Origin of the sequence: Desulfobacter sp. UBA2225, assembly GCF_002348205.1 — a bacterium.
GTDB lineage: Bacteria > Desulfobacterota > Desulfobacteria > Desulfobacterales > Desulfobacteraceae > Desulfobacter > Desulfobacter postgatei.
In genome coordinates, this window is the sequence record NZ_DDYV01000058.1 from 1 (window position 1) to 50,091 (window position 50,091).

Here is a 50,091-nt window from a genome sequence, read left to right on the forward strand (position 1 = left end):
ATCGACAAAGTGCTGACCAACCGATTTTTGGGCCCCTTGCTGATGGTGGGCGTGCTGGCAGCCTTGTTCCAGTTTACCTTTACTTACAGTGCCTTGCCTGTTGAATGGATTGAAGGGCTTTTTGGCTGGATCAGCGGGGTGGCGGATGCGATCCTGCCCGACGGCCTTCTCAAATCCATGATTGTATCCGGAATCATTGACGGTGTGGGCGGTGTCATGGGGTTTGTGCCGCTGATCATGTTCATGTTTCTGGGTATCTCCTTTATTGAGGATTCAGGATATCTGGCCAGAATGGCCTTTATGCTGGACCGGGTATTCCGGATATTCGGACTCCACGGCAGTTCTGTCATGGCATTTATTGTTTCCGGCGGCATTGCCGGCGGGTGTGCCGTACCCGGCGTTATGGCGGCCCGGACTCTGAAATCTCCCAAGGAACGTCTGGCCACCCTTCTGACTGTGCCGTTCATGAACTGCGGTGCCAAACTGCCGGTATATGCCCTGCTGGTGGCAGCATTTTTTCCCAAAAGCCAGACCACTGTCATGGTCATCCTTACCCTGATCTCCTGGATCGGGGCACTGCTGGTGGCAAAACTTTTAAGGAGTACGGTCATTCGTGGAGAATCCACTCCCTTTGTCATGGAATTGCCCCCCTACCGGCTGCCCACCCTTAAAGGGCTCTGGATTCACACCTGGGAAAGAACCTGGCAGTACATGAAAAAGGCAGGTACTGTAATCCTGGGTATCTCTATTCTTCTTTGGGCCATGATGACCTTTCCCGGACTGGATGACAAAACCACGGCACAATTTGAATCCCGGCGTACAGCTATCATTGATTCAGTTCAGGCAGACATTTTAAAGGAAATTGACACCGCAGATAAAGACGCTGAGCTTTCCCCTGAGGCCCGAAAGGTAAAGGATGCCCTGGCGGGTATTGACGGTCGGAAATCCCTGACCAGGCTTGAAAATTCTTTTGCCGGCAGAATCGGCAAAACCCTTGAAAAAATTTCTTACCTGGCCGGATTTGACTGGCGGACCAATATCGCCCTGCTGGGTGGTTTTGCAGCCAAGGAGGTGGTGGTGTCCACACTGGGAACAGCCTATTCTCTTGGGGATGTGGACTCTGGAAGCACAGAATCCCTGGGACAAAGGCTTGCCAAAGCGCCTGGGTGGGGGCCTGTCACCGCCTTTGCTCTGATGATTTTTACAATCTTTTACTCCCCTTGTTTTGTGACGGTTGCCTGTATTGCAAAGGAGACCGGGTCTTGGAAATGGGCGGCATTTTCAGTGGGCTTTAATACGGCCCTGGCTTTTGCGCTGTCAGTGTTGGCGTACCAGGTCGGATCCCTGGTTGTTAATTAAAAAATGCACGTTAAGGAGGAAAAAATGGGAAATATTCTGGTTGGACTGATTGTGGCCGCAGCCCTGTTTTATTCGATCAGAAGAGTGATCAAAATTTTTAAAGGACACGCCTCATGCAGCTCCGGATGTGACGGGTGCACGCCCTCCACGCAGCAGAAGTGCTGCAGCCCAAAAGACAATTCAGACACTGACCGGTTGGAATAACAGAATCGGAAGCGAACAATGGATACCCAAGGCGCTTTTGCTGCAAAAATATACGACCCTGTACTCTTTTTTGCCCTGAAAAACATCCGGCAGGATATCATCCGTCTGATTCCAGACCATGACGCACGCATTCTGGATCTGTGCTGCGGGACCGGTGATCAGTTGAAAAGATTGTCAAACGCAGGCTTCAGCAATTTAACAGGTGTGGATATATCCTCCGACATGCTTAAGGTTGCCCGGAAAGGCAATAAAATTGCAAAGCTGATGGAATGTGATGTGCAGCACACAGGACTGCCTGGTGCAAGTTTCGACATCATTATCATTTCCCTTGCAGTTCATGAAAAATCTGCCCAGATGCAAAATAATATGCTGGCGGAGGCGAAACGTCTGTTAGCGCCGGGCGGTCAACTTATTTTAGTGGATTTTTCTTTGGATGATCAGGCCAAGATGATGAGCAAAATCGCTGCCACCATAATCGAACGCCTCGCTGGTGAAGCACATTATCGTAATTTTAAAACCTATGTAAAAAAAGGCGGTATGATCTCTGTTATCCAGGGTCGTTTTAAAATACGGCAACAGATCAGGCATGCGCAGGGCGTGATCAGCATCTGGACAGTTACGGCAAGCAACCATAATCTGTCTGCCGGCCTGCTTTAAACGATAAAAGAATCAAAGGCAGGGTAAATGATGCCCCGCCTTTTCTTTGTAACAACTGCTGTTTTTTTATCGCGTCATGCCGTGTTCTGATGCCGCGAAACCAAAATTTATTTGTAATCGTAAAATCCCTTGCCGGTCTTGCGTCCCAGCCATCCTGCCTGCACATATTTTCTTAACAGCGGGCAAGGTCTGTATTTGGAGTCCTTGAATCCGTCATACAGGGTTTCCATGATGGCAAGGCAGGTGTCCAGACCAATGAGGTCGGCAAGGGTCAACGGGCCCATGGGATGTGCCATTCCAAGCTTCATGACCGTATCAATGTCCTCTTTGGTGCCGACGCTCTGGTAGAGACAGAAAACCGCCTCATTGATCATGGGCATCAGTATCCGGTTGGCGATGAACCCGGGGAAGTCATTGGCTTGGGCCGGGATCTTTCCGAATTTCTTGGACAGATCCCAGGTCAGTTTAAAAGTCTCTTCGGAAGTGGCAATCCCCTTGATGACCTCCACAAGTTTCATCATGGGCACGGGGTTCATGAAATGCATGCCGATCACCTTGTCCGGTCGGGAGGTCTGGGCTGCTATGCTGCCGATGGGAATTGATGACGTGTTGGAGGCCAGGATCACGTTCTCTGGGCAGATTTCGTCCAAGTTCCTGAATATTTGAAATTTCAGGTCTTCACGTTCCACGGCGGCTTCCACCACGAAATCGGCCTTGGCCATATCCTTTAAATCCGTAGTGGTGGTAATTCTGGCAAGGGTGGTATCCTTATCCGCCTGGGTTATTTTTTCTTTCTTTAACAGACGGTCCAGGGAGGCTGAAATTGTTGCAAGGCCTTTTTCGCAGAACTCTTCTTTAATGTCGCTCATGATTACATTCATTCCTGCCGCAGCAGCCACCTGGGCAATACCGTTGCCCATCTGACCGGAACCCACAACACCAAAGGTGTTTACTTCCATTGTTTTATTCTCCTATACAGTCAACGTGGGAAATTTTTTTTTAGAACAGACAATAGTTACCGGTTGACAACTAGTGCCACGGCCTCCCCACCCCCTAAACACAGGGAAGCAAGGCCGGTTCTCACATCTCTTTTGGCCATTTCATACAATAATGTGGTCAGAACCCGGGCGCCGGAGGCACCGATGGGATGGCCCAAGGCCACGGAGCCGCCGTTGACGTTCACCTTTTCCGGGTCCAGTTCCAGGACCTTGTTGATGCCGGTGGAGGTGCCGGAAAAGGCCTCGTTGATTTCAAACAAATCCACGTCATGAATACCGATACCCTGTTTTTTTAAGACTTTGGGGATGGCGTAAATGGGTGCCATGAGCACATATTTCATATCAATGCCATAGGAGGCCTGGGCGCCGATTTCTGCCATGACCGTGCATCCCAGCTCTTTTGCTTTTGATTCGCTCATTATCACCACGGCGCTTGCGCCATCGGCGATGATGGACGCATTGCCTGCCGTGCCCACACCCTCTTTTTTAAAAGCGGGTTTCATTTTGGACAAAACTTCAAAAGTTGTCTCCTGGGGGCATTCGTCCGTATCAAAGATTTTAGGATCACCCTTTCGCTGGGGGATCGAAACAGGCATAATTTCATCCTTAAACCGCCCTTGGGCAATAGCCTTGTTGGCCCTGGCATAGGACTGGGCTGCAAACCGGTCCTGGTCTTCACGGGTCACTTCCCAGCGCTCGGAGCAAAGTTCATTGGACATGCCCATGTGAAAATCATTTACAACATCCCACAGCCCGTCATGGACCATATGGTCCTCAATGCGTCCGGGCCCCATGCGATGTCCCCACCTGGCCTTTTCCATATAATAGGGCGCCATGCTCATGGTCTCCATGCCGCCGGCCACCACAACATCAGCATCGCCGCACTGGATGGCCTGGGCTGCCAGCATAACGGCTTTAAGGGATGACCCGCACACCTTGTTTACGGTAATGGCTTCCACTTCCCAGGGTAGGCCTGCCTTAACCACCGCCTGTTTTCCAGGATTCTGGCCGTACCCGCAGGGCAGGACCATTCCCATGATGCATTCATCCACCACGGCATCCTCAATATCAGCACGTCGGATTGCTTCCCTGATGACAAGCCCCCCAAGTGTTGTGCCGCCCATGCCGCTTAAGGAACCGCCAAAACTGCCGAGGGGGGTTCGGGTCGCACTGACGATAACTGCTTTGTTCATTCTAAACTCCTTTATTCTCTTTAGACAGATAAGGTTTAAATGCAGATATCAGGACTCAAACGCAGCACCGGTACCGGGCTGTGACGAAAAATCTTTTCAATGGTGCTGCCCAGAACAAATTTGACCGAGCGACTGTGACCTAACGGGCCTAAAACCAGGGCATCTGCCCTGAGGTTTTTTGCCGCACTAAGTATCTGTTCACAAGGATCTCCCGAGTCAATGGTGATATCAATACCTGCCAAATCCTCAATGCCTGCGGCCTTTATATGATCCTCAAGCTGGTTTTTTCGCTGTTGTTTGGCCTTGGGTAAAAATTCCTCTTCAGAAAAGGTGTTTTCAGGGATGTAATGGGATTTTATCCAGGCAAGCTCCTTGGTGCCGATGCAATGGACCACATGAAGCTTTGCACCTGTTATTTTTGCAATCCATCCCGCCCGTGCCAGAATGTGTTCGGTCCAGGGAGAAAAGTCCACAGCAGCCATAATGTTTCGGAGCTCACCGGGTGCCGGCAGTTCGTTGCCTGAGTACATCCGTTTAAAAATATGTTTGTCCCTGACACTGAACAAGGCCTTTCTGCAGTGACGGAATACAAATTCCGCGGCACTGCCGAACATGAAGCTCGATAGATTGGAACGCCCTTTGTTGGCCATGACCACAAGGTCCGGGTCGACCTCTTCGATCATGGTAAGGATCTCTTCGGCAGGATATCCCATTTTAATGCGGATATCGGTTTTGCCGTCGAATTCAGGGTGACGTGTCCGGATCAGTTCCTTGATCTGGGTAATCCTGCCTTCTTTAAGTTCCTCCAGGTACTCTTTGGTGTCCTCCCTGCAGGGATACATCATTCCGGCCATATACACCGGATTAACCTCGCGCAAAGGGACAATAGAACAAATGGTGACCTTTAGATCTGCCCGTCCTGCCAGGCCCAGGGCATAGCCCAGGGTCATGGGTGAATAATCAGACAGGTCAATACAGGCCATAATGTGGTTGAATCGAGTCATTGTCTGCTCCTTAATTTATCGAGACGGATGCATTTTTTTTGCCCATGACCAGCAAGAACGGATCTGTCTCTTAATATTATATAATACGGTCAACGGCCATTAAGGTAAAAAAAATTGTTTTAAATTCATGAACAACTTTTTTCGCGATTGTAGCACCTTCATCTCTGGTTGTATAGGCAACAGGATGGATTTTCGGACGCTTATGGTGCCATTAAATTGGGGTTGAACAGGGTTTTTTTTTCAAGGACTTGAAGCTTTTATTAAAGTCATATAATATAGATATCTCCACATTGTATTACAGGCAAGACTTAAATGAGCGATAAACCCAGTTACGAAATGCTTGAGCAACAGATCAAAAAACTGGAGCGCTCCGTCCAAGGAGCCCGCCGGGCAGAGTTGATCAATAGAACGCTGTTCTATATTGCATCCGATTTGACCACCTGCGACTCCCTTGCAGACCTGTACGCCTCCATCTACAAACGTGTGTCAGGCCTTATGGATATTTCGAATTTTTTTATAGCCGTTTATCACAAAGACCAAAAAGCCATACAGTACGTATTTCGCAGGGACGAAGGGTCAGATATGGCTCCTGAATGGATATACAATTTTCCTGAAAAGTGCTGTTTAACAGGTGATGTGGTTATGAACAAAAAGCCGTTACTGCTTGATGAACAGCAACTTATGGACCTTGCCGCCAAAGGCAGGGTCATGGGACGATTGCCAAAAAACTGGCTGGGTATCCCGTTGATGGTCAAAAGCGAGGTGGTTGGCGTGATGGCGGTAAAAAGTTATAATAATTCCGTCAAATACAATGAAAAGCATGTGGAGCTACTCAGTTTTGTTTCGGATACCATTGCCACAGCCATTCAAAAAAAGCAGGCTGAGAACGAATTGAGCAAAGCCAAAAAACGCCTGGTCCGCACCCAGAAGCTTGAAGCCATCGCCACATTGGCAGGCGGTATTGCCCATGATTTCAATAACACCCTCTCCATCACGCTTGGCAATATCAATCTGGCCCAGATGACGGCGGCAAGCGGGACGATTAGAGGCTACCTGGATGACGCAGAACAATCGGTTCTCCAGGCAAAAAAGCTGGCTTCCAAATTTGTTATCTTTTCAAGCAGAAGCACTGTGGGCATTAAAACCCATATCGACTTGACAGGCTTTATTAACGTTACCCTTGATCAACTGAGACAGGAAAAAAATATTTTGTCCCGGCTTGAGGTCTTTGAGGTGCCTCCTGTCATTGAAGCCGATAGGGAAGCCCTCAATGAAGCGCTGAAGAATGTTGTCATAAATGCATCAGAAGCCATGGAGAATAAGGCTCCGGTAAAGATAACGGCTCGTCTTTATGCCGAACGAAAAGGCATGATTGTCATATCAATCACAGACCAGGGCAGGGGGATCAGGTCGGAGGATCTAGAAAAAATTTTTGACCCCTATTTTTCCACCAAACCCAAAGGGGGTAACCGGGGAACCGGCCTTGGACTTTCCATTGCCTGGGCCATTGTGAAAAACCACCAGGGCAATATCCAGATTCACTCCACACCGGGCCAGGGCACTTGTGTGGATATCATTTTGCCCATTTTCCCAAAAAGTACACCCAAAGAAACCTTTAAGCCCAAAGAGGTGGAACCTAAGACAAGGCCATCTGCCAGGGTGGCAACCCGAAAACCCCTTGTCCTGTTTATGGATGATGATGCCATGATTCTGGAGGTCTCCGAAATAATTCTCACCCAGTTGGGCTACGAGCCTGTCCTTGCAAAATCCGGTGAAGAGGCGGTGGAGAGATACCAGGCCTGCCTTGTGGAGGGCAAAATTATCGGCAAGGTGATCCTTGACCTTGAAGTTAAGCATGGCATGGGCGGCGAAGAGACCATGGAAAAACTGCTGGCCCTGAACCCCGGAATCAAGGGGATTGTGGCCTCGGGCTATTCCAATGATGTGGTCATGGAAAACCATTCTTTCTTCGGCTTCTCTGCAGCCCTGTCCAAGCCCTTTTCCATCATGGCGCTGAAACAGGCCCTTGACGGTCTATGAATTTTCCTGCTCAGTTTCTTTTGGCCAAATTCGTTGTTCTGTATAAATATTTGGTGAGTCAGATTTTCTTCCAGGCAGTATTTGCATACGATCAAGAGTATTGATTAAATCATCAATACAGCCTTCTGGGTCTACCGTATAACTTGAACCCCAGCAGCGCCAAAATTTCCAACCAACTCTTTCCATCACTCTTTGCCGTTCCCAGTCTTCCATCCATTTTTCCGGTGGGTGATATTTGTCACCATCTAACTCTATGGCTAATCTCCTATCGTTTTCTCCTTCAACTACCATATCAATTGAGAAAGCACCAACCTTAACTTGTGGGGTAACATTGTAGCCTTTTTCCGCAAGCCTTGTCAGCACATCTCTCTCGAAGTCTGAATCACATAAATCTAAAGGATTATTTATAGTATCCCTTTGCGGCATTGGATTAACAAAATGTTGAAGTATTCGCAGTCGCAAATCTGCCTCATTTTTTAAATCAGATTCCTCTAAACTCCTGAACAAATACATTCTGTCCCGGGCTCTTGAAAGTGCAACATTAGTTCGTTGCTCATACTCTCTTTTTGTCATTGCTGCCCCTTGTCCGGCACCGACAACCATTGACAATAGTATAATGTCTCGCTCTTTTCCCTGAAAAGTTGCGGCGTCTCCACATGCTATATGATACTTCTGGTAACTATCTTCACCTAACGCAATGAGTAGTTCATTTTGAATGAACTTAGCCTGCTGTGCGCCTACAAGAGAAATAACACCAATCGTTCTTCCTGAATATTTGGGATTATTAACAATCCTTTTAATTTCAGAAACAATTGCTTCAGCCTCATCCTCATTGATTTTATTTCGCTCATCCCGGTGACCATGTTTGACATGAACATCAATCAAGGGTGGTGTTAGTTTTTCCGATGCTGTTGGAATCCTCAGAGGGTTGAGTGATTCGCTGTAAAATTGCATGCTGAACCTGATAATGGGTTCAACACAGCGGAAATGCTCTGTCAGCATAATGCGTTGGCCGGGAAATACGGCATTGGCAAGATCGTAAATGGATACTCCGGGCAGAAGCAACTCGGCAAAGGGCTGCCCTCTTAAAAAGTTATGTTTGAGCTGCAAAATTTTTTCTTCCGCTATAAATGCAGCGGTGGGGCTTACCTGCTTATCGTCACCAACAATCAGGATTTTCTTTGCCCTCATAATTGCGGGTAAGGCTGTTATATCAGATTGAGATGCCTCATCAATAATAACGAGGTCAAATGAACCGAAGTCAGAAGGAAGGCTTTCACTAATACGCCACGTTGGCATAATCCAGCATGGAACCCCACTATAACAATCTTTCATTGCCCTATAGGCATCTCGTCTATGCCTTGGCGCTCTTTTTCCTGTGCCCTTACCTATTTTTGCAACAGAAGAGATAAAGCGCATTAATGCACCTTGAACACGTTCTGTCATATTGGTGTGTAGCCCGATATTTGTTTTGACTTTAATTAAATCTGAAAAAGTTCTTTGCAAATCGTTTACAAGGCGAGACCGTTTCTCTGATACTCTTTTTAACGCTTCTCTTCCATCAATTTCTTTTAGATATTGATTTCGGCGTTTCCATTGCCATGATGCGAACCAGTCTACAGGTGTTAACTCATCTTCCGTTGAAGAGACAGGTTCTGTCCTGAGTTGCTTTGCCCAATTCGGCGCACCTGAAGATAATATTTTTTCTGAAATTCTTTCCACAACAGATATGTCATTTGATAATTTATTTAGCCTGTTTAACTCTGCTATAAAATTTTGCCACGCTTTCATTATTTCATCAGAAGAGTATCCAGGATTCCCTATGGAATCATGGATAAAATTTCGCAGTTTTACAGAAACTTCACCCTCAGAGTTTTTAATTTTGTCCGTGAGATCTTGTAATTTTATCCTTTGCGCTCCCAGCCTGATTCGAGATGTGTTTACTTCAATAGCCTCAAGAACCTTTTCTATTTCAGTTTTACTTTTCAGCAAGCTATTGATGGTAACGCCATGGGGAAATAATACAGCGACCTCACTTTTTGTTGCTTCCCATTGCTGAGCGGCCTCTTCGGCTTTAGAGATTAAGTCATGAATTGACTGCCCGGTTTTAAAAAGTTCACCATATGAAAACGACAAGTTAGGTAAATCAACCTCCTGTCCTGCATGATTCCAACGGACGGTAAATTTTCGAATGTTATTTTGGAATAGTATGTAGTCTTTGGCAAGTTGCCATTGTTCTGTGCTTTTAGGTTCTTCCCCATCTACACGAATCAGCTCTATATATTTTTTTGCTTCCTTATTTCCAAAGGATAAAAGGCCAAAAGGTTTTTTGCCTGCTATCAGCTTGTCAAGTCCATTTAAAACTTGCTCACTATGAGAGGCAGGATCATTTGCTTCAACGAGAGTCCTAACAAATTTTTGTCTTTCAGACACCAACCTGCTCAATTCATTTCTTAACTCATTAAATAATTCAATGTGACTCACCTGGTCTTGGTTATTGAGCCAATGGTAGAATAACCCCTCTAACCACGGGGAAGTTTCTAATTGTGTCAAGAAATTCTGAAGGCCTTTCAGGGGAGAGATTAATTTTTTTGCACGATTTACAGACTTTTCAACTGATACTGCCAGTGGAGGAATATTATTGTTTTTCGCTTGCACTTCTATTCTTGCAGCGGTTGCTACGTCGTCATGGATTGCTACAATATTCGCAGAGTCAAGCATGTCTTGTTGGTTTGGCAGGCGTTTGCCTACATAGCTAATATCTTCACCAAGAGTTCTTCTGGCTGAACGAATACTGGCAATATCAGAATCTGTAAATTGAGGAATAAATTTTTCTGAGGAACCAAGTTCATCAATAAGCCATTCATGCTTGCCAGTATCAGAAATAACCTCCTCTGCCAGCTCCATGGCAGTTATTTCTGAATCTGTACCAGAAAGCGCTTTGTTGATTGGGTTTAATTGTTTTAAGCTCCAGTCTTTGATTTCTCTGTCAATTTTTTGAATTTCTTTTTTTAGCTGCTTAACCCTCAACTCATGAGACTCTGCGTCTCGTTTTAAATCTCGTAGATTCGTCTGGCTTGCTATGCCTGCAAGAAGTTGTACAGCAGATTCAAGCTGTTTCATTCCTTGCCTTTCATTTGTGAGAAGGCTGATAGTTAGCGGCCTTAACTCTTCAGGTATTTGCTTTTGTAGCACTGACAAGGCGGGGTCGCCTTTTGATGTCACAAGCACTGTTTTGCCTGTAGCAAGGTAATGGCAAATAATATTAGCGATAGTATGCGTTTTTCCCGTACCAGGAGGACCTTGAACCACGACACCGTCATTTTGTTCAAGTCTGTAAACTATTTGAACTTGTGCATCATTGAATGGTTTGGGAAAAAAGAGTTCTGTTTTTTGGCAACTTGGCGAGGATGATAATGAAGATTCACTCCCTGTGGTAATCGCTGAAGCTGCTGAGACTGGTTTTACGTCTGATAACTCAGAGATTATCCTTTTGGCAGGTTTGGGGATGTTGCCCGGAGATTCTTTTAATTTTTTTTGAAATCGCTCTATGTCTTGAACAAAACCTGTTCGACTTCTTGGACGCGCAAACATTACCCAACTGTCTGTGATTTCAAATGTATCTCCGATTTTGTTTGGTTTGCGATTTTCCTTGTCAGGGTTAACATCCGGCCAGTATGTACCTTTTTCACTCAAATATGTTGATGCTTGCCTGAGTATTGGTTCAAAGCTTTCATGGACATAAGGTGAAAATTCAACATCTTCTGATAGTTCAGAAAAATGCTTTTTACCAAACCGTATAAGGGTATTAACGCCTGGGTTATCAAGGGCTGAAAAGGAATCTACCGCAAGAATTGGCTCAATGTTTCTGGGATGAATCAATATCGACCCGTCTTCTCTATTGATCTCAATTTCAATAGGTTTTTCAATAAGGGCGTGATCAATATCATGGCCTTCACAATTCCATCTGGCAATGCCAATACCCCAAATGATTTCTATTGGCTGCTCATCTCCTTGGGCTTCAATGGTTTGTTGTAGGCTAAAAAGTGAATCATAGATTTTTATAGTTTTACGCCGCGGCTTTTCCTCTTCTGCCCATGGTAGCCATTGTTCATCAATATAGTTCTCAATATCTGATTTAATGCTGATATTGTTTTTCAGCCTGATAATTATATCTTTTCTACTGGTTGTTTCATGCTGCTCTTTGAGAGGGTTTTTAATGTCTGCTTCTAAGATAATTCCTTGTGTAATTAAATTTTTCGCTTCTGATTCGGTTATAGTTTTTATTATTTTTTCTTTTACATCAGGTTGGATCATAGGTTCATTGCTGACAACAATCCATTCTCTAAGTTGTTCAGGGATTTCTGGGGGAGGCACTCTTTTTAATCTTTCAACCCTTACCCAAATTGGCACCCCATCTTCATCTGCGGTATTATGCTGAATGCCAATACGACCTTTGAGTTCATGTTCCCAAATAACCAATTGTTTATATTCATCAATTCTGAATATTGGCCTTTGGTTTAACATCCCAACATGATGCACATACTCCAGTAGGTCATTAAGGCGATCTCTTGCTGTTATGGCGTTATTTTGATTTTCGTTATTCATAGTTTTATTTTCGGGTACTTTTGGAAACACAACAAGAAGTTCATCTGGAAAGCACAGGGCTGTTATTTTCGCCGGATGCTTACTGAATTGGCATGGGCATCCAGGCCTTCGGTTTGGGCCAGGGTAATCACATCATCCGCCTCCTTTTCAAAGGCGGCTTTGGAATAATGGATCAGACTGGTTTTCTTGGTAAAATGGGATACGCTCAAGGCGGATGAAAACCGTGCCGTGCCTGCTGTGGGCAGAACATGGTTGGGGCCTGCAATATAATCGCCCATGGGTTCGGGGGTATACGGTCCCAGGAACACGGCGCCTGCATTTTGAATCCTGTCAAGATAATCAAAAGGTGATTCCACCATGATTTCAAGATGTTCAGGCGCCAGGCGGTTGGACAGATCAATGGCGGTATCAATATCCGGTACCACTAGGATTGCGCCGAAATCATTGATGGCCGGTCCGGCAATATCCTTGCGGGGCAACGCATTGAGCTGGGGCTCAATCGCGGCAGAGACCTTTTGCGCCAGAGCTTGAGAATCGGTCACCAGGACAGCCGATGCCAGCAGATCATGCTCGGCCTGGGAAAGCAGGTCTGCGGCAATACATTCCGGGTCTGCGGTTTCATCTGCAATGATTAAGATTTCGCTGGGACCTGCAATCATATCAATACCAACGGTTCCGGAAACAATTTTCTTGGCAAGGGCAACATAAATATTTCCCGGCCCCACAATCACATCAACCTTGGGCACCTGGGAGGTTCCGTAAGCCAGTGCGCCAATGGCCCAGGCAGAACCGGCCTTGAACACGGAATCAATGCCCACGGCGCGGGCTGCGGCAAGAAGATGCGGATTTATTTTTCCGTCCGCCATGGGCGGGGTCATCAAAGAGATTGATTTTACGCCTGCCACCTTGGCCGGAATTCCTCCCATGAGCACAGACGAGACCAGGGGCGTTTTGCCGCCCTTGGCCCCGGGGGCATAGATGCCTGCAGCGGCAACCGGCCGAACCATCTGCCCCACCATCACCCCGTTTCTGGGGGTGTCCATCCATGAATTTTCCCTCTGGCGGCTGTGAAAATCTGTGAGCTGTTCAACGGCCCGGTCAAGGGCCTTTAAAAACTGCGGGGTCATCTGTTCCAGGGCATCTTCAAACTCGTGTTCCGTTACCTTAAATGTATCCAGGGTAACCGCCGGGGAGTCAAATTTGTTGGTGTATTCGATAAGCGCTTCATCACCTCTTTTTTTAACATCATCCAGAAATGCCTGAACATTGTCCTGGTCTTCCCTGGAAAACCCCAAGCCTCTGTCTATAGTATCCTGAACCCTTTTTTCCGCTTCCGGGGAAGGGTAATTAAATATTTTCATGGTATATCTCTTAATTGTTATGTTCATTTTCGGCCAAAACGCTGTTTCCATTTTTAAAACAAAGGAACAGGGCCGCTGGATAAAAGATCAATATATCAATTTTTAGCACAGAAAACCAATGTCAAGTCCACTGGGGTGAAAAAATATTGAAGCAAAATTGGGAGATGGTCTCAGTCACATGGTTAAAATAAAATCAACTGCCTGTTATGGTGACTTAATTTTCCATTGACACCAGTCTCCTTTGTTATACATTGTCCGAATTGACAAAAATTTTCCGAAGCTATGGATCGCCTGGAGCCACTAATAACAATATGCGGCCAATAGCTATAATTAAAATTATTTTGGTCAAATAATCAAAGTTCTCTTGACACAACTTTTATATGAATTTATGATTTGATCAAATGATCATAACGAGGACGAAGTATGCCAAGACCTAAACGCCCCAGATGTATTGCATCAGAACCGGCAATTAAAGGATTTAAGCCCAGAGGGGCGGTGGAGACCGGAGAAGTCATCATTTCCCTGGAAGAATTTGAAGCCCTCAGACTCATAGATTATGAGGGCATGGATCAGTCCGGTGTCGCACAGGTTATGGATGTTTCTCGACAGACCGTAGGAAGAATTCTGAAAGCCGCCCGTTATAAAATCGCAGAATCCTTGGTTACAGCCAAGCGGCTTACCGTCCAGGGGGGGTGCTATGAGATGCGAGGACGCGGAAAGGGCAGGGGGTGGCGGCATGGATGCAGAAAACCACCAGAAGGTTAAAGGATAAAATCTGCCAAGCGGCCGGAGTAATTCCCCGGCTTGACAGCAGTTTAATTACGGAGATTATAACCATGAACAGCGAACAGAGCCTTTCCGAAAGCCTTGAAGACTATCTTGAAGCCATATTTGAACTTCAGACCATGAATGCGGTTGCACGTTCAAAAGATATTGCCGCTAAATTGAATATCAAATGCGGCTCCGTTACCGGCACCCTTAAAAAATTGGCTGACCGGAAGTTGATTAATTACGAGCCCTACGGCTATATCACCCTGACCCCCAAAGGAGATAAAATCGCAAAAGAGGTTACAACCCGTCATAATGTGTTCAAGCATTTTTTATTTAAACATGTGGAACTTGATGAAGCGACTGCAGAGCAAACCGCATGCCGTATGGAACATGCCATGAACCATAAAACTTTTATGAAATTCAAGGCCTTTGTTACAAAGCTGGATGCCTGATGCTCAACCATCATCCTTTGATAACGCCCAGGGCGCGACGTTTGTGTACGGGCCTGATCAGGTCTAATTCAAAATTATGTAAAATCAAAAATTATGGATAAAATTGTTTTAAATCATGGTATAGTCAATTGAATTCATCACCTTCCAAAAAGATTAGAGATGATGCCTTTCAAAACGAGATCTGCTATGTTGCCGGAACAAAAAAACACCCAGGTATGGGTTGCGGTTCTGTTGTTTGTATTAATCCTTTCCACTGCAGTTGAGGCTGCCGGTCCGGTGGTTCACATCATTCCCGTTTCCGGGACTGTTGAACCGGGTATGGCCGCATACCTCAAACGGGTGGTTTCCTCCCTTGAAAAGGATGACTCCGCCATTCTGGTCTTTGTCATGGATACCTTTGGGGGACGGGTGGACGCAGCCTTTGACATTGTGGAAACCATTTGCACCGTACCAAGGGAAAGAACCATTGCCTATGTGGAGAAAAGAGCCATTTCCGCAGGTGCGTTGATCGCGCTTTCCGCCGGTACGCTGATCATGAAAGAAAACACCCTTATCGGTGACTGTGCGCCCATTATTCAGACCAGTGAGGGCCACGAGGAAGCCGGTGAAAAAACCCAGACCGTCCTTAGGGCACAGTTTCGAACCCTGGCCAAGCGAAACAACTATCCCCAAGTTCTGGCCGAATCCATGGTGTCCAAATCCATGGAGGTATATAAAATTACCCGGGGAGAGCATTCTGAATACATGGATAAAACGACCTGGCAGGAGCTTTCCGAAAAAGAAAAGGCAACGATCACCAGTAAATCCACAATTGTAAGCGAAGGCGAGCTTTTGACCATGGATGACAAAGAAGCTGCCGATCTTGGGTTTTCCCGTCAGAGTGTCACAACCTTTGACCAGGCCCTCGACGTTATGGGGTACGGGGCGTATCAAAAGGTCCGGATTGAGGAAAACTGGTCGGAAAAGTTTGTCAGATGGATCCAGCCGTTTCTGCCTATTCTCATGCTTCTGGGTATTGGTGCCGTGTATACGGAGATCAAGGCACCGGGGTTCGGCATCCCCGGAATTGTGGGTATTATCTGTCTGGGACTGGTCTTTTTCAACCAGTATCTGGTGGGGCTTGCCGATTATACGGAAATCCTGGTATTCATCATCGGTTTTCTGCTTCTGGGCATGGAAATGTTTGTCCTGCCGGGATTCGGCATCGCCGGTATCAGCGCCATTGTTGTCCTGGCCGCAGGTCTTGTGCTCTCGTTTCAGGATTTTGTGCTGCCCGATCCAAGCTTGCCATGGCAGAGCGACCTTATGATAAAAAATTTGGGGCTGGTCGTGGGCAGTGCCCTCGGGGCGCTGCTCGTTTCAATGTCTGTGGTGCGCTTTGTTTTGCCTGAACTGTCAAAGGTGGTTAAGGGGCCGTATCTGGACGCCACACTCCAGGATTCACGTGCCGAATCTACCGAGGCCTTGGGCATATGTGCCGGTGACCAGGGCATTGCCTTGACGACGTTGCACCCTTCGGGCAAGGTCCGTATCAGGGATAGAAAAGTTGATGCCGTTACCCAGGGAGATTTTATTGATCCTGCTACGCCCGTACGGGTGGCCCGGGTAACAGCAGGGCATGTAGTTGTTGAAACGATTATGGAAAAGGAGAAAAAATGAGTGCCTGGATCCTGCCGTTAGTTCTCCAGATCATGGCAATGGTTACCGTTGTTGCCGAAATTTTTATCCCGTCTATGGGGCTTTTGTCCATCATTGCCTTAAGTCTTATCGGATACTCTCTTTTTCTTGTGTTCAACACCTTCTCAATGTCCGTGTTTTATGTGGTTATAGGGGTTGATTTAATTGTTCTGCCAGTAATGTTTATTCTGGGATTTAAAGCACTGGAAGTTTCTCCTTTATCTCTTAAAAAAAAATTATCTGCATCCCAGGGTGTGGTTTCCCAGTCCCCGAATCTTAAAAATTATCTGAACTGCACCGGACACAGCCTCTCAACCCTTCGTCCGTCAGGAATGGCGCTGATTGACGGTGTCCGCCTGGATGTGGTCACGGACGGGGAATTTATCGAGGCCGATACCCCGTTAAGGGTTTGCAAGGTCACAGGTAATCAGGTGATCGTCTGTCGCCTGGAAAATCTTTGAACCAAGGCACTTAAAAGTTTTAAATAGTGTCTGTCCAGAAACAATAACTTTAAAAAAAAGGTAGTTTGACATGGAAATTATGTCCATTCTTCTGATCATTGCCGGTATTCTCGGCCTGGTGATTGTTTACTTTGCGTTTTCCTACATTGGTCTGTGGGTCCAGGCCCTGGTCTCAGGTGCCCGGGTGGGGCTGCTCAACATTATTTTCATGCGGTTCCGGAAAGTGCCGCCCAAACTGATCGTGGAATCCAAGATCATGGCCGTAAAAGCCGGGATTGATATTACCGCGGACAGCCTTGAGTCCCATTTCCTTGCCGGCGGCAATGTCTCCCGGGTAATCCAGGCTTTGATTGCAGCGGACAAGGCCAATATTGAGCTTCCCTTTAACCGCGCCGCTGCCATTGATCTTGCCGGCAGGGACGTGCTGGAAGCGGTCCAGATGTCGGTTAACCCTAAAGTTATTGAAACTCCCCTTGTCGCGGCCATGGCCAAGGACGGTATCCAGCTTAAAGCCATCTCCAGGGTCACGGTGCGCGCCAATCTTGACCGCCTGGTGGGCGGTGCCGGCGAAGAGACCATTCTGGCCCGTGTGGGCGAGGGCATTGTTACCACGATTGGGTCGGCCGTCACTCATAAACAGGTGCTGGAAAATCCGGATACCATTTCCAAAACTGTTTTAAGCAAGGGCCTGGATGCAGGTACGGCCTACGAAATTCTCTCCATTGATATCGCAGACGTGGATGTGGGCAAAAACATCGGAGCTGAACTTGAAACCGACCGGGCCGAGGCAGATAAGAAGATTGCCCAGGCCAAGGCCGAGGAAAAACGGGCCATGGCCTATGCCCAGGAACAGGAGATGAAGGCCCGGGTCCAGGAAATGAGGGCCAAGGTGGTGGAGGCCGAAGCCCAGGTGCCCCTGGCCATCGCCGAGGCCTTCAGAAGCGGCAACCTTGGGATTATGGACTATTATAAGATGCAGAATATCAGCGCCGACACCCGGATGAGGGATACCATTGCGACCCCTGATCAGCCTGATGATCCCGAGCAGAAATAATATTCAAAACAAGATCAGGAGAACATGATGGATTTTGGTGATGTTATTACTTTGATCTTATTTCTGATTTTTATTGGGGCGCCTTTATTGAAAAGAAAAAAGGCACAAAAACCAGGGAAATCAAAGCAGAGCGGATTTTCCGTTCTGGGAAAAATAAGTGAGGCAATTAGAGAGGCGGCCCGGGAAATGGAAGCCCAGGCTGACCAGGCCCGGAAAAAAGAGGCGTTAAGGCAAAACAAACCTCCCTTTGATCGAACCGGGGAAGCGTCTGTAAATCAAACCTTCTGGGATAAAATTGATGACAGAAAAGAATTTGATTTTTATCCTGAAGAGCCGGGTGTCCGAGTCCTGGAGCAGATTGAGGCTGTTAATGAAAAAACTCTTTTGGTTTCCGCAAAAAAAGAACCCCGCAGAAAACCCGCCAAGATACCTGAAACAAGGGTTTCAAAGGCGTTAGCCCGAAACTCTTGTGGGCATGATGCCATGCAAGCGCGTTGCCATAGGCCAGCCCCAAGACGACTGCCGGCCCGGGCCCGGGGGCTTCGAAAGGCCGTGGTCTGGTCGGAGATCCTTGGAAAACCTGTTGCGTTAAAGGATTAGGTCGCGTTCTGCTTTTTTTAGGTTCCGTTGACCCTTCCGAACAGCACCGCTTCGTAGTATCTGAAAAATCTGGTATTCATACCTGGTTGGTGATATAAAAAAGCGAACGATATCACAGTCAATACGGATGGCATATGTCCAAAAAGAAAATTTTGCTGGTGGAAGATCACCCCATTTTCAGGCTGGGTCTGGCGGAATTGATCAATCAGGAGACCGACTTAGCCGCACATGGAAGTGCCAGAGACGTTGAACAGGCCATTGATGAAATAAATCATATAAACCCGGATCTGATCATTGTGGATCTTTCCTTAAAACAGTCTGACGGCCTTGATCTGGTCAAATATGTGAAACAGCATCACAGTAATATCCCTGTGCTGGTGCTTTCCATGCATGATGAATACCTTTATGCACCGAGGGCCTTGTCTGCCGGTGCCCATGGCTACATTATGAAACAGGAGGCTGTGGAGTCCGTTGTCAAGGCCGTCCGTCTTCTGCTTGCCGGAAAAATATACCTCAATGAAAAAGTCAAAGAACATATTCTTTTGTCCATGGCCAACCCACCTGAGGCACAGGAAAAAAGTCCCTTCGACCGTTTAACCGATCGGGAGCTTCAGGTTTTCAAGCTTATCGGCAGGGGTTTTTCAACCCGGGAAATTGCCGAGCGCCTGTTTTTGAGTATCAAAACCATTGGTACCTACAGGGAGCGCATTAAAAAAAAGTTGAATATTAAACATGCAAGCGAACTGGTCCGCTGCGCAGTGCATTTTGAAAAAATGGGTCATATTGGTATTATGGAGTAGATCCAACACGTTACTTTTTTTTTCGACGCCCTTTTTTCTTTTCCCATTCTTCGTTTGCCAGAATCATTTCTCTGATATCTTTTGATGTTTCTGAGACCTCAACCGTAAAGGTATATTCGTCCTTGGAAACGGCTATTTTTTCTATTTCCTTGCCTAAAAAATCCTGGATTTGTGTTAACAGATCCTTCTCCTCACTGCTGCAAAATGATACTGCTTTGCCCTTGGATCGGCCACGGCCGGTTCTGCCGACCCTATGGACATAAATTTCTCTTTGTTCGGGAAGATCATAATTGATCACATAGTCAACATTGGGGATGTCAATGCCCCGGGCTGAGACATCCGTGGCAATCAGTATCTTGTCATCACCCTGCTTAAACCGGTTCAAAACCGCCAGTCGCTCGTCCTGATCTTTTTTGCCATAAATGGTCAATGCATTTATGCCCGCTCTTTCCAGGGCTTTGGCCACCCGTTCGGCCCGTACAGTAGTCCTGACAAAAACCAGGGTTTTGCTTTCCGGATTTTCCCGGATGAATTTACGCAGGAAAAAGCGTTTGTCGTCCATTTCCACAAAAAGTACATAGTGGGATACATTTTTTGATACCGGATCTTCAGGTGATATCTGGATGCGTACGGCAGATGACTTAACCTGTGAATAGGCGAGCTTCTTAATGTTTTTGTCTATTGTTGCTGAAAAAAACAGGGTTTGGTGACGTTGTTTTAAAAGTCGTTTGATGCACTGGATATCATCAAAAAATCCTTTGGCCAGCATTTGATCGGCTTCATCAAGGATTAAAATTTTAACCTGTCGGATATCAATGGCTTTCTGGCTGATCAGGTCAAACATGCGGCCCGGCGTGGCAATCAGGATATCAACCCCTTTAGTAAGGGTTTGAATCTGATGCTCCTGCTCCACACCGCCGAAAACGGCAAAGGGATTCACCCTTGTTTTGCGGCATAACGCCATAAAGACCTCCTGTATCTGGACGGCCAACTCCCTGGTGGGAACCATAATAATACTTTGGATGCCCTGGTCTTTTTTGGTTTTTTTCAGATTCAGGATGATATCTATAACCGGTACTGCAAATGCCACGGTTTTGCCGGTTCCAGTCTGTGCAATAGCCAGGACGTCTTCTCCTTTTAATATAGAGGGAATCGCTTTGTACTGAATATCTGTAGGCTTGATAAGCCCCTGGGCTTTCAGATTTTTTTTCAGGGTGCTGTTTATTGCATAGGTGTCAAATTTCATGTGGTTTTGCCTGTCTTGGGGTGGTTAATTAAATGTATCCAGGTTGCAATGTCAATGACTGAAGGGAAAAAGGTAATTTTATCCGGCCTTCACACTGGATTGAAGCTATAAGGTAACCGTTTAAGCCTAAAAAGAAAAGGGGTCGTAGAAAAAATGAACAACGTTACCCAGGCTACGAGGAGTGGGACGAATAGTGTTATTTATTGGAGACACCGACTTCTTCAAAGGTCTTAATATCGGCAAGAATGCGCGTGGCAAGATCCAGAAGCGCCATGCACACAGCAGCACCTGTACCTTCCCCAAGACGGAATTTCAAGTCTATCAAAGGCTCCAGACCCAGGCGGTCGTGCATATATTTATGGCCGATCTCCACGGATTTGTGAGAGGCAAACAGGTAATTTTTTGCGGCCGGGGCCAGTTCACAGGCAATCAGGGCGCCTGCCGTGGATATCAGTCCGTCGCAGACCACCGGAATGCCTTTAGCGGCAGCACCGATCACCAGCCCAGCCAAGCCGCCGATTTCAAGCCCCCCGACCTTGGCCAGCACATCAAGGGGATCCTTGGGATCAGGTCTGTTTATCTCCAGTCCCTTTTGGATTGCAGCAATCTTTTTGGCAAGGCCTTTATCGTCAACCCCTGTGCCCCGGCCGGTCAGGCTCTCCACGGGCAGGCCTGAAAATGCCGCAATAATGGCAGTAGAGGGCGTGGTATTTCCAATGCCCATATCCCCTGTGCCCAGAAGATCCACAGGGGTTTGGGCGTGCAGTTCGTTGACGATTTCAATGCCTGCTTCAATGGATTTAATCGCCTCTTCCCGGGTCATGGCAGGGCCCTTTGTAAAATTGTCGGTGCCGTGCTTCACTTTTTTATGAAAAATGGGAAGCACGGGGTCAAAATCATAATTCACACCGATATCGGCGGCTTTCACCCGGGCCCCAGCATGTCTGCCGATGATGTTGACGGATGCCCCGCCCCCGACGAAATTAAACACCATCTGGGGCGTTACTTCTGCGGGGAAGGCACTGACCCCTTCCTCAACCACACCATGGTCACCGGCGCAGGTGATGATCTGTTTATTGGTTAAATGGACGTCAATGGTTCCTTTAATGGCGGCCAGGCGAGCCCCGATATCTTCCATAATTCCAAGGCTGCCGGGGGGTTTTGCCTGGTCCTGAAGACGCTGTTTGGCCTTTGCAAACGCGTTGTGATTAAGTTCGGGTTTGATGGATGAAATGGTCTGTTCAAGCAGGGACATTGTTTTACCTCATGTTAAAAGTGGGTACCGTAAACCTGTCTGATGTCAAGGTCAATAATTTTCAGTAACTTTATTATCGATGGATCACTCTGCTTATGCTATCATTCTATTCATTGAACCGAAAAAAAGGGCTTGGTCATAACATCGGCCACAGCGTAGGTTGGGTTGAACGAAGTGAAACCCAACAACTTATCGGCGTTGGGTTTCGTTCCTCAACCCAACCTACCAAAAATTCGGATGGCCTAAAATATGACCAAGGCCGAAAAAAAGAACCCAAAGGAGGTCAACACATTATGGAATTAAGACCACTAGGCATCGCAACAGAAATTGTTCAGGAGATCGGGCTCAATATTACATATAACTATGATGATTTAATGTTTATAGAGCACAATCCCTTTATTCTTCAGTTTGATGATGAAAATTCAAAAAATTTAAATCTGTTTTTCAACGTTGATTGTGAACAGGAGACCGCGGAAAAACTGGAAGCACAATTAAAAAATGCCGCATCCCAGAGGGGATTTACCGTTACCACAAGCGGAAAGTTCGAGATGAGACAAAAAGAAAACACAGAAGAAATAGATATAAAATTTATCGAGTAAGCGTAATATGCGAATGGTTCAGGCCGCTTAAAAACGGGCGATCGTTAATAAAGAAAACGGTCTAATCATGAAAACATTTAAGGAATGAGACTGAAATAACTTAACCTGGGAGCGCGGACGTATCAAAATCGGCAAGTTATTTAAGACCGGTTCCTAAGCATCTCACCAATCCTGTTTTTTATTCAGGTCCCAAAGACATATTGTCCATGGGGAACCCGGCCCGGATATTGTTGATGATCTGACAGAACAGGCGGACCGGTTCAAGGCCGGTTTTGTGGTGGGCATTGGCGGGATATCCTATTGGCGTCTATATAATCTCCGTCTGGAAATTGCCTTGACCTGGCCCCCCTGCTGATATAGGGTTCCTTATTTTGATTTAAAGCAGGCCTTTTTTATATGTCCGCCACAGATAGGGATAAGGCAATTCCCCCCCAAGCTTTTTTACGCCTGCTTTTCAGTCTGGCGCTACCCATTTCCCTGCAATTCCTTCTGACCAGTTCCATGGCTGTGATAGACATACTCATGATCGGCCGGCTTCATGATGCGGCCGTGGCGGCCGTGGGCATTGCCAATCAGTTTGTTTTTATCTTTTTTGTTATCCAGTTCGGCGTTCACTCAGGCATTGCCATATTCACGGCCCAGTACTGGGGCAAAGAGGATCTCTCACGGATCCACCAGTTATCCGGTCTTGGTATCCTGGCAGGATTTGCCATCGGTTCGGTGTTTGCCGGTGCAGCGCTGTTTTTTCCGGCAGCCGTGATTTCAGTCTTTTCCAGTGATGCCCAAGTTGTACGCCTTGGGGCCGGATATCTTCGTATTGTGGGATTTTCCTTTGTTCCTTTTTGCGTCACCTTCTCCTTTATGACCAATATGCGGAGTATGGGGTTTGCCGGTGTTCCTTTGATCTCTTCAATTGTAGCCGTGGTTGTTAATATTGTGCTCAACTACTGCCTGATTTTCGGCAACCTTGGTTTTGCCGCCATGGGCGTCACAGGTGCGGCCATTGCCACCTGCACGGCAAAGTTGATTGAAACCGGACTTTTAACGGCGATCATCTATCTGAAACCTTATCCCCTTGCCGCATCAGTAAAAAAAATGCTCTCCTTTGATTTTGCCTTTGTCAAACGGGTTGCAGCCACTTGCTGGCCTGTGTTTCTCAATGAATTTTTCTGGGTTACGGGGGTGAGTATGTACAAACTGGTTTACGCCCGCATGGGCACCCCGTCGATTGCTGCGGTCAATATCGTGGCCACCTTTGAGGAATTTTTATTTGTTCCCTTTTTCGGCCTTTTTTATGCCGGTTCCATTCTTATCGGCAACAGCATTGGGGCAAAAAGATATGAGCGGGCGTTTGCCTATGGCAAATTCATGCTTTTGGTCCAGCTTCCCATGGCCATTGGTGCAGGGCTTGTACTCATCCTGTGCAGACATTTTATCCTCGGATTTTACAATATTTCGACGGCAGCTTACGATAATGCCTACTACCTTATGTTGACAACAGGCCTTGTTTTTTGGACAAAGACCACCAATTTTACAACAGTGGTGTCGGTGTTCAGGGGCGGGGGGGACACAAAATTCGGCTTTTTCATGGACCTGAGTGCGGTATGGTGTATTGGCGTGCCCATGGCGTTCACAGGTGCGTTTCTCCTTCATTGGCCCGTGTACGGTGTCATGGCCCTGATTGCCTTGGAAGAGATGTTCAAGCTGATTATCGGATTGCCCCGCTTTTTTTCAAAGAAATGGATTAAAGATCTTGTGGCGGATACGCAAACATCACCTGGCGAGATCTCTTGAGTTATCTGTTAAAAAAAGGAGGAGGAATTGAAATATCTGGGCGCCCATGTGAGTGCTGCAGGCGGCGTTGAAAACGCGCCGGTCAATGCCCAAAAAATCGGCGCATCCTGTTTTGCACTTTTCACAAAAAATCAGCGGCAGTGGCAGGCCAAGCCTTTATTAGACAAAAGCATCAATGATTTTAAATCAAACTGCAGGTCGTTTGGTTTCGGTCCCGATCAGATTCTTGCCCACGACTCCTATCTCATCAACCTGGGCCATCCTGAACAAGCTCCATTGGAGAAATCCAGACTTGCATTTATAGATGAAATGCAGCGATGTCATCAGCTTGGCATTGCCATGATCAATTTTCACCCGGGGTCGACTTTAAAGAAAATCAGCATGGATGACTGCCTTGCAACCATTGCCGAATCAATTAACCTTGCCCTTCAAAAGGTGCCGGACGTCATTGCCGTCATTGAAAACACCGCAGGCCAGGGGAGCAATGTGGGATTTGTATTTGAACAGATAAAAACCATCATCGACCGGGTGGACGATCAATCCCGCATCGGGGTATGCATTGATACCTGCCACGCGTTTGCTGCCGGATATGAGTTTGTTTCCCGGGACGGTTATGAAAAAACCTGGGACCTGTTTGACGCAATTATCGGCTTTGAAAAATTAAAGGGCATGCACCTGAACGATGCCAAAAAGCCGCTCAATTCCAGGGTGGATAGGCATGAAAGCATCGGAAAGGGACAACTTGGCCTTGCCGCTTTCCGGCACATCATGGAAGACAAACGTCTGAACAATATTCCCATGATTCTGGAAACACCTGATGATGACATATGGGCCAAAGAAATTTCCCTGCTAAAATCATTGATCAAGTCATAGGCAGAATGAAGGGGTTTTCATGAGAATCTGGGATCTTCATCCGGGATACCTGAACCGCCAAAGTCTTTTAGGCGAACACCGGGAACTTCACGGTATGGTCTCCATTATTGTCAACGGGAAAAAAGGCTATTCCCGGCATCCGGAAACCCTGCGCTGGATGGCTTTCGGCTGGGCGCTGAATAAACGCCACCAGCTTCTATCCGCAGAAATGAAGTTACGGGGGTACAATGACAAATCCCCTGTGCAAATCCAGGACAACAATGGGATGTGGCCTGACACATTTATCGACGAGCCCTATGTCCAGATTCGGTTGCTCAGGGAAAAATACCGGGACAAGGAACCGGGGCGCATTCCTTTACCCCAAAGCGCCCAGCAGATGTGGCGTCAGCATAAATACGCCGTCATGGCCCGGGATGTGGCCCTGTACAAAAACATTGGTGCGGATGTGTCCCGGATGCGCCCCCGGGATGATTTCAGCGGCCTGGCCCGTCTTCTTGTGGAAACGTTGAGAACGCCGCCATCCCAGGGCGGATTAAAAAACGCGCTGCAGCACATGTGGGGGTATGTGTCGGACAGCTATGAAGAGTCGCGGGAGCCTTTGCACGCATGGCCCCTCACGGATCTGCTGGCCCGGATTCAGGACCTGGCATTTAAATACAGGGAGCCGTATTTAATGGAATCCGTTGCGCTAAGCGAGTTTGTTGTGTGGATAAAGGAGAACCGCATGTAAGGCCGGACTGAACGATTGGGCCGTAAAGGCTGTGGCCCTGTGTACTTGCTTTGTTATTGCTGAGGGGTTCTGGAATTCAAATAGTCCGGTTAAATACCATAAGTCATCGCTCTTCTGGACAAGAATAAAGGTAATTTGTACAGGGTATTTAATTGACTATTGCAATTTGGCGCAGGGGATGTTTAATCATTCCAAGAGTGGTGATTTGCAAAAGGAATTATGCCGATCTGGTTAACATAAAAATTATCATGTTATGCAGTTAGATAATCACTCTTGAATGATATACAGATCTGCTCAACATATTGTTCACGGCGGCTCCGCCGCCGTGAATCGCGGTTCTGACTGCGTCCAGCACCTTGTCCCGGCGCCTCTGGCGCCAGAACAAGGTACTGGACCGGTCACCGCACACCGATCATTCAGACTGCGTCTGCCTGACCGGCGCACGGCGCCGGTCAGCACCGCGATTCGCCAACAAAATATGAGACAAGACTATGACTATAGAAGAGATAAATAATACAAGACCGGGGATGCACCCTCATTTTATTCTTGAGCCGTTTCAACCTGAAGCGAAAAAAATATTAGGGCGTTTAAGTACTGAATTTTTTCTCACATCAGGAGGAAAAATAAACCTATTAAAATCAGAATATAATTACTTCCTAATGAAACCTACTTCTGTATTCTCAGAAATGTTCAATATTGAGAGAGAAGTGCTGTGTGTTTTCAGTGAATATGAAAATTTTGAACCGAGAACATTGGATGCTTTTCATATTGCACAGAATGAATTGGCAGATTTACGTGTTGAAACCGTATGCAGAGTTTTAATCAGTAACGATCCTGCTATAGAACAAAAAATTGAATCTTTGCTGAAAACAGATCCAGAGCAACCAATCGTAATCCCATTCACTTACTCAGAATTATCAGCTAATTTTGATAATTATTTTTTGAGAAATAGATTCAGGGAACATTTTTATTCAAGAGATTTATTTTCATTTTTATCTCCACTCAAGAAAGATTTGTACTTTTTTGGAAGAAGCGAAATCATTCAAGAATTGGTTAACAGGCATCGTTCCGGTGAACATACTGGCTTGTTTGGACTGAGGAAGAGCGGTAAAACATCAATTGTTTATGCAATTGAACGTCATTTGTTATCAAATGATGAACTCTTCTTGTCAATTGATTGCGAAAGTCCTTCAATACACAAATTAAGATGGAATGAATTACTTCAAAAAATTGTCTTTGAATTCAAAAGAATTAAGTCTTCAAAATCAAAAATCAATGAAGATCCGGAGCGTTATACTGAGAAAACAGCTGCAGATAGCTTTAATGTTGATATGCTAAGGATTTATGAATCAAAAAAAAGGACACCTGCCTTATTCATTCTCGATGAAATTGAGAGAATATCACCATCAACAGGGTCTTCCGCTCACTGGGCGTCAGGGGAAGATTTTGTTTATTTCTGGCAAACAATGAGAGGGTTTTATCAACGCCATCCAGAAGTCTACACATATCTACTAGTTGGCACAAATCCAAACGGTGTGGAAATGCCAATTATTGCGAAACAAGAAAACCCTCTTTTTGCATCAATTCCTAGTCAATATGTGCCAAGTTTTACAGTTGATCAAGTTCGCCAGATGGTTAGAAAGCTAGGCCGTTTTATGGGGTTGCAATTCGAGGAATTAATTTATGCGAAACTGACTGATGACTATGGTGGGCATCCATTTCTTATCAGACAAATTTGTAGCAGAATACATAAACACTGCAAAGGCGAAAGACCTGTCAAAGTCAATAAGAAAATATATGAAGATGTAAGAAAGTTATCAAAAATTGATACAGACCAATACCTTGAAATGATCTTGCAAGTATTGATAGATTGGTATCCTGATGAGTACGAGATGATAACATTTTTAGCTCAAGGGGATTACGAGTCTTTTAATGAATTTGCTTCTGAGCATAGCAGCTACACGAAACATTTAGTTGGTTATGGATTGCTGCAACAAAGTACAGATGGTTTCACTTTCAACATAGAATCCATTAAAGATTTTCTAGAAAGTAAAGCGAGATATCAACGTATCAATCTGACAGATGAAGAAAAAATCGACGAGATATCAAATAGACGAAACAAGATTGAAAAAGGGTTGAGAATTATACTTAAAAATGCTCTCAAGCAGGCTGTAGGAAAAAAGAATGCAGGAGATAAAGCCTTATCTGCAATACCTACTCCAAGAAGAGATGCTATAGGCACCAACGATATTGATATAATCCTACACAAAGACAATTCGCCCCTATATTTCCCTGACCTAAAGAATTTAATAAATAGGGAATGGGATACATTCAAGAATATTTTTGAAATTGAAAAAAATAAAATCTTGGTCATGCTTGATGACATTAATTCCTGTGGGCGTCCAGATGCGCATGCTAAAGGCATTAAAGATGATGATTTTACACAATTAAGACTTCATTTTAAAAAGCTTGAGGACATCCTTGAAAATTGGGCCAGTTAAAAATTAAAAAAGGCGAACCAGGCGCTTAACCTGACCGCAAGAACATCGGCGGCGCTGACGCGACAAACTACGGTGGTGCGGCAGGTTAGCTTGATCGTTCACGGCGGCTCCGCCGCCGTGAATCGCGGTGCTGACTTCGTCCAGCACCTTGTCCCGGCGCCTCTGGCGCCAGAACAAGGTACTGGACCGGACACCGCACACCGATCATTCAGACTGCGTCTGCCTGATCGGCGCACGGTGCCGGTTAGTACGTAGGTTGGGTTGAGGAACGAAACCCAACATTAAAGACTGATGAAAATTTTATGAATGGGATATGGGCTGAAAATTTATATGAACATAGATGGTTTGACGAATGCGCCTGGTTGAATCTTGGGTTTCGTTGCGCTCAACCCAACCTACATGGAGACCACATGGGATGGCACCGGGCAGATGGAGAGTGGGCAACACAAATTAATGAATCATGATGAAACGGTTAAGATATGCGGTACCGCCGGGCGAATATTGAAGGAGGAACTTATTTTTTCACGGTAGTAACGTTCGGGCGGAAAAAAATATTTTCGACTTCTGAGAACGTAGAACTGCTGCGGCAGGGAATGAAACATGTGATGAAAAAACATCCCTTTGTGATTGATGCCATGGTGGTTCTGCCGGATCATCTTCACTGCATCTGGACCCTGCCCCGGAAAGATGCTGATTTCCCGGTCCGGTGGCGGTTGATAAAAAGTTTTTTTACCCGGAATTGTGGTGCGGAATACAGGCAGAAAATATCTGATGCACGGCAAAGGAAGAATGAACAGGCTGTGTGGCAGCGAAGATACTGGGAACATACCATAAAAGATGAGCAGGATTTTATGCGGCATGTGGAATACATTCATTACAATCCTGTTAAACATGGATTGGTCAATGCCCCCGCTGGTTGGGCGTCTTCAAGTTTTCACCAGTATGTGAAACAGGGACGGTATCCGGAAAATTGGGGGGCTGGGGTAGTTTTGGATTTTGATGATGGTGTTGGGTGTGAATGATGGGTTTTGCAACGCCGTTGTTGGGTTTTGTTGGGTTTCGTTCCTCAACCCAACCTACGGAAAGGTGAACATGAATGGATTAGGGTGCCATTATAAATCATCTACAGTTACGGGGATGCAAACCTGATCCGGCCCTGGTTTTCATCCCAGATGCCTGCCATGCCTAAGGATTTCCAGGGAATACCCTTCTGGCTGCCCAGGGGGATTTCTGAAGTTCCCCCATAAATACAAAGGCCGTCCCGCCGATTTTGAAGTTTATTGAGCCAGTTGATCTGTTTAAAGTAGTCTTTATTAAATGTCATACCACTTTTAATCTCCACCAACTCAAGATTCAATCCATGATCAATTACCAGATCAACTTCATGGCCATGTTGATCCCGCCAGAAATACAGCGGTGCGGATCGGCCGTTGTTGGCATATATTTTTATATATTCAGTAATCACCCAGTTTTCAAAGACAGCACCTCGCAATGGATGCACTTTCAACTGGTCAATATTGTTAATCCTGAGAAGGTAGCACAAAAGTCCGGTGTCATAAAAATAGACTTTTGGGGCTTTGGTCATTCTTTTATTAAAATTTTTATAGTGCGGTTGCAGGATAAAACAGATATAACTTGCTTCAAGGGCACTGAGCCATTTCCGGGCTGTGGGGTGAGTGATGCCGGCATCACTGGACAATGAGCTGAAATTGATTGATTGGCAATCTCATAAAGGGAAAGAGCAACTATAACATGGAGGGTTCATAAAAATGGATATCCACGCCTGGATCGCCGTTGCTACGTTGGTTGCGGCCATGGTTCTTTTTATCAGCAAGCTTATCCCTCTTGAGGCCACTGCTCTTTCGATCCCGGTTGTGCTTGCGATCACCGGGACCGTCAATCCTGCTGAGGCAGCCCTCCGCGGGTTCGGTAACAGCGCGGTGATTTCCCTGGGAGCCATATTCGTGCTCTCGGCCGGGCTTAAGGAGAGCGGTGTGGCTACGCTGATGGGGAGAATGCTTGAGCGGTTCGGTGGCAAAAAAGAGTGGCGTTTGGTTTTGCTGATCATGGTCACCACCTGCGTTCTCTCCGCAATCATGTCAAACGCGGCCACTGTTGCGGTTTTCCTTCCAGCTGTTTTGGTGCTCTCGCGCAGGGCAGACATTTCCCCTTCTCGATTAATGATGCCCCTGGGGTATGCGGCGATTCTCGGCGGCACCCTTACCTTGATCTCGACGACTTCCAACCTCATCCTTGGAAGTGAACTTGACCGACTTAGCGGCGGAGATAAAGCTCTCGGGATGTTTGAGTTCGCTGTTTTAGGCGTTCCCATCTCTGTCGCCGGCATTGCATATATGGTTCTGATCGGGACCAGACTAATCGGTAAGAATAGGTTAGACAACACACCCAGGGTCGGAAGTTTCCAAGAGCGGTTGAAAAAACGGTACAATCCCGAAAAAAAACTTTTCAAACTGACCATTCCATCGGGGTCTGATTTGGCCGATGCCACAATTGAAAAGGCAAGCCTTGGAAAGCGATTCCAGATCGAGGTTGTCCAAATCGCCCGCAAAAAGGGTTTTATAAAACAATTCATAGACATCCAGCCGGATCTCAAGATGAATGCCGGCGATGTTCTCTTTGTCGATGGAAGGGACGAAGACGCTCAAAAACTTGCCAAAGTGCACTCAATTCCCATTGAGATTGCAACTGAGGTCGAGTTGGAGAGTCTGAGAGGACGCGGGATCAATATGGCTGAGGTATTAATTTCACCTCACTCTGCCTTCCTCGACAGAACCCTGATCGACATTAGTTTTCGAAGCGTGTTCGGACTATCCGTCCTCGCCGTTTTAAGAAGCGGTAAAATTATCGAAAAAGACGTAGGCGCTACCCCGTTGAAACTTGGCGATGCCCTGCTCGTATACGGCCCCGTCCGATACTTCCGAAAGCTTGAGGAAAATAATGATCTGGTGCTTCTGGATCGGCAACAATCTGAAGAGGATGTCCGACACGCACCTATCGCGCTTGTGCTTCTGGCCGTGGCCCTTTTACCGCCGGTTCTCGGATTGTTCCCTCTTGCGGTCAGTGCATTGGCCAGTGCGCTTTTAATGGTGGCGACCGGCTGTGTCTCGCTTCGAGGCGCTCAAAAAGCAATTGATTTTCGAATCCTATTTCTGATTATAGGTACAATTCCTCTGGGTGACGCACTATTCCAGACTGGCGTGGCGGGTAAAATGGCCGCGAATTTGTTCCCGGCGCAGATGAGTTTGGGGCCGTTCTATGTTTTGGGGGTGCTGTTTGTGGTTTCTTCTCTGTTTAGCACGGCATCTAACAATGCGGCAGCCGCCGTTATCCTTGCACCGGTTGCTTATGCTGCAGCAGAATATAGCGGTATTGATGTCAGTAAGACATTTCTCGCTGTGGCCTATGGCGCCAGTTGCGCCTTTGTTCTCCCGTTCGCTCATCAATGTAATTTGATGACCATGGGGCCCGGAGGATACAAAACAAAGGATTTCATCAAGGTCGGAGTTGGTTTGTCTCTGGTCATGGCGACGACGGCGGTTGTTCTTCTCGCTCTATAGGGTGTTTTGAAGTTAGGCCCATGGTCAAAATTAAATATGCCGTAGATTCCCCGGACTTTACTTTTTATTGTGGGTGATTATCGTTGTTAGGGTAACCAAAAACAAACCCTGGTGACCCATGAAAAAAAATATTGCTGCCGCTGTAACCCAGACAGCTGATAATTATGCTGTTGATAGCCCACCCTCCCTGCATCCCCTGGAAGAAGAGTCCCGGTCCAAGGAACTGGACCGGATCATTGTCCGGGGTGCCAAGGAACATAACCTTAAAAATATTGATGTAGAGATCCCCAAAAAAAAGCTGGTGGTTGTCACGGGTGTTTCCGGGTCGGGCAAGTCCAGCCTGGCCTTTGATACCATTTTTGCCGAAGGCCAGCGCCGGTATGTGGAGTCCTTGTCCTCCTATGCCCGGCAGTTCATCGGGCAGATGGAAAAACCGCGCTACGATACCATCCGGGGCCTTTCTCCCACCATTGCCATTGAACAGAAGTCTGCTTCCAAAAATCCACGCTCCACCGTGGGTACCATCACTGAAATTTACGACTACCTTCGGGTGCTCTTTGCCCGGGTGGGGACCCAGTATTGCTATAAATGCGGGAAAAAGGTGGGACGGGGCCATGCCCAGGCCATGGTCTCCCAGATTATGGATCTGCCGGACGGGTCCAAGATCCTGATTCTGGCGCCCATTGTGGAAAACCGCAAGGGGGAACATCGGGAACGCCTTGAAGAGCTCAAACGCGAAGGCTATGCAAGGGTCCGGGTGGACGGGGTGGTCCAGGATCTTGAAAATGTCCAGGCCCTGGCCCGCAATAAAAAACACCACATTGAAGTGGTTATAGACCGGCTGGTGGTAGCGCCCCAGGCCGCGTTTGAAAAACGCCTCACCGATTCCGTGGAAGCGGCCCTGAAACTGGGCGCAGGCCAGCTCATTGTGCACATGCTGGGCCGGGAAGACTTGAAAATGAGCGAGGCACGTTCCTGTTGCGGCATTGCCTATCCGGAACTTACGCCCCAGATTTTTTCTTTTAACTCTCCTTTGGGCATGTGTCCGGACTGTAACGGTATCGGCACCCTTTTGGCCATTGATCCGGATAAGGTGGTGCCGGATACCAATCTATCCATCCGTGAGGGTGCGGTGGTTCCCTGGAAAAACTATTTCATCAAGAACCCGCGCTTCAACAATGAAAATTCTTGGGGCAAGGGCCAGTTACTGGCCATGGAGGAACAGTGGGGTATTGATTTTAATATGCCCTGGAAAAAGCTGCCCAAAAAAGACCGGGATCTGCTGCTCTACGGCTCCGGAGATAAACAGATGACCGTGAACTGGAACTCGTCAAAGATCCAGGGTCAATTTTCCCGCACCCACGAAGGTCTGATCCACACCTTGATGCGCCGGTACAGGAACACCCAGTCCGAACACCAGAAAAAGTACTATACCGATTTCATGACTTCGGCCATCTGTCCGGCATGTAAGGGGCGGCGGCTGCGGGATGAAATTTTGCATGTCAGGATCAATGAAAAATCCATTATGGATGTCACTGAGATGACCGTGAAAGATGCCTATAATTTCATCTCTTCACTGGCGTTGACCGGCAGCAAAAAGCTCATTGCCGCAGAACTGCTCAAGGAGATCCGGGATCGTCTGGGTTTTCTGGTGAACGTCGGTTTGGATTATCTCTCCCTGGACCGGTCCGGTCCCACGCTTTCCGGCGGGGAATCCCAGCGCATCCGCCTGGCCTCCCAGGTGGGGTCTGAACTGACCGGGGTGCTTTATATTCTGGATGAACCCTCCATCGGCCTTCACCAGAGAGACAACATTAAATTGCTGTCCACGCTGAAGCATCTGCGGGATATCGGCAACACCCTGCTCATTGTGGAGCATGACCAGGAAACCATGGAGGCCTCGGACTGGATTGTGGACATCGGCCCGGGTGCCGGTCATCTGGGTGGCGAGATCGTAGCCCAGGGTACCCCTGAACAGATCAGGAACAACCCGGTTTCCCTCACCGGTCAATTTTTAAGCGGACAAGAGACCATTGCCGTGCCTGAAAAACGAAGGACCCCCAAAACCATGGGAGATAAATGGCTCACTATCCACGGGGCATGTGAAAACAACCTGGCCAACATCACAGCCAAAATTCCTGTGGGGCTTTTAACGGCCGTCACCGGTGTGTCCGGAGCCGGTAAATCCACCCTGATCAACCAGATTCTTTACCCGGCCCTGGCGGTAAAACTGCACGGCTCCCAGATGAGTGTGGGAAAACATAAAAAGATCACCGGGCTGTCCCACATTAATAAAATCATCAACATTGACCAAAAACCTATCGGCCGGACCCCGCGCAGCAATCCCGCCACATATACCAAGCTGTTCGATCCCATCCGGGACCTCTTTGCCATGCTGCCCGAATCCCAGACCAGGGGATATAAAAAAGGACGGTACTCTTTTAATGTTAAGGGCGGCCGGTGCGAGGCCTGTCAGGGCGACGGATACATCAAGGTGGAGATGCACTTTCTGGCCGACGTGTTTGTGCCCTGTGACGTATGCCACGGAAAACGGTTCAACAAGTCCACCCTGGAAATTAAGTACAAGGATCATTCCATTGCCGATGTATTGGATCTTTCCGTAGTGCAGGCCAGGGATCTGTTTGACGCCTATCCCAAGATCATAAGAATTCTGGATACGCTCGTGGATGTGGGGCTCTCCTATATTAAACTGGGTCAGGCAGCCACCACCTTGTCGGGCGGCGAAGCCCAGCGGATTAAGCTGGCCCGGGAGCTTGCCAGAAAGGACACCGGCGACACCCTTTATATCCTGGACGAGCCCACCACCGGGCTGCACTTCCAGGACATCCGTATGCTGCTGCAGGTGCTCCAGCGCCTTACCCATGCCGGCAACACCGTTGTGATCATTGAGCATAATCTGGATGTGATTAAGACAGCAGACTGGATTCTGGACATAGGTCCCGAGGGGGGCAGCGGCGGGGGACGGCTTGTGGCGGTCGGTCCGCCTGAGGATGTGGCTAAAGACCCCGGCAGCTATACCGGCCGGTATTTAATTCCCATCCTTAACTCCGGCGGTTACATTTCTGGTTGATGAGTTACGTTTTTTGCACCTTTTGGGAATCAGGAGTGAAAATTTTGTAACTCGGTTTTTTATTGGCAGAATGTCTCTTTTTGAGAAAAAAGCTTTAAATATAAGTAGTTGTATAATTGGTATGTTATTTGCAAATAATAATTATGCATGACAAAGGGTGCAATAATTCCCTGAAGCCACTGCATACGCCATCTGTCCTTGTCTCTCCACCATCATCAGCTTTCTGTGTTGGAAGAGCATTTCCACACATGGCCTCACAATTAAATGATGATTTAAAAAAGGAAAAGAATTGTGATCAGGCAGGCTTCAGTCCTGTTTGACAGACCGATTCAAAGCTAAAATGCCCTGTGGGCTATAAGCCACAGGGCGTTTTGGCGTTTTGTTCAGGCTGATGCTTACAAGGATATCTAAAACAGCTAAAAATGAAAATATCGTTCCTATGGATGAAGTTTTGGTAACCATTTTGTATATGAATTCTTGTTTTTTTATGTATTTTGTTTAAATTCAATATGTTATTATTTGGCATGCCCTTTGCTATGCTATGTCACGTTCGTTGCTATACCGGCGATGGATTTTAAAGAATTAAGGAGATATAAACGATGGTAATGATCAGAGAGAATATTAGAAATAAAAACAAAATTGCCGCCCTGGCTTGTATACTGGCAGTTGTGGCAGCGATCTTTGTATATGGCAGAGGCGGGTCGTCTGCCATCCAGTTTCTTGAAGGGGTGGCCTGGGGGCGTCCGTTGATTGTCGTGTTGTCCGTTTTTTCCAGTCTGGTCCTGGCAGAGCTGGTATGGAGAATTATCCTGGTACTGAAATACAAGCCTATCCCGGGTGTGTCCGATCATCAGCTGCCGACTTGTACAGTCGTAGTGCCGGCTTACAATGAGGGCCGTCAGGTTTTTGATACCCTTAAAAGCCTTGCTGCCAGCAATTATCCCAGGAATAAAATTCAACTGATTGCGGTGGATGACGGCAGTGTGGATGATACCTGGAGATGGATTAAACAGGCCAAAAGAACCCTTGCATTACCTGTCCTGACCATACGTCAGCCCCGGAATCAGGGTAAACGCCAAGCCCTTTATGACGGGTTCAAGAAAAGTACAGGCACGGTCCTGGTGACAGTGGATAGTGATTCCATGGTGGAGCCCGATACCCTTAGGAATCTGGTGACGCCTTTTGTTTTAAATCCCGATGTCGGCGCTGTTGCAGGCAATGTTCGGGTGCTGAACCAGGCCCAGGGTATTATTCCCCGTATGCTGGACATTGTTTTTGTCTTCAGCTTTGATTTCATGCGTGTCAGCCAGAGCATGGTCCGTACAGTGACCTGCACACCAGGAGCCCTGTCTGCATACCGTAAATCCGTTGTCATGGTTGTGCTTGATAAGTGGCGGAACCAGACTTTCCTTGGGCGGCCCGCCAATATCGGCGAAGACCGCGCAATGACAAATATGATTCTTCGCCAGGGATATGATGTGGTGTTTCAGCAGAACGCCAGGGTTTTTACCGAGGCACCGGTGGCTTATACCCAGCTGTGCAAAATGTATTTGAGATGGGCCAGGAGCAATGTACGTGAGACCATTGCCATGACATCCTTTATATTTACGCGGTTTCGCCGGGGATCAATGCTTGGGGCACGGATCAACCTGGTTTCCGACGTGATCAAACTTACCGTGGCGCAGCTTTTTTTCTTGATGTCCTGGGGACTGATTTTGTGGAATCCGGCCATATTCGGGAGTAAGACCATTGTCGGAATTGTACTGGGCTCCAGCCTGGCCGCCACGATTTACGCCTGTAAATTCGGCAAGATTTCCTCAGTACTGGCATTTGTGTATGGCTTTTTCTTTTTCATCGCCCTGAGCTGGATCAAGCCCTATGCCCTGATAACCCCTCATCACTCCCGTTGGCTGACACGTGACTGTCCAAAGGTCAATCCGGACAATGATCTTCACCACCAATTAAGTGCCCGGCAGTTGACCTGATCTTTTCTTAACTATTTTCTTTTCTTTGGGCACGGCGCACTGTTCCGGTGCTGCCGTGCCTTCCTTGCCTTGGCAATCATTTTTCCATGGCCTACAGTTTTAATATCACCTTATCATGAAGCCGCGTTATTGAGAAACAATTCCTTGTCCCGGGAATTCACAACCTTTTGAGTTAGATCTTTTTCGCTTTTGAACATCAAGGCGTTTTCAATGGCATTTCCGGCAGCGTTACCGCCTTGTTGAACCCGCTTGCCTCGAAGGTGGGCATAGCGTTGGAGTATGGAAAATGTTTTGGAGTGAGAGGATGCAGGAAAAAATCTATCAGAAGATCATTAAAAAAACGGTTGAACTGCTTACATAGTGCTTACAAAAATGGCGGAAGCACATGGGAATCGAACCCACCCGCGAGGGTATCAGCCCCGCACATCGGATTTGAAGTCGTCCCGTCAAAGCTCCCTCAGAAAGCCATCAATAATGCTATTTTCTCTTTCTGTATGTAATCGTGGGAAACATATGGGAAACTTGTATCATGAATGATCCTAAATTTCACGCAAAAATTTAAGACATCATCATCATCATCATCATCATCATCATCGCTCTATTTTTGAGCAAGTGAGCAAATGAACAAGAGCTATTATAAGTTTGTTGGATGGAAGCCTGTTGTTGACTGAAAAATTATTATTTTCAATCTGTCACTATTTTTAGTAACTGTTATTATTTATTCAAAATAGTGACCTATAACCCCTCCAATAGGACCGTCACTGAATTCAACTTCTGAAGGTTCCGACAAACTATAAGATTTTTGACTGGCCGATGATGATATTTTTTCCCAAACGTCAGTTTCTGCATAATTTTGACCATCATAAGTACCGCTTGCAAGATAGGTAGTTAATATATTATCTATAAATGAAATTTTCATATTATACGCATATCCTAATGAAGAAACTAATAGCGTTTCATTATTTATAATCTTAAAATCACCAGGTGTAGTTTGATTAATACCGTTTATTGTAATTGTTTGTGTGCTATTGCCATATGAATCAATACTCATTGTACCAGAAATATAATTGAAATTATCTTGAGTTAACGTGATTCCACTATCATATACTACTGTAAAAGCTTTTAAATGATAGGTTCCTACAAGCATTTCCATTGTCAAATTGTCAGAATTTATTGCATTGTGTGCGATAATCCCATAATTATTGCATAAAATAACAAATTCATCAGAATTGGTGAATCCGTCAAGAACATTTGAACGACTTGCCCCATTGGCTAAATGATTCATCCAATTGTTATAGCCGCCTATATCAGGCTCTCTATTAAAAAAAGCACGATAGAGGATGGTTACGAACTCGGAATCAGACGTATTTAAATTTTGAAATTCTTCACTAAAAACAAATCCATATGCTATATCGGCTCCGGTTAAATTACCATTATAAAGATTGTTACTCCAACGATTAAGTCCACCTGGATCAGGCTCCCTATCAAGGCATTGCTGATAAAATCTGGTCACGAAAGCCTCTATATCTGATGTTGATGCAATAGTTTTTGTATATGTCGTTGATACAAGAAGAAAAATTGATAATAAAAATAATGAAATTCTATTGCCATGTTTTTGTAAATACATTTTTTATTTGCCTCACTATATTTGATATATTTTAAACAACAATACTCAACCCATAGATTTATAAATAACATTCTTTAATGTTGTCAATGTAAAGGGCTTACCTGAAGTTGTTGTAAAACCGGATTCATTCAAAGACTCCATTGTTTTTTGTAAAGAAAGCCTTTTACCATTCTTTGGTTTTCTTCTAAGACGTTTAATCTCTGCTATCAGTTCAGGATTTAATTCTTGATATGATTTCCTGCCCTCACATTTACCATGGTCTTCTTTTTTTCTGGTTCTGGCCTGTTTTAGTTTCTTTACCAAAAGGTTTTTTTCAAGCTCAGAGAAAACACCCTGAATCTGAACAAGGGCTTTCTGCATCGGATCTTCCATAACAGCTTTGGTAATGTCCTGGTCAGTTCTTGCAGATATCAAAGTTATTTCTTTACTGGCTAAATATGTAATCAAGGCAGTTTGAATCTGTAAATCTCTTGCAAGCCTGTCCATGCCTTCAATGATTATGGTTCTAACACCATTTTTGAGAATGGCTGATACCATTTCTTGAAAGGCTGGGCGTTCTGTTTCATCAAGAGTGCCTGAAATTGCTTCTTCCTTAAAGATTCTTTCAATCTGATAACCTGAAGCCTTGGCATATTCTTTTATTGCCTTTTCCTGGCGCTTGAAACCATCACCATTAATCTGACTTTTCCCTGAAACTCTGACATATCCAAATGCTTTTATCATGATCTGTTCTCCCTGATTGATTTGATAATATTCTATCGAACCAGGAAGGAAGAATCAAGAAAAAGTTTCTTTTTCTACAGATAAAAACACCAAATATCGTGAAAAGACTTTATTAAAAAGGAGTTAAGCCGATTTTAATATTACGGAATCGCATTGTTTAACATTGAACACTTTAAGATTACCTTAGTTCTATTCTTTCTCCATTAACACCTCCTTAATTGAATTTCTGATTTCGTTTATGTGCAGCAAAAAATAGGATTCCGAGACTAAATAGAACAATTGTTGATGGTTCTGGAACTGTTCTTTGATCTGATGATGAGGCAAGATAAAGTTCAAAGCTATCAGAATCAACCCCTCCAAACCAAACAACATCGCCTTTGCTATTAATTTGTGGCCCATAATCCTGAAAGTCGTTATCACTTAGCTGTGTTGTTGAAATGCCGTCAAAGATGAAACTTTCATAATCATGGCCATCGAATCCCTCCCAAACGATCCAACCGTTATCATTAATTTGGGGATTAAAATTGTTATAAATATCATCTGTTATTTTGGTTGTAGAAACACCATTATAAAGGTAGATTTCATAATCATTGCCATCATTTCCGACCCAAACAACATGGCCTTCTGAGTTAATTTTTGGCTTATTGTCGTTGTACGAATTATTCGTTAACTGACTTATAGAAGAACCATTATATAGATAAATTTCATAATCACTGCCGGTTGTACCTCCGTGCCAAACGACCTCACCATGATCGTTAACCTGCGGTAAAAAATCATCAAAATCATTATCAGTTATTTGAACAGTAGTTACGCCATTATATAAAAAAATTTCATAATCGTAACCATCATAACCAGCCCATACAACGTACCCATTGGAGCTTTGTTGAACTGGATAGTCATGATAAATGTTATTTGTAAGTTGAGTTATTGTTGCCCCATCATAATAAAAAACTTCTTGATCATTACCATCATTCATAGTCCAAACTATTGACCCTTCTCGACTGATTTTTGGATATAAGTCACGAAATGAATTGTTTGTTAGTTTAATTGTTTGATTCCCATCATAAAGATAAATTTCATGTTTATCTAAAGACAATCCCCCAGCCCAAACTACATTACCTGTGGAGTTTATTTGTGGATCAGAGTCTATATAGCTATTATTCGTCAACTGAAGAATACTATTGTTATCATAAAGAAAAATCTCATAGTCATTCCCATCATATTGACTCCAAACGATCTGGCCATTTGAATTAATTTGAGGATTATAATCGTAAAATGAATTGTCAGTTACTTGGGTCACTGAGAATGTATTGGCAGTAGAATTAGTTACGATAAGCAAACATGAAAACATAATATAAAGTAGATAAATTTTCATTCCCCCTCCAGAACAATAAAATTGATACAGTAGCCACATGTGACTCATAGTCTACAGACGACTAAATATCAAGCAGTTTATATTCAATGCACCATGCCTTATGATTGCAAAAATATCAAAACTGCTTTTGGTGACAAGATCCGGTCAATCAGATTATCAAAGGATCTTTCCCAAGAAAAATTAGCAGAACTGGCAGACCTTGACAGAACCTATATATCAGGTGTCGAAAGAGGTGTCAGGAATATAAGCCTTGTAAATATCTGCCAGTTAGCCAAAGCTCTTGAAATAGATATCAAGAAGCTCTTTGATTGAATCTGTATAACCCACCTGTCTTTATTTTCCAAAGCAAACAACTTCCCATATCAATTTAAATCGTATTTGTAAATCAGGGAAACCCTTAGATAGGTGTCAATGGAATAGATGAAATAATACGCCTTTAAGGGCCTATTTTAACCCCATATAAGGCCGTTTGATTCTTTTTCGCGCTACAATATCAATTCAAACAAAAGGCCCTGATATGAGCCATAAATTAGCAGGAACATATTTTAATATTATCTAATGTTTTCAGATAGTTATATAGATTGTGCTTGATGGCAATCTGTCTTTATTTGATATTTTCATATATATGTATCAATAAACAAATAACACTATAATATCAGCAACTTATAATTGTTTATTTTTACATAATAACCTGAATTATAAAGAAAATTTTAGCGCCATAATTTTAATAAAGAAACGTTAAAGGCTTTATTGATGGGGTTTTAGGGGATTTTATTTAAAAATGATAGGCTTTGATATTTAGGATGGGGTTAAGACCGGGGGGCTGTCCCTCTCTGCGGTATTTTTAGGGGAGAAACGCAGCTTTGTAATAATACTTTCTGTTATGCATTTAATGCATTCCAAACAAACAAAAAAAACAACATCTTTATACTTCCCTTCTTCAAGTAAGACCAACTTTGTTGGTTGATTAACCTTCTTCTTTTTTTAATTAATTTTTATTTTAACTACTTACAAACTCTAAACATTGTGGTGACGGAGTCAACATGATGTTCTTAGAGGTTATTGTAGTATATAAGATTATGTTCTTATAAGTCTTTTAGAGCCGCGATTCGAAAGGCTTGTCTATGGGGAATCTTCATTTTTTCATGTGCAAATTTGTCGAAAAACTTTACACAAGACAATTTATGATTATATTATGATATAGTATGTGATGTCAATAAAAAATTAAAAAAAGAAAAAGGGGGAATGCTGGATTTGAATAAGGTTCAAGTAATAGACCAGATAATGGGAAGTGGAAAGACTGAGGGCATTATCAATGAGATGGGCAGAAATAGAGAGACCAAATACCTCTATGTTGGGCCTTTACTAACAGAAGTAGAGCGTGTTTTGGATGCTGTTGTTGATATGTCTGAACCTGATTTACAACACAAGCCCGAAGGCGAAGACACAGCAAGTAAACTATCCAACATCAAGGATTTATTGAGAAAAGAAAAGAGAATCTGTACAACCCATGCTTTATTTCAGCGATTTGATAATGAGACTGTGGAGTTATTAGAAGGTTATACTCTCATTCTTGATGAGACCATGGAATGCATCAGGATTGAGAGACATTTAACAGATCTGGATTATCAGTTGTTTATTGATAGTGGTATCTGTTCTGTTGATGCAGAAACTCAAAGGGTTCATTGGAAAAGTGAGCATTCTGCATCAGGGTTGATAAAACAAAAAGAACTTAGGGAATTAAAAAATCAATGTGATATGGGATCACTTTATTATAAAGGATACTCAGATTTTTCACTGGAGGATTCCCCGGAAATTGATTATCAAGAATCTAATAAAAAACACTGGTTGTGGGTGTACCCACCACAAGTATTTAAAGCCTTTGATGTTGTTAAGATCCTGACTTACAATTTCGAAAACACACCCATGCATAGCTATTTTCAGATTCATGGAATGGAAGTTGATATAGAAAAGAAAGACGACACTGAAGAAAAAATAAAAATTAGAGATAGAATCTTTTTGGTTGATGATCCCAGATACAATTCTATTGGAGAATACAGGCTTTCTTGGTCCGGTTACAGAGCTATGCAAAAAGATAAACAGAATGGAGTTTTGCAAGCAGAGTCGATTGGCAATGCCTTGGAAGGGGTTTTTCGCACCTATGGAAACGGCAGTAAACAGTACAATATGTGGACTTGCTACAAAGATCAAATGAACTATATCTGCAAAGATGGAAAGAAGCTCAAATATAGATTGTTTGATAATGTTGATCATTCTAAAGTCTATAAAAGTGGTTCAAACGAAGGCAAATGTTCTGGTACTTTTATTTATCATAGTGCAAAAGCCGTCAATCAATATGGTCATAAAAAAATAGTTGCATATCCAATTGATAAACATATCAATAATAACTTGAATAATATCCTCAAGTGGTGGGGGCATCCTGTTGATGTGAAAAAATATGCTCTTAATGAAATGACTCAATGGATTTGGAGAAGTGCTATCCGGAACAAGGATAAAATTATCTTGTTTATACCAAAGCCAAGAATGAGGGATATGTTTGTTGAGTGGTTGGGAAAATGTGAAATCATAACAAGGGAAAATGTAACAAAATTTTGGTCTTATTAAAAAGAGCACTTATTTATTTAAGGTACTGAAAACTTTTTTGAAATGGCGTTCCTGTGTGAATAGTTTTTTCTATGCAAGATAATCTTTAGAGCCTGAAAGCAGAAACGCCATATAATTCAATGTCAGAAATCAGAATACCTCATCAGCAACATTAGCTGCTTTTCGTAAAGCGTCATTAATAAGATGGGCATATCGCATCGTCATCTTAATATCTGAATGCCCTAATAGTTCTTTGAGGGTGTAGATATCAACCTTGCCTGAAGATGCCAGATAGGAAGCATAAGTATGTCTGAGATCATGGAACCTGAATCCATGAAGACCTGCTTTAATCCTGATACGTTTCCAAGAGGAGTTGAAAGGCTCTTTGTAATGATTTCCTGTGTTTGAAGGAAAGACGAAAGGGCCTTTTTTAATTTCCTGTGCTCTCTGTATAACTTCCCATGCCTTATTATTCAGGGGAAGGGACTGTCTTGTGCCTCCCTTTGTTTTTTGCAGGGTATAATGGCGCGTTTCAAAATTGATATCTGACCATCGTAGGTTTAGAATTTCACCTTTTCTTTTTCCAGTGTAAAGGGCAAAACGAACAACCAAGACAGCTCTTTCATTCTCCCAGGTATCAAGAGCAGCATAAAGATTTTTAAGACCATCTCTATCAAGGACGTTTTCAATCCTGTTATCTTCCATTTTAGGACCTTCCATTTCTCCGATAGGGTTTAGTCTATGTCCTAACAGTCCATTTTTTATGGACCAGTTTATGACTCGTTTAGCTAAAACAAAGACCTGTCTGATTGTTGCCTTTGCATATCCCTTTTCTGCCATCTTGGACATGATAGGCAACATATGGTCCTTCGGTGTAATCTGAGAAACCTTAACCGGCAGGTAAGAGACAATATGCTTATTCCATCTTATTTCATCATCATGCCATGATTTTTTATTCAGTTTGGCCCAGGCCAGATAGGCAGACCATATTTCTGATACTGTTGGACTTTCCTTTAATGGGACCAGGGAAGGGGCTTGTTCTTTTATGATATCTTCGGTTTTGAATTTGGTTTCAAATTGCCGTGCAAGGGTAAGGGTCGGGACTGTCTTGGATTTCCACTTACCTGTGGTTTTGTCTTTAACCCGGACCTTGTAATTAGCATGGGACAGATTGGTGCCGCATTTTTCACATTGTTTTGTTTTGATAGAATGGGTTTTGTGGCACTTGCTGCAAATTAGATTAATGGACATTTTGGGTCTCCTTGTTCAAAATCTGTGGGAAACATATGGGAAACTTCCAACCCACGAGGAGACACAAAAAGAGAATATTCTTTATTAAAAGATTAAGCTGAGTTTATAACCTTGGATTTGATAAAATCCTTTATTGATAGGCTTTTAGGGAATTGGAATTATAAATAAAAATGGCGGAAGCACATGGGAATCGAACCCACCCGCGAGGGTATCAGCCCCGCACATCGGATTTGAAGTCCGAGGGCCCCACCAGTGAGCCGCGTGCTTCCGTAGTCTTCTATACAAAATATACTTTTAGCTTATTGCTTGTCAATTTCTTTTAAAGACCCAACAAATATGTGCGTTGCAGATATTCGGTTTTTCGTTCCGGCCTTAAATAATTTATTCGGTTCCTTCAAGTACCAGTTCTTTGACCATGGGAAAAATTTCGTTCCAGGACGCACATCGAACCAAGTTGTCATGCCTGATGCACTCCCGGTTCCAGGGCTTGTGGATCAATGCTGTGGGTACCTCCATGTTCCGGGCTAGAAACAGGGCCATGTCCGGGGAATCTTCCACAGCCAGATCGTAAGCCATCATGGATAACTCCTCTTTTGAAATGGCCAGGCAGAGGTCATTTCCGGGGCGGTTGTACTTATCCACCATGATGAATCCCCTGAAAGGTACATCATTCCTTTCAAGCCAGGCCAGAGTTGCTTCCTGGGTCGAGGTGGGACGGCCTGTTACAATATCAATGATGTGACCCATATCAGTCCATGCCTTCAGGGTTTGAACCGCTCCTTCCACCGGCTCAAATCCCATAAGAAAATCAGGCTTATGAACCAGGTCAAAAAAATATTTGAACTCATTATCCGTCAACTGAAAACAATGTTTCAGATCAAAACCGGTCAGGTTTTCAAAAGAGACGGTTTTGCCGAACTCCTGGGCCACGACATCCGGATAAGTTTCTGTGGTCCTGGACACGACATCATCCACATCCACATATATGGTTTTGGGTTGAAAATAGTTCACCAGTCTGCCCTCTTTTATTGTACATTCAACACGGCATTATTTCCCACAGAAGGCTTTTAGCAGAATATCAGGCGTTTTGCAAAATCAATTGTTTAAATACAGAAAAAGCAACCCCGGCCCTTCCTCCATAGAAAATTCAAGCTTGTCGAAATACCATAAACCTGATTGAATACGGCCATGAAACTTGAAAATATAAAAACACCTGATTTAAATATTCCTTTGTTTGAAGCGGCGCCAGGCCAGTTCTGGTGCATTTTGGGCCAAAATCGATCCGGCATTGACTCTTTTTTCAGCCTGTTGTCCATAGACCACGCAAAAATTCCGGGTACTGAAATCTGCCTGCCCAAAGATATGGGGATTTTTTCCTTTGCCGACCAGCAGGAGGTTTTTGAACAGGAACTCAAAAGTGATGATACCGATTTTATGGACCGTCTGGACCCGGGTACGCCGGCCCGGGCCTTTATTCATGATCCGGATCAATACACAGATATGATCTGCGCCTTTGGCATGGATCATGTCCTGGAGCAGGGGTATCGACAACTATCCACGGGCCAGACAAGAAAATTGCTGCTGCTGTCCAGGATATCTTCGGGCAGCCAATGGCTGTTGATACAGTCCCCTTTTGACGGCCTGGACAAGGCTGGCTGCAGGCAGCTTGATATGGCACTGGATCATTGCAGGGGGTGCGGAATGGGTATTCTGGCGTTTGTTTATGATCCCGGGGACATCCCCGCCGGCGCCACCCACATTGCGGTGATTGAAAATGGGCACATGCCCTTTAAGGGGTCTCGACAGGAGATATTGCCCAGGCTTTTTGAATTGCAGGGACAGGCGAATTTTTCAGCGGACATCAATGATTTGAAACCTGTAAAAAATACTTTTTCAGAAAATGTTCTCCCCGGAGAAACGCCTCAGACAACGGAATTGGTCAGACTTGAAGACGGACATGCGGGTTATTCCGGACAGCCGGTTTTTTCCCATCTTAACCTGTGCGTAGCCCCGGGCGACCATACCTTGATTTCAGGTCCTAATGGCTGCGGCAAATCAACCCTGCTGCAGGTGATTACAGGCGACCATCCCGCATGTTACCGGAACAGCTTGTGGCTGTTTGGCATTCGTCGGGGTACCGGGGAGTCCATCTGGGATCTGAAAAAAAGGATGGGCATTGTCAGCACCGATTTTCATCGTAACTACCGGGTGGCCGGAAGCATCCTGGATTGTGTGATGTCCGGTCTTTATGACACCATTGGTATATACCGGCGGCCAGGGCCTGAAGACGAAAAAAAAGCCATGGCCTGGCTGGAACGTACCAGTCTGAGGGATAAGGCAGGCTCCCCATTCCGTACCCTTTCCTATGCAGACCAGCGACTGGCGCTTATTGCCAGGGCCCTGATAAAATTGCCTGATCTTCTGGTTTTGGACGAACCTACCCACGGGCTGGACCGCGCCAACCGCAATGCGGTCCTGGATTTTTTAGGTCAGGTGGCAATGGAAAAATTAAGCACCATTTTATATGTCAGTCACAGGGAGGATGAATTCAGGGACTTTTTTGTCTCCCACATTCGAATGGGAAATTAAGGGACATACCTCTTGTCTTGTGCGTTGCCTGTTGTATGGTCATAATAGGTTCACTCAACACTCAATATACAGGCTCATATGACACAAAACAGCAGCCACTGCTGCCGGCATCGTTGCCGTGAACACACCACCGGAAAGGATGCCGCCTAAGCCGAATAAAATGATAGCCGGGTCAGGGACAGCAGCAGATTGGCTAAATCAATGAGCTGCTAGGGCATTCCACCCTTTCCCTAATGTCCGAAGAATTCACGAAGTTACCTTTTCTTGTTTTTTTCCAAACATCTGTGGTAATAATTTGGTCAGATCTTTTCAAGTCTTTTAGTCCCTTAATTCGGTAACATTAAAAAAAGGACAAAAAAATGAACAAAAAAGTGATTACAACTTGTCTTGCTGCCTGCAGTATCGTTGCAGGGTTGTCGTTGATCCCGATATCCGGCATAATGGCGGAGGATAACGGTCGCCCTGAACTGACCCTGAATGGCGGGAGCAAGGGGCCGATTCCCTTTAAACATCAACTTCACCAGACCGTTGTTAAGGATTGCGCCGTTTGTCACAAGGATTTCGGAAAAAAATCGGGTAGTTTGGATGAGGCAAAAAAAACAGGTGCGCTTAGACCAAAACAGGTGATGACTCAAACCTGTATTGCGTGTCATAAAGCAAAAAAGAGAACCGGGGAAAAATCCGGTCCTACCAGTTGCAGCGGCTGCCACTCCTGACAGGATTGTCGAACATACAACCCCAACCTTGAAAGGAGAGTGACCAATGAAATCCACAAAATTTCTCATTATTGTACTATCAGCTCTTTTAGCTCTTTTTTTTACTGTTCCGGCGTTTGCGGATTCATACACCAGTACGATTAATGTGTTTAAGACGTCCGAAGCGGTTCAGCCCTTTTTTGACAGCTGCTATGGATATGCCGTATTTCCGATAGTGGGCAAGGCCGGCATTGTTGTCGGAGGCGCCTATGGTCAAGGCCGGGTTTATCAGGATGATCTGATCACCGGTACTGCCACCATTACAAAAATAACCCTTGGTTTTCAGCTGGGTGGGCAGGCTTTTTCCGAAATTATCTTTTTCCAGGACAAACGGGCCTATGATGAATTTACCGACGGATCATATGAGTTTGATGCCTCAGTTTCAGCCGTAGTGGTCACTGCAGGGGCCCAGGCCAAGGCCGGCAGTGACGGTGGAAGCGCCGGGGCCAGTGCCGGTCCGGCAACTGGAATACAGGCAAACACAGGATATTACAAAGGTATGGCTGTATTTATCCACGCCAAAGTCGGTCTGATGTATGAGGCCGCTATTGGCGGGCAGATATTTGACGTCACCCTTTTTAAATAAAGGTTTGTCTACATAAAGATAGAAACAAGCACAGCTCAAGTGATGGCATGTTCATCGCTTGGGCTGTATTGTTTTAGACGGCAGGAGATTTTACACGGCTTTAAAATTTATTCTTCTGACTCAAACCTACACATTTACCTCAAAATTCTTTACATTTATATTTACATAAGGCGAAATTTCCGGCACATTGTCAAAAATTAACGAAAGAATGTAAGTAAAAATGAGACCCAAACTCACAGAAAAACAAAAAAAGGTCATGGCCTTTTTAAAGTCCACACTTGGGCAATCCGGAGAAACCCCAAGTCTTAGAGGCATGGCCAACAGCCTTGCCATTAGCCATGCCGCCGTGGCACAGACCTTGAAATTGCTTGAAACCAAAGGCTATATCCGCAGACTGGGTCGATACAGCAGAAATATTGTTATTCTGGATAAGCCCGGCGCGATGAATGCGGAACATCGCAAAAAGGTTGTCCCCATTGTGGGGCGGATCACAGCCGGACTACCCATCTATGCGACCCGGGAGTGGGACGGCAACCTTGTGGTGGATGACGCCCTGTTTCCAGGCGATAACCTGTTTGCCTTGAGGGTCCAAGGGCAGTCCATGAAAAATGCGGGTATCCTTGACCGGGACATTGCAATCTGCAGACCCCGGCAGTATGCCGTGGACATGGAAATCGTGGTGGCACTGATCAATGGAGAGGAAGCCACGGTCAAGCGTTTTTTTCTGCACCCCGACCACATTGAACTGCGCCCGGAAAACCCTGCTTTTCGTCCCCAGACCTATGGTTTTGACGATGTCATGATCCAGGGCAAGGTGATTGGCATCATCCGCTCGGCCCAGATTATGGACGAAGAATAAACCGGTGGACAGACTGTATGCAGGTACCAGCGGCTACGCCTATGCGGAATGGGTCGCCGCAGGGGTTTACCCGGCCGGCACCCACGCTGCCGGTATGCTGCCGGCCTATGCAGAAATGTTTAAGGCCACGGAACTTAACTACACCTGGTACCAGATGCCCAAAGCCCGATCCCTGGAGCGGATGGCAGCCCAGGTCCCCCGGGGATTCAAATTCAGCGTTAAGCTTACCCGCACCATGACCCATGAAGTGGACAAAGCCGGCTGGATTCGGGAAGTATTGACGTTCCGTCAGGGCATTGCCCCGCTGGAAGCGGCAAGCTGTCTTTTGTGCATACTGGTCCAGCTGCCGCCTTATTTCTCGCGCACCCCGGAACGGAGAATTTACCTGGCAGCCTTGCTGGATGAGCTTTCAGGTCTGCCGGTCGCCGTTGAATTCCGGCATTCCTCCTGGGTCCATGACAAGGTGTTTTATGAATTTGAACGGCGGGCCGTCACCTTGGTGACCGTGGACGGCCCGGACCTGCCCGGCCTCTTCCCAAGACTGGATATTGTTACCAATCCCCGGCTTTTCTACCTGCGGCTGCACGGCAGGAACACCCAGGAGTGGGGCTCCGGCAACATGCAGAAACAATTTGACTACAATTATAGTGACGCCGAGCTAAAGTCTTTTGCCGGAACCATATCCAACACCCTTGGCCCTGCCGCAGACATAGGTGCCGTGTTTTTCAACAACCACGTCAGGGGGCAGGCGCCAAATAACTGCCGACGGCTGATCAACATACTTATGAGCCGGTCTTAGAGTTTGTCCATTTTGCTAAATCCGGGAGCGCG

General features: G+C 45.5%; 40 protein-coding genes and 2 tRNA genes. 27 read left to right on the forward strand and 15 right to left on the reverse strand.

Annotation, left to right across the window (positions count from 1 at the left end; all coding sequences use genetic code 11):
* The 3 genes from feoB to B3D59_RS03015 form a co-directional block, all read left to right on the forward strand.
* The coding region (gene feoB / locus B3D59_RS03005; protein ID WP_286817625.1) for a ferrous iron transport protein B at positions 1 to 1,359 on the forward strand (1,359 nt) is incomplete at its 5' end.
* Positions 1,360 to 1,383: 24 nt separating this feature from the next.
* Positions 1,384 to 1,563, forward strand: coding sequence for a FeoB-associated Cys-rich membrane protein (locus B3D59_RS03010; protein WP_286817626.1), 180 nt, complete (start codon positions 1,384 to 1,386; stop codon positions 1,561 to 1,563).
* A gap of 18 nt (positions 1,564 to 1,581) precedes the next feature.
* Positions 1,582 to 2,220 carry a class I SAM-dependent methyltransferase gene (locus B3D59_RS03015; RefSeq protein WP_277004348.1) on the forward strand — a complete coding sequence of 213 codons (639 nt, stop codon included), beginning with the start codon at positions 1,582 to 1,584 and terminating at the stop codon, positions 2,218 to 2,220.
* 107 nt (positions 2,221 to 2,327) lie between these two features.
* Here the strand turns inward: B3D59_RS03015 and B3D59_RS03020 are convergent, their stop codons facing one another.
* The 3 genes from B3D59_RS03020 to B3D59_RS03030 are packed head-to-tail and all read right to left on the reverse strand — an operon-like array spanning position 2,328 to position 5,415.
* Positions 2,328 to 3,179 carry a 3-hydroxybutyryl-CoA dehydrogenase gene (locus B3D59_RS03020; protein ID WP_286817627.1) on the reverse strand — a complete coding sequence of 284 codons (852 nt, stop codon included), beginning with the start codon at positions 3,177 to 3,179 and terminating at the stop codon, positions 2,328 to 2,330.
* Positions 3,180 to 3,235: 56 nt separating this feature from the next.
* A complete protein-coding gene (locus B3D59_RS03025) occupies positions 3,236 to 4,411 on the reverse strand; it encodes an acetyl-CoA C-acetyltransferase (protein ID WP_286817628.1) in 1,176 nt (391 codons plus the stop codon).
* 35 nt (positions 4,412 to 4,446) lie between these two features.
* Positions 4,447 to 5,415 (reverse strand): universal stress protein, encoded by a 969-nt coding sequence (locus B3D59_RS03030; RefSeq protein ID WP_286817629.1) that lies wholly within the window; start codon positions 5,413 to 5,415, stop codon positions 4,447 to 4,449.
* Between the two features lie 312 nt (positions 5,416 to 5,727).
* On the opposite strand from B3D59_RS03030, the gene B3D59_RS03035 reads away from it, so the two are divergent.
* Entirely contained in the window at positions 5,728 to 7,455 is a 1,728-nt protein-coding gene (locus B3D59_RS03035; protein ID WP_286817630.1) for an ATP-binding protein, read from the forward strand.
* Here B3D59_RS03035 and B3D59_RS03040 read toward each other — a convergent pair.
* Both B3D59_RS03040 and hisD read right to left on the reverse strand, forming a co-directional pair.
* Positions 7,450 to 12,063, reverse strand: a complete 4,614-nt coding sequence (locus B3D59_RS03040; protein ID WP_286817631.1) for an AAA domain-containing protein — start codon at positions 12,061 to 12,063, stop codon at positions 7,450 to 7,452. The genes B3D59_RS03035 and B3D59_RS03040 overlap by 6 nt on opposite strands.
* A gap of 62 nt (positions 12,064 to 12,125) precedes the next feature.
* Entirely contained in the window at positions 12,126 to 13,424 is a 1,299-nt protein-coding gene (hisD, locus tag B3D59_RS03045; protein WP_286817632.1) for a histidinol dehydrogenase, read from the reverse strand.
* A gap of 423 nt (positions 13,425 to 13,847) precedes the next feature.
* On the opposite strand from hisD, the gene B3D59_RS03050 reads away from it, so the two are divergent.
* The 7 genes from B3D59_RS03050 (at position 13,848) to B3D59_RS03080 (ending at position 19,239) form a co-directional block, all read left to right on the forward strand.
* On the forward strand, positions 13,848 to 14,189 hold the full coding sequence (locus tag B3D59_RS03050) for a DUF134 domain-containing protein (RefSeq protein ID WP_286817633.1): 342 nt from the start codon (positions 13,848 to 13,850) through the stop codon (positions 14,187 to 14,189).
* A 71-nt stretch (positions 14,190 to 14,260) separates the two neighbouring features.
* On the forward strand, positions 14,261 to 14,647 hold the full coding sequence (locus tag B3D59_RS03055; RefSeq protein ID WP_286817634.1) for a metal-dependent transcriptional regulator: 387 nt from the start codon (positions 14,261 to 14,263) through the stop codon (positions 14,645 to 14,647).
* Positions 14,648 to 14,833: 186 nt separating this feature from the next.
* On the forward strand, positions 14,834 to 16,306 hold the full coding sequence (locus tag B3D59_RS03060; RefSeq protein ID WP_286817635.1) for an NfeD family protein: 1,473 nt from the start codon (positions 14,834 to 14,836) through the stop codon (positions 16,304 to 16,306).
* Positions 16,303 to 16,785, forward strand: a complete 483-nt coding sequence (locus B3D59_RS03065; RefSeq protein ID WP_277004368.1) for an NfeD family protein — start codon at positions 16,303 to 16,305, stop codon at positions 16,783 to 16,785. The genes B3D59_RS03060 and B3D59_RS03065 overlap by 4 nt, the downstream gene beginning before the upstream one ends.
* Positions 16,786 to 16,855: 70 nt before the next feature.
* On the forward strand, positions 16,856 to 17,839 hold the full coding sequence (gene floA, locus B3D59_RS03070; protein ID WP_286817636.1) for a flotillin-like protein FloA: 984 nt from the start codon (positions 16,856 to 16,858) through the stop codon (positions 17,837 to 17,839).
* Positions 17,840 to 17,926: 87 nt separating this feature from the next.
* Positions 17,927 to 18,439 (forward strand): hypothetical protein, encoded by a 513-nt coding sequence (locus B3D59_RS03075; protein WP_286817637.1) that lies wholly within the window; start codon positions 17,927 to 17,929, stop codon positions 18,437 to 18,439.
* 134 nt (positions 18,440 to 18,573) lie between these two features.
* Positions 18,574 to 19,239: a response regulator gene (locus B3D59_RS03080; RefSeq protein ID WP_286817638.1), complete on the forward strand. Its 666-nt coding sequence runs from the start codon at positions 18,574 to 18,576 to the stop codon at positions 19,237 to 19,239.
* Positions 19,240 to 19,249: 10 nt separating this feature from the next.
* Here the strand turns inward: B3D59_RS03080 and B3D59_RS03085 are convergent, their stop codons facing one another.
* Together B3D59_RS03085 and cobT are read right to left on the reverse strand one after the other, a co-directional pair.
* A complete protein-coding gene (locus B3D59_RS03085) occupies positions 19,250 to 20,485 on the reverse strand; it encodes a DEAD/DEAH box helicase (RefSeq protein WP_286817639.1) in 1,236 nt (411 codons plus the stop codon).
* Positions 20,486 to 20,681: 196 nt separating this feature from the next.
* The gene (cobT, locus tag B3D59_RS03090) at positions 20,682 to 21,740 is read right to left on the reverse strand and encodes a nicotinate-nucleotide--dimethylbenzimidazole phosphoribosyltransferase (RefSeq protein ID WP_286817640.1); all 1,059 of its coding nucleotides are present in this window, start codon (positions 21,738 to 21,740) and stop codon (positions 20,682 to 20,684) included.
* Between the two features lie 293 nt (positions 21,741 to 22,033).
* On the opposite strand from cobT, the gene B3D59_RS03095 reads away from it, so the two are divergent.
* From B3D59_RS03095 to B3D59_RS03120, 6 genes are all read left to right on the forward strand, one after another.
* Positions 22,034 to 22,339, forward strand: coding sequence for a hypothetical protein (locus B3D59_RS03095; RefSeq protein ID WP_286817641.1), 306 nt, complete (start codon positions 22,034 to 22,036; stop codon positions 22,337 to 22,339).
* Between the two features lie 396 nt (positions 22,340 to 22,735).
* Complete coding sequence (locus tag B3D59_RS03100) at positions 22,736 to 24,133, forward strand: MATE family efflux transporter (protein ID WP_286817642.1); 1,398 nt, start codon at positions 22,736 to 22,738, stop codon at positions 24,131 to 24,133.
* Between the two features lie 27 nt (positions 24,134 to 24,160).
* Positions 24,161 to 25,006 carry a deoxyribonuclease IV gene (gene nfo / locus B3D59_RS03105; RefSeq protein WP_286817643.1) on the forward strand — a complete coding sequence of 282 codons (846 nt, stop codon included), beginning with the start codon at positions 24,161 to 24,163 and terminating at the stop codon, positions 25,004 to 25,006.
* A gap of 19 nt (positions 25,007 to 25,025) precedes the next feature.
* The gene (locus B3D59_RS03110; protein ID WP_286817644.1) at positions 25,026 to 25,736 is read left to right on the forward strand and encodes a DUF1722 domain-containing protein; all 711 of its coding nucleotides are present in this window, start codon (positions 25,026 to 25,028) and stop codon (positions 25,734 to 25,736) included.
* 491 nt (positions 25,737 to 26,227) lie between these two features.
* Positions 26,228 to 28,237 carry an ATP-binding protein gene (locus B3D59_RS03115; protein ID WP_286817645.1) on the forward strand — a complete coding sequence of 670 codons (2,010 nt, stop codon included), beginning with the start codon at positions 26,228 to 26,230 and terminating at the stop codon, positions 28,235 to 28,237.
* Positions 28,238 to 28,716: 479 nt separating this feature from the next.
* Entirely contained in the window at positions 28,717 to 29,259 is a 543-nt protein-coding gene (locus B3D59_RS03120; RefSeq protein ID WP_286817646.1) for an REP-associated tyrosine transposase, read from the forward strand.
* A gap of 107 nt (positions 29,260 to 29,366) precedes the next feature.
* On the opposite strand, the gene B3D59_RS03125 is transcribed toward B3D59_RS03120, so the two are convergent.
* Complete coding sequence (locus B3D59_RS03125) at positions 29,367 to 29,951, reverse strand: DUF4143 domain-containing protein (protein ID WP_414646513.1); 585 nt, start codon at positions 29,949 to 29,951, stop codon at positions 29,367 to 29,369.
* Positions 29,952 to 30,006: 55 nt separating this feature from the next.
* Between B3D59_RS03125 and B3D59_RS03130 the strand changes: the two genes are divergently transcribed.
* From B3D59_RS03130 to B3D59_RS03140, 3 genes are all read left to right on the forward strand, one after another.
* On the forward strand, positions 30,007 to 31,815 hold the full coding sequence (locus tag B3D59_RS03130; protein WP_286817648.1) for an SLC13 family permease: 1,809 nt from the start codon (positions 30,007 to 30,009) through the stop codon (positions 31,813 to 31,815).
* A 118-nt stretch (positions 31,816 to 31,933) separates the two neighbouring features.
* On the forward strand, positions 31,934 to 34,906 hold the full coding sequence (uvrA, locus tag B3D59_RS03135) for an excinuclease ABC subunit UvrA (RefSeq protein ID WP_286817649.1): 2,973 nt from the start codon (positions 31,934 to 31,936) through the stop codon (positions 34,904 to 34,906).
* Between the two features lie 599 nt (positions 34,907 to 35,505).
* Positions 35,506 to 36,891 (forward strand): glycosyltransferase family 2 protein, encoded by a 1,386-nt coding sequence (locus B3D59_RS03140; protein ID WP_286817650.1) that lies wholly within the window; start codon positions 35,506 to 35,508, stop codon positions 36,889 to 36,891.
* A gap of 373 nt (positions 36,892 to 37,264) precedes the next feature.
* Here the strand turns inward: B3D59_RS03140 and B3D59_RS03145 are convergent.
* From B3D59_RS03145 to B3D59_RS03160, 4 genes are all read right to left on the reverse strand, one after another.
* Positions 37,265 to 37,348, reverse strand: a tRNA-Sec gene (locus B3D59_RS03145).
* 261 nt (positions 37,349 to 37,609) lie between these two features.
* Positions 37,610 to 38,518: a DUF4214 domain-containing protein gene (locus B3D59_RS03150; protein ID WP_286817651.1), complete on the reverse strand. Its 909-nt coding sequence runs from the start codon at positions 38,516 to 38,518 to the stop codon at positions 37,610 to 37,612.
* Between the two features lie 45 nt (positions 38,519 to 38,563).
* On the reverse strand, positions 38,564 to 39,241 hold the full coding sequence (locus tag B3D59_RS03155; protein WP_286817652.1) for a recombinase family protein: 678 nt from the start codon (positions 39,239 to 39,241) through the stop codon (positions 38,564 to 38,566).
* A 214-nt stretch (positions 39,242 to 39,455) separates the two neighbouring features.
* Positions 39,456 to 40,616 carry a PEP-CTERM sorting domain-containing protein gene (locus tag B3D59_RS03160; protein ID WP_286817653.1) on the reverse strand — a complete coding sequence of 387 codons (1,161 nt, stop codon included), beginning with the start codon at positions 40,614 to 40,616 and terminating at the stop codon, positions 39,456 to 39,458.
* A 39-nt stretch (positions 40,617 to 40,655) separates the two neighbouring features.
* Between B3D59_RS03160 and B3D59_RS03165 the strand changes: the two genes are divergently transcribed.
* Both B3D59_RS03165 and B3D59_RS03170 read left to right on the forward strand, forming a co-directional pair.
* Complete coding sequence (locus B3D59_RS03165) at positions 40,656 to 40,928, forward strand: helix-turn-helix domain-containing protein (RefSeq protein ID WP_286817654.1); 273 nt, start codon at positions 40,656 to 40,658, stop codon at positions 40,926 to 40,928.
* A 933-nt stretch (positions 40,929 to 41,861) separates the two neighbouring features.
* Positions 41,862 to 43,241: a DEAD/DEAH box helicase family protein gene (locus B3D59_RS03170; protein WP_286817655.1), complete on the forward strand. Its 1,380-nt coding sequence runs from the start codon at positions 41,862 to 41,864 to the stop codon at positions 43,239 to 43,241.
* 129 nt (positions 43,242 to 43,370) lie between these two features.
* Here B3D59_RS03170 and B3D59_RS03175 read toward each other — a convergent pair whose 3' ends face one another.
* From B3D59_RS03175 to B3D59_RS03185, 3 genes are all read right to left on the reverse strand, one after another.
* Positions 43,371 to 44,069 (reverse strand): tyrosine-type recombinase/integrase, encoded by a 699-nt coding sequence (locus B3D59_RS03175; RefSeq protein ID WP_286817656.1) that lies wholly within the window; start codon positions 44,067 to 44,069, stop codon positions 43,371 to 43,373.
* 573 nt (positions 44,070 to 44,642) lie between these two features.
* Positions 44,643 to 44,740 (reverse strand) — tRNA-Sec (locus tag B3D59_RS03180).
* A gap of 112 nt (positions 44,741 to 44,852) precedes the next feature.
* Positions 44,853 to 45,482, reverse strand: coding sequence for a 5' nucleotidase, NT5C type (locus tag B3D59_RS03185; protein WP_286817657.1), 630 nt, complete (start codon positions 45,480 to 45,482; stop codon positions 44,853 to 44,855).
* Between the two features lie 177 nt (positions 45,483 to 45,659).
* On the opposite strand from B3D59_RS03185, the gene B3D59_RS03190 reads away from it, so the two are divergent.
* The 5 genes from B3D59_RS03190 to B3D59_RS03210 all read left to right on the forward strand — a co-directional run bounded on the left by B3D59_RS03190 (position 45,660) and on the right by B3D59_RS03210 (position 50,059).
* Entirely contained in the window at positions 45,660 to 47,060 is a 1,401-nt protein-coding gene (locus B3D59_RS03190) for an ATP-binding cassette domain-containing protein (protein ID WP_286817658.1), read from the forward strand.
* A 359-nt stretch (positions 47,061 to 47,419) separates the two neighbouring features.
* On the forward strand, positions 47,420 to 47,776 hold the full coding sequence (locus tag B3D59_RS03195; RefSeq protein ID WP_286817659.1) for a cytochrome c3 family protein: 357 nt from the start codon (positions 47,420 to 47,422) through the stop codon (positions 47,774 to 47,776).
* Between the two features lie 46 nt (positions 47,777 to 47,822).
* The gene (locus tag B3D59_RS03200) at positions 47,823 to 48,401 is read left to right on the forward strand and encodes a lipid-binding SYLF domain-containing protein (protein WP_286817660.1); all 579 of its coding nucleotides are present in this window, start codon (positions 47,823 to 47,825) and stop codon (positions 48,399 to 48,401) included.
* Positions 48,402 to 48,621: 220 nt separating this feature from the next.
* Positions 48,622 to 49,260, forward strand: coding sequence for a transcriptional repressor LexA (gene lexA, locus B3D59_RS03205; protein WP_286817662.1), 639 nt, complete (start codon positions 48,622 to 48,624; stop codon positions 49,258 to 49,260).
* Between the two features lie 4 nt (positions 49,261 to 49,264).
* Positions 49,265 to 50,059: a DUF72 domain-containing protein gene (locus B3D59_RS03210; RefSeq protein WP_286817663.1), complete on the forward strand. Its 795-nt coding sequence runs from the start codon at positions 49,265 to 49,267 to the stop codon at positions 50,057 to 50,059.
* The last annotated feature ends 32 nt before the right edge of the window (positions 50,060 to 50,091 follow it).

Excerpts from the sequence above, each read along its gene's own strand:
- B3D59_RS03010 (WP_286817626.1), top strand. The coding sequence starts at position 1,384 with ATGGGAAATATTCTGGTTGGACTGATTGTGGCCGCAGCCCTGTTTTAT.
- B3D59_RS03015 (WP_277004348.1), top strand. The coding sequence starts at position 1,582 with ATGGATACCCAAGGCGCTTTTGCTGCAAAAATATACGACCCTGTACTC.
- B3D59_RS03020 (WP_286817627.1), bottom strand. The coding sequence starts at position 3,179 with ATGGAAGTAAACACCTTTGGTGTTGTGGGTTCCGGTCAGATGGGCAAC.
- B3D59_RS03025 (WP_286817628.1), bottom strand. The coding sequence starts at position 4,411 with ATGAACAAAGCAGTTATCGTCAGTGCGACCCGAACCCCCCTCGGCAGT.
- B3D59_RS03030 (WP_286817629.1), bottom strand. The coding sequence starts at position 5,415 with ATGACTCGATTCAACCACATTATGGCCTGTATTGACCTGTCTGATTAT.
- B3D59_RS03035 (WP_286817630.1), top strand. The coding sequence starts at position 5,728 with ATGAGCGATAAACCCAGTTACGAAATGCTTGAGCAACAGATCAAAAAA.
- B3D59_RS03040 (WP_286817631.1), bottom strand. The coding sequence starts at position 12,063 with ATGAATAACGAAAATCAAAATAACGCCATAACAGCAAGAGATCGCCTT.
- hisD (WP_286817632.1), bottom strand. The coding sequence starts at position 13,424 with ATGAAAATATTTAATTACCCTTCCCCGGAAGCGGAAAAAAGGGTTCAG.
- B3D59_RS03050 (WP_286817633.1), top strand. The coding sequence starts at position 13,848 with ATGCCAAGACCTAAACGCCCCAGATGTATTGCATCAGAACCGGCAATT.
- B3D59_RS03055 (WP_286817634.1), top strand. The coding sequence starts at position 14,261 with ATGAACAGCGAACAGAGCCTTTCCGAAAGCCTTGAAGACTATCTTGAA.
- B3D59_RS03060 (WP_286817635.1), top strand. The coding sequence starts at position 14,834 with ATGTTGCCGGAACAAAAAAACACCCAGGTATGGGTTGCGGTTCTGTTG.
- B3D59_RS03065 (WP_277004368.1), top strand. The coding sequence starts at position 16,303 with ATGAGTGCCTGGATCCTGCCGTTAGTTCTCCAGATCATGGCAATGGTT.
- floA (WP_286817636.1), top strand. The coding sequence starts at position 16,856 with ATGGAAATTATGTCCATTCTTCTGATCATTGCCGGTATTCTCGGCCTG.
- B3D59_RS03080 (WP_286817638.1), top strand. The coding sequence starts at position 18,574 with ATGTCCAAAAAGAAAATTTTGCTGGTGGAAGATCACCCCATTTTCAGG.
- B3D59_RS03085 (WP_286817639.1), bottom strand. The coding sequence starts at position 20,485 with ATGAAATTTGACACCTATGCAATAAACAGCACCCTGAAAAAAAATCTG.
- cobT (WP_286817640.1), bottom strand. The coding sequence starts at position 21,740 with ATGTCCCTGCTTGAACAGACCATTTCATCCATCAAACCCGAACTTAAT.
- B3D59_RS03095 (WP_286817641.1), top strand. The coding sequence starts at position 22,034 with ATGGAATTAAGACCACTAGGCATCGCAACAGAAATTGTTCAGGAGATC.
- B3D59_RS03100 (WP_286817642.1), top strand. The coding sequence starts at position 22,736 with ATGTCCGCCACAGATAGGGATAAGGCAATTCCCCCCCAAGCTTTTTTA.
- B3D59_RS03110 (WP_286817644.1), top strand. The coding sequence starts at position 25,026 with ATGAGAATCTGGGATCTTCATCCGGGATACCTGAACCGCCAAAGTCTT.
- B3D59_RS03115 (WP_286817645.1), top strand. The coding sequence starts at position 26,228 with ATGACTATAGAAGAGATAAATAATACAAGACCGGGGATGCACCCTCAT.
- B3D59_RS03120 (WP_286817646.1), top strand. The coding sequence starts at position 28,717 with ATGCGGTACCGCCGGGCGAATATTGAAGGAGGAACTTATTTTTTCACG.
- B3D59_RS03130 (WP_286817648.1), top strand. The coding sequence starts at position 30,007 with ATGGATATCCACGCCTGGATCGCCGTTGCTACGTTGGTTGCGGCCATG.
- uvrA (WP_286817649.1), top strand. The coding sequence starts at position 31,934 with ATGAAAAAAAATATTGCTGCCGCTGTAACCCAGACAGCTGATAATTAT.
- B3D59_RS03140 (WP_286817650.1), top strand. The coding sequence starts at position 35,506 with ATGGTAATGATCAGAGAGAATATTAGAAATAAAAACAAAATTGCCGCC.
- B3D59_RS03150 (WP_286817651.1), bottom strand. The coding sequence starts at position 38,518 with ATGTATTTACAAAAACATGGCAATAGAATTTCATTATTTTTATTATCA.
- B3D59_RS03155 (WP_286817652.1), bottom strand. The coding sequence starts at position 39,241 with ATGATAAAAGCATTTGGATATGTCAGAGTTTCAGGGAAAAGTCAGATT.
- B3D59_RS03160 (WP_286817653.1), bottom strand. The coding sequence starts at position 40,616 with ATGAAAATTTATCTACTTTATATTATGTTTTCATGTTTGCTTATCGTA.
- B3D59_RS03170 (WP_286817655.1), top strand. The coding sequence starts at position 41,862 with ATGCTGGATTTGAATAAGGTTCAAGTAATAGACCAGATAATGGGAAGT.
- B3D59_RS03175 (WP_286817656.1), bottom strand. The coding sequence starts at position 44,069 with ATGTCCAAGATGGCAGAAAAGGGATATGCAAAGGCAACAATCAGACAG.
- B3D59_RS03190 (WP_286817658.1), top strand. The coding sequence starts at position 45,660 with ATGAAACTTGAAAATATAAAAACACCTGATTTAAATATTCCTTTGTTT.
- B3D59_RS03195 (WP_286817659.1), top strand. The coding sequence starts at position 47,420 with ATGAACAAAAAAGTGATTACAACTTGTCTTGCTGCCTGCAGTATCGTT.
- B3D59_RS03200 (WP_286817660.1), top strand. The coding sequence starts at position 47,823 with ATGAAATCCACAAAATTTCTCATTATTGTACTATCAGCTCTTTTAGCT.
- lexA (WP_286817662.1), top strand. The coding sequence starts at position 48,622 with ATGAGACCCAAACTCACAGAAAAACAAAAAAAGGTCATGGCCTTTTTA.